Origin of the sequence: Bdellovibrio bacteriovorus HD100 (genome assembly GCF_000196175.1) — a bacterium.
Taxonomy (GTDB): Bacteria; Bdellovibrionota; Bdellovibrionia; order Bdellovibrionales; family Bdellovibrionaceae; genus Bdellovibrio; species Bdellovibrio bacteriovorus.
The window spans coordinates 3,277,166-3,334,836 of sequence record NC_005363.1; the positions used below are offsets into that span (position 1 = coordinate 3,277,166).

A 57,671-nucleotide genomic window follows, 5' to 3' on the forward strand; every position below is an offset into this window, starting at 1 on the left:
TCGAGCTGAACGAAAAGCGGTTGCGCCCAATCAACCTGCCTCCTAGATCTAAGATATTGGAGGTTCCTCGAATGGAAAACACATACAGACAACCTCAGTCAGTTCGCCACAATCTTAAGTTCCGACTGCTGCAGGTCAAATCCATCACTGACCTTTCCCCGCGCATGAGGCGCATCACTTTGACAGGTGAAGACCTCGCTGATTTTTACAGCGCGTCCCCTGATGATCACGTCAAAGTCTTCTTCCCAAAGCCCGGTGAAAAAATGCCGGTGGTTCCAGAACTTGGTCCTCAGGGACCGGTCTTCCCGGAAGGCGAAAAGCCGATCATGCGTGACTACACTCCACGCCGTTATGATAACGCCACCAAAGAGCTGGATCTGGAATTCTTCCTGCACGAAAAGGGGCCCGCGGCGGACTGGGCGCGCACGGCCCAAATCGGCAGCTATCTGGGTGTTGGCGGCCCTCGCGGGTCCACCGTCGTTCCTTATGACTTTGACTGGTACCTTTTGATCGGTGATGAATGTGCAATTCCGTCTTTTGCACGCCGTCTGAGCGAACTGCCGGCCAATGCCGAAGCCGTGGTCGTGGTTGAAATCGGAAGTGAATCGGAAAAACGCGACTTTGAATCGCAAGCGCTTGTAACAACTCACTGGGTATTGCGTGAAAATCACCCACCGGGAACCGCTGCAAAACTGAAAGAATCTGTGCTGAAGGCCCTGCTTCCGCATGGTGATTATTTCTGCTGGATCGCCACCGAACTGCAAACATCCAAAGAGCTCAAAGAGCTGGTAGAAACTGTTCGCGGCGCCAATCCGGACTGGGTGAAAGCCACCGGATACTGGAAGAAACACGAAACTACTTAATGTCCTTAGCTGCTGGAACTCCCGGAACCACAAGGGTTTCGGGAGTCACCAATAAAATCTCTTCCGGCAAATCAAGAAAAAGTTTTTCATAAAAGAGCTCTTTCTGCGTCGCCTCTAGTTTTGTAATCACCTTAAATGTCCCCTATCTAGAGATGCATATTTTTTAAGCATTGAATTGTTTGGAAATAGTGAGGTCTCTGCATTGACTCAATCTTACGAACTCTGTAGTTTCAGTCCCTCACTCCCGGAGATTTTTAGTTAATGACCATGAATCCGTTGCCACCACAGGCTTACACGAAAGAGACGATGCTCAAAGCCTATCAATGGCTTATGGTGCAGAATAGCTCTATCAAGGAAATGGCAACGACTCCGGACATTCTGGTCAGCCTGTATCTGAAGGCCACCCGTGATGGTGAACACTCCCTGGAAAGACCCAGCATCCAGAACTTCAAAAATGAACTGAAAAGTCTGGCCGGCATGATGGGCGAATTGGATCGCGCTCCTCAGGCTAGCTCCGTTGTCGTACAAGCCGCCGCAGCAGCCGCTGTTCAGGCTCAACCGATGATGGCGCCTCAGCAGCCAGTTCATCAAGTTCAACACGTTCAGCACGTCCCTCAGATGCAACAGCAGGTGCTGCCACCGGTTCAGCCTGTGATGACGATGCCACCGGCACCGACGACGCAAACTCAGGTTTCCTACACCGAAAAGACTTTGACGACGACCTCCCGCACCCCTGAAACCCTTGATATGCTTGATTGTGGCTCCAAAGCCATGATTCAGGAAGTCAAAGACGAGTTCAACCTGAGTTCGGATCTGGAAGCCCTCAGAATGCTGATCAAGATCGGCTACAGCCGATCCAAGGGACTTCTGAAGTAAGCCATATCTCAACGAAATCATTTAATATCTTATTTAAACTAGGCTATACTCCCCCGCATGAAGAAAAAATACATTTGGTTAGTGCTTATTTCCGGCCTTCTTGTGGCCATGGACCAACTGGTAAAAGTGTACGTTCACACGCACTTCCACCTGGGTGAATCCGTTATCGTAATTCCGAACTTCTTCAATCTGACTTATGTTAGAAACTTCGGTGCAGCGTTTGGATTCCTGGCTGAAAGCCATCCCTCTTTCCGTGAGATCTTCTTCCTGTCCATGCCGCCGATCGCATTGCTGATCATTCTGGGCATCCTGCGTGGAGTGAAAGATGACGACACAAAACAGATCATCGCTCTGTCCAGCATCTTTGGTGGTGCTATCGGGAACTACATCGACCGCGTGCGCTTCCGTTACGTGATCGACTTCCTGGATTTCCATCTGTACAACCGCTGGAGCTGGCCAGCCTTCAACATCGCCGACATGGCGATCGTGGGCGGCGTCGCCCTGCTTCTGCTGTTGATGTTCCTGGAAAATAAGAAGAATAAGGAAAAAGAAGAAGGCGCCACATAGGCGCCTTTTTTATTTGTGCTATTTGCGGGGAATGTTCTTGCGCAGTTTGCGCTGCAGGCTCTGGCGGTGCAGACCCAGCTTTTTGGCGGCCTGGGTGATATTGCCTTCCGAACTTTGCAGGACATAGTCGATGTATTCACGCTCCATGCGCGCCAGGGAAATCTCTTCCTCCGGCAGCTCCATGTTTTCAGCCTGATCGCTGAAGGCTCTCAGAATCATCTCTACAGTCACTGGCTTGGCGATAAAGTTGTGTGCGCCCAGCTGCATGGCCTTCACTGCGGAAGCCACACTGCCAAAGCCACTCATCATCACGACTTTGACTTGCGGATGGCGGGTTTTAAGATCCTTTAAAAGCTCCAGTCCGTTTTCACTGCCCACACGCAAATCCAAAAGCGCCCAGTCGATTTCTGAAAGCTCGGCCACTGATGGCATATCAGCATAGGCCTTTACCTGAAAGCCGCGTTCCTGAAGTTCTTCGGTCAACACTTCACGCAAACCCTGGTCGTCTTCCACCAGCAAAAGTCGTTTTCCGTGTTGTTCCATTATTTTTCCTCCAAAGGCAGACGGATGCGGGACGTAACGCCCTTGCCGCTGACGTTATTGGTGATCACAAAATCCCCGCCACTGGCCTGAGCCATCATCTGCGCAGAATAAATCCCCAGTCCGTTGCCGGCTTCTTTACCGGTCACAAAGGGTTCACCCAAACGGGACAAAATCTCTGCCGAAATTCCAGAGCCCTTGTCGACCACTTCCAGCACCGCCCAGGTGTCTTCCTGAAACAGGCGCACGTAAAGTGGACTTTGCGCAGGCGAAGCTTCCAAAGCGTTGTCCAAAAGATCAAACAATGTCTGGGAAAAAGCCAGTGTTTGCAGACGGCACCACAAAGAATCAATCGTCAGATGGGATTCCACCACGATGCCGGGATTTTCTTTTTCCCAGACGCCGATCAAATCCTTCACCAGCACGGGAAGCTCCACGCGCTGAAGTTCACTTTGTGACGAACGCGAAAAGACCGATGCCATGTGCTGGAATACACGAACGCACTCATCCAGTGAGCTTTGAGCTTTTTCAAATTCTTCACGGGCGCCGGAACTTTCATCAGGCAGTTTACGCAAGCCACGCTCCATACGAAGCTTCAGGGAATTCATCGGCGTCGCCAACTGGTGAGAGAACCCTGCCGTCAAGGCACCCAACGCTTTCAGGCGGTCGGCCTGATGCTGACGATCCTGCAAAAGACGAATGCGCTTTTCTTTACGCGCCAGCAGACTTGAAAAATAATGACTGACAAACCAGCTGGCCGTGATCAACACCCACTGGGAAAGAAAACGCAAAGACAGTTCTGAAAAATCAATACCCACGGTTTTTTGCGAATCCAGCCAGGTTTCATATTGCAACAGTGTCAGCAACAGCAATACGGACGCTCCAAAAACGTAAGAAGCTTTCTTGCGCAAAAGCATCCCGCCCAGGAACGAGTGAATACACAAAATGCTGACGAACGGATTGTCAGCGGAACCACTTACGAACAACAAACCCGAGGCCGCCAGCAAATCCACCCACAGGTGAACCAGCACTTGTTTTTGCCCATAGTCCTCTTGTTTGGGCCAGATGCTGTGAGCCAGAACATTCAAAATGGCCAACAAAGTCAGAACCGCAATGATGTATGGGAAATGCCGCTTGTCCAAATAGCCCCACTTCAAAAGTGGAATGGTTCCAAGCAACAAAGAGACAATAGCGATCCAACGAAAACGAATCAGTCCTGGCATGCGCCCCTTGTAGCTTGTGCCCCCCGGGGGTGCAACCGCAGACTTTGATATGCAACGATTCGCTGCCCCTTATGTCGTAATTTCAAGGGCTTACAGCTTTCCAAACCCAACTTCACTTCAGCTTTGTGGTTTAAATGCAAATATCTTGCAATTAGAAAGTGGCCTTGTTAAAAGCAAAAGAATCCAAGGAGTACCCATGAAATTCATCCTCTCTATTTTGCTGGCCCTGCCTGTATCTGCTTTTGCCCATGAACACGATCACGATCATGGCAACACCATTCTGAACCAGTCTCCGGTGACCTTGGCATCGGTGGCCGCTTTGGAACTTTTTGAAACCGGAAACATCGGAAAACTTGTCGGCTTTCAAACTTTCAAAGCAGATGATGAAGCCGCAGTGAAACTGACCTATATGGATAACTCCGGCACGGCCCGTGTGGTGGGTTATGACTGCCATTTGCATGCTCACGGTGATGCGCAGGAAGCTCACTGTCATGATTCCGCTGATTTGGGCGTGATCGACACCCCAGCCAATGACGTCAGTTTTGGCGTTGATGAATTCACCGCTTCTTTGACTTATTCCGCCGACATCTTCTCCAGAAAAATTGCGCCTTTGTCCCAAATCACGAATGTGAAAATGTGGCAGACTGGCGGCAATATCTGGGCAACACTGACTCACGATGCCGGAGCAGGTGAAGTGAAGTCTCATTTTATGTGTCACGTGCACGGCGATCATTTTGACTGCCACCGCAGCAGAAACCCGGGCCCGAACGAACCCCGCTATCAGGAGTAGTCCATGAAAACGCTTTTCGCTGTTTTATTCTGCCTGACGCTGGCAGCCTGTGGTGGCGGCCACAACCCCGACAAAAACAACCTCAGCAAAGCACTTCAGGTGGGCGACTCCTCTTATTACGACCTGGGTGCGGGCAAGGGTCTGATGACTGAAGGCATTTCGGAGGTCTCTTCGGGTGCGAACTTTGAGGTCACCTTCACCCTGAATGATGGGGGATCTTTGAGCCTGCACACGTTTGCAAGTTCCAACCTGCAAAGTGGATTCACCGTGACGTTCACACGCACCGGAACCACCCTGCAGGTGCATGCCGATGCTCAAGGGAATGTGCAGGATTGGAGTTCTTTGTTTGCTGCCGTTGATGCGTCAGGCACTTTGACTTTCAACCTGGATATTCACAACAATGAGCGTCCCGCCCACGTGCTGATCTGGAATGGAGCCAAAGCACCTGATATGGACCACACGAACACCGTTTATAACAGTGCAGAAGACAGCCTGGATCTGAACTATGATGCCGCTCCCGGAAATGGTTCCGGCCGGGCCTGGGGCTTCACCGCCACGAACGCTCAACTTTTGAATGCACGACTTTCTTCCCCACAGGATGGACACTGATGAAAAAACTGATTCTGACTGCCGCTTTGATTTCCACCACCGTGACGACAGCTTCAGCCCAGGTTCTGCAGAACATGCAATCCGCGGCAGCTCTGGATCTGGTGGCACAGCTAAACTTCGAGGATTCTGCAGAAAACAAACTCGATATCCGGGCTGCCGAATTGATGTTCTTTGGACCGCTGGATCCGACCTTTGATGCTTACTTGAACTTTGCAGCTCACAATGAAGAAGGCGAATTCATGGCCGAAGTCCACGAAGCCTATGTGGGCTCCAGCAAAGTGATTCCTAATTCCCGCTTCCGCGTCGGAAAGTTCTTTTTGGGCGTGGGTCGACTGAATCAGTTCCACCAGCACGACTGGGCGTTTGTTTCGGCTCCCCGTGTTCAGGCTGAATTTTTTGATGAAGAAGGCATCGCTGACACGGGTGCCGAGTTTTCAACTCTGCTTCCCACAGACAGCTATTGGGACATCACCCTGGGTGTGACCAATGGCTACACTTACGGCCACAGCCACGATGAAGGTGAAAAACCGCAGGTGCCCACTCACTATATCCACCCGGTGAACTTCGTCGATTTTGGTGAGGCCGGTGCCCTTCAGTGGGGCATGAACTATCTCGGCCGCACGGATGCCGCCGAAACCAAAACCCAGCTGTACGGATTGGACTTTGTATTTAAAAAAATGGAAGGCAAAACGCTGAGCTTTTTGTTCCAGTCTGAAATCTGGTACCGCAACTTAAGCGGTCCCGGGGCAGACACTCAGGAAGACATCGGGGCTTACTTCTATCCGCAGATGTCCTTGTCAGAAAGGCTGTTGCTGGGTCTTCGTGTGGATCTGTTCTCGGATCTGTCGCGCAGCTTTATCAGTGATGGCTCCCGACAAAAAAATCTGGATTATGGATTTGTCCCGACTTTGACTTTTAAAAACAGCGAGTTCTCTTTGCTGCGCGTGGCATACACCTATGATAATCAAACTTATCAGGGCGAATCCGACACCATCAGCCAGAAAATTGAACTGCAGTGGGTGGCGATTTTGGGTGCCCACCCGGCCCATTCATTCTAGGAGCCTGTCATGAATAAATTTTTGCTGTCCGTTCTGTTCGTGTTCAGTGCTTCGGCCCAGGCCAAAATCAGAGTGGTCACCACTTTGCCCGATATCGCCGAAGTGGTGCGCGCCATCGGACAGGATCAGGTGGAAGTGCAAAGCCTGCTGTCCGGTTCTGAAGATGCGCATTTTGCCGAAGCCCGTCCTGACTATATTTTGAAAGTAAATCGTGCCGACATCGTCTGCTCCATGGGGCTGGAACTGGAAGTCGGCTGGCTTCCGAAAGTTCTTTCCAAATCAGGAAATGCAAAAATTCAAGATGGCGGGACGGGTTCCTGTATTCTTGGTAACAGCATCAAACCTCTGGATGTCCCGACCGGCGTTATCAACCGCTCCTTGGGTGATGTGCACGCGCACGGGAATCCACACTTCACTTTAAGCCCTTTGAAAATGGCCGAAGCCGGCCGCGAAGTGGTTCGAGTGCTGTCGGTGGCGCTGCCTCAGGAAAGTGCGGTGTTCGAGAAAAATTATGATGCCTTCAAAGCCGAGATGACCCGCCTGCAAGAGCGTCTGGCCAAAACCGTGAAGAAAACCAAAGTGATGGAGTACCACAAGGAATTCACTTATTTCTTCAATGCTTATGGCCTTGAGTCTGCGGGTTCTTTGGAAGAAAAACCGGGAATGCCTCCGTCCGCAGCGCGCATTGCTCAGGCCGCCAAACTTGCCAAGGACAATAAAGTGACTGTGCTTTTTGCGACCGCCTCAGCGCCGCATAAAACTTTGGAGCGTTTCCAGGAGCTGTCCGGTGTTCCCGTGGTGGTTGTGCCTTCCTATGTGCCAGCCAAAGGCGATGCCAATTCCATTGCGAAACTGCAGGAACTGCTGGTGGGGTCTGTAAAATGAGTTCTTTGCTTTCCGCCCGTGATTTGCAGGTTCGAAGCTCTGAAGGCCTTGCCCTTTCACCGGTGGTGAACCTGGAACTGAATGAGGGCGAGGTGCTTTTTCTGCGCGGAGAAAATGGCGCAGGGAAAAGCACGCTGCTCAAGACCCTGCTGGGTCTGCATAAATACTTCGATGGCCTTTTTCATTTTTCAATTCCGCAAAAAGACATCCAGTATCTGCCTCAACTGGGCACGCTGCATTTTCATCTGCCGCTGACGTTGCGTGATCTGCTGGGTGATGGCGAAGGATCGCATCCATTGTTAAAGAATATGGATCTGGATAAGAAGTGGAATACTGCCAGTGGCGGCGAAAGACAGAAAATCCTTCTTTCTGCCGTGCTTGCGAAAAAACCGCGCCTGCTGATTCTGGATGAACCGTTTAATCACGTCGATTCTGAATCAACCCTGCAGCTGGAGGAAGCTCTGGGTTCTTACCTGAAAGAAAATCCACAGAGTTCTTTGATACTGGTGTCCCATCGCGCTTTGACGGCCGAATGGAACCGAGTTCGTGTGCTGGAGATCCGATGACATCCTTTATTGAACTGCTGCAAATTTACAAATGGTCCCTGCCGTCTTCGATCCTGATGGCGGCGGTTCTGGCATTGATCGGATCCCAGTGGAGTGCCCGGGAAAAAAGTGCGCAGATCTTCGTTCTGGGACAAGGGGCCTCTTTGGGTATTGTCCTGGGGCTGGTGATCAATATCCTGCTGGGCACGGACTTTCATGGCATCAGCCTGGCCGCCGGATTGTCCCTGGGCTGGGTGACTTTGTTGTTGATGGATCAGCTGATTCAGACCAAGTCAGATCGCAATCATATTTATCTGACCCTGTTCGTGTTCTTCCTGTCATTGACCTACTTGATCAGCTATCTGACGCCTGCTTTGGAAAGTCATATTGCCGCATCTTACTTCGGTGATCTGGCGGTGATGAGCGACACAGGAGCACAACTTTGTCTGCTGGCGGCCATGCTGTTTGGATTCTTTGCTCTGAAGTTCTGGAGATCGTTGTCTTTGGCTTCTTTTCAGATGGTCAATCACAGCTACATTCACCGCACCTGGCAAAACCGCATTTTTGACGTGGGTACACTGCTACTGACGACAATGGCGATTCAAAGCATGGGCTATCTTTTCACCATCGGGTCCCTGTTCATAGCAACCAGCTTCACCGCCTCACGCAGCCGCAATCTGCAAAGTTATCTGATTAGAATGCTGGTGATTTCTCTGGGCGGAACGGCCTTGGGTTTCATGATCTCGCTATTATCCACAAACCTGCCCACAGTGCCTTGCGTGCTTCTGGGACAGATGTTGCTGGGACTGATCACTTATACAAAGAAATAATGGAATGACGGCTGGGCTTCACGCTTCTGGCCGTCAACATTGAACATGCAGATCACTTCCGTGCAGACGCCTTTTTTTACGTTGAACACAGTCAAATCCGCATTTTCGATGATCTGATGAAGGCCGCGCCCCGCGCCACCTTTATTGGCATTCATGCTTCCCGCCGAGCCATTGTAACAACTGAGCAGATAATCGATGATGATATCCTTGGTCAAAGAACCGAACGGATCCTTCACCCCCACGGCCAGATAAACCCCGTCACTGGCGTAACGAAGCTGGGACTGCTGGTGGGTGTCCAGTTGAATTTCCTCTTTACGGGACACATGATTGAAAATGGATTTGCCGGTTGAATCCACCGGTGCATCATAGATCGCATTCATCAGCATTTCTTCAACCACCGTGTTCACACGGTCCAAAATGGTGGAACGAACCCCCATCTTTTTGAAGTAGCCGTACAGATCCTCACGAAGGGATTCCCGCTGGGTGGAGTTGGAAACAACTTTTCTTTGAACTTCCACACCCCAGGTCAGATACTTTTCGATGCCGAAAAGATCCTTGTTCAGAAGCTTTCCCAGCGCCGTCAAAACATAGCGAATGGTCGCGTTGCGGTCTTCGGCGTCCCGGGAAATGATATGATCCACATAACGATTGCCTTCCAGAATGCGCAGGTTGCCCTGAACATCTTTACTGGTCAGCAGAATAGAATAAGGTGTCTTTTTGCCTTCGTGGACCTCTTTAAGGACATCCACGCAGCCCTCTTCACACAAAACAACGTCATACTGGTTGTCGCGCAGGAATTCGCGCGCACCATCGGAGCTGTCGGCAATATCCAACTGAACTCCGGTGCCCCCCAATGCCATGCGGATCGGAAGCTGTTGCTTTTTTTCCGGCTCGACCAACAGAACGCGGCCACCCACTTTTTGGATTTTTTGCTGAGCTTCGTGAAGCTCGCGATTCAGGATCTCAAAGAGGCGCGCTTTTTCGTTGGTTTTCATAAGACGTTCTGTGAGGACATTGCAGTAAATCTGGAATAACAAGGCCTTAAAACGGTCCTTGTCCTTGGGATGAACATGGCCGAAATCCTCAGAACGGATCACAAAACATTCCACCGCCGACAAAGCCTTGACCGTGGTCGATGTTGGATTGGACGTGATCACACTCATTTCACCGAACACTTCACCCGGGGTTTCCAGGGTGGCAATCACCTCAGAAGCCAGGGAAATTTCAACTTTTCCGGATCTCAAAAAGAACAGAGAGCTGTTTTGTTTGCCCTCTTGAAGAATGAAGGACCCCGCCGCGAATGACTCGCAGTGAACCATGGCCGAAGTCTGCAAAAGCAGATCATCCGCAAAAGACTTGAAGAAAGAAAAGGCCCTAATTTCTTTGGCGATTTCAGCCGGGTGCAACTTCATATAGGCCCTATTATGTCTGTAGTTCCGGGCCCTTGGCCAGAATCGTCTTGAATATTCTTGGTAATCAAAGAAAATTAAGTCTATCGTCGGTATAGCGGAGGCCGCTTGTTTCCATTCATCCCCCTGTCGCCCACTCTTAACGTTCCCACTTACTATCTCGTTCTGAGTCTGACGGTTTGTATTGGTCTGATCTGGATCACCTTCAGGGCGGACAAGTTTGAACTGTCCCGCAAAGTCACGCTGGACTTAAGTCTGATCATCATGGTCAGTGGATTTATCGGCGGACGCCTGTTTCATGTCTTCTATGAAAACTTTGAGCACTATCAAGAAGACTTCACCCGCATCTTCTACTTCTGGAATGGCGGCTTTGTCTTTTATGGCGGCGCCATCCTGGCGGGTCTGTGCAGTCTGCTGTACATGATCTTTGTGGCGCGAGTGCCTTTTGAAGACTACCTGGATTTGTTTGCGCCGGTTTTATCCTTTGCTTACATGCTGGGACGAGTGGCCTGCCTGCTGGCGGGCTGCTGCTACGGAGGAGCCTGCGATCTTCCCTGGGCGGTAAATGGCCTGCATCCGACGCAGGCCTATGCCTCGCTTTGGGAACTGGGTGTGCTGTTCATTTTGCTGGGATCCGAAACCACAGCACACTCGCTGCGCCCGAAATTGCTGAAGAATCCAGGCAGCATCTTTTTTCTATGGATGGTCTTGCATGGGATCGGCCGGCTTTTGATGGAAGCCTTCCGCGATGACTTCCGCGGCCCTTCACTGGGTCTGTCGATTTCCAGCTGGATCAGTCTGACGGTGATTGCTTTGGGATTATTCCTGATGATTCGCCGACCAACAAGCCGGAGCTGAACAGCGCCCACCCGTCTGGCACAAAGCCCCTGCCAGATAAGTATCCAGACGACACTGATGGGACGGATACACGTTTCTTAAAAGCTCCGTCGACGCCGGCGCCGGTGTCCACAAAGAAACCTCCGCTGACTTTTGCGAATCATAGCGTTTGAAGAACTGCACCATTTCCACCCCGGTCTGTGCCGTGCGGGCGCAAAGCTCATTGCCACCACAAAGTGCCAGAACTTGCGGGTTGATCTCGGTCACCAGTTCCGGATGTGCTTTCAAAAACTGCGGTAGACATTCTTTCGTGGCATAGAAATCAGACTGACCTTCTGTGGATGACCACTCTGCCCACTGAATTGTCTGGCGCGGTTCACCCGCAATAACATGGCCAATTTCATGGCACAGTATGCCTGCCAGTACCGGCAAGGTTGCCCCTGGCGCCCGCGCCATTCCACCCCAAAGGGATACCTGCATGTATTGTTCTTTATCCTGTGCGAAGGCTGCAAAGTAAGGGCTTTCCCATTCATTCGGAATCACCAAAGGTTTGCCGGTGCCACGAAACACCGGCATGATGTACTTCACCTGAAATTCATTAAGCAGCGCACGATACTGCGCCTCGGTCACATCCGAAACTGCAAGACTTCCCGGCGGCAGGAAGAAGTATCCCGCCTCTTGGGCAAAGGACGTCCCTGAAGTGCGGGCCTTCAAAGGCTTTTGCGTCTGAACCATGGCAATAAGTCCCACCAGAAGAAGTGTCGCCAGAATATAGGGAAGATATTTTTTGGTTTTGCGGCTCATAGGGACAGCAACATACCACACTTCAGGACAAAGTCCCACCCGACAAGAGAATGCATGAAAGTTTCCACCCTGAGTGACAGAAAATGTTCTTTTCATCCCACCTTAGTCACTGAAATCAAACAAAAGCTCATCTCCGGCGGGCACACATTCTGCTAGGACTCAACGTCGACAGTATTTTTTGTAACTTCGGAGGATTTTATGCGCGTATCAATATCTGTTTTGTTGATGTCTTTTGTTTTTTCCACCCAGGCTTTTGCTTCGGCCTTTGATTCATTGAATGATCAAAAGCTGCAAGAGCAGGCTCTGACTCTTTTGGAACAAAATGCAGCTTCGATGCGCCTGACTGGCGATGTTCGCGCCGAAGAAAAACTGACAGAGATTCTGGCTAAAGTGCAGGCTTACAACGACGAGATTCTGACCCGCCTTTCCGAAGGCCAGGATCTGGAAAACATGACCAGCGCTGTTTCCCACACCGACACCAAATGCAGCATTGATCAGGGTGGAAAGTCCGCCGTGTGCAATCTGCTGATCTCCTACCGCCCGCTGGGCGAAACCAACGTTCGCTTCCATGTGGACCTGGATGACGCCGGCAATGCCGTGGGTATTTCCAACACTGCCGACATCACTCGCGGCGACTAAATCCTGTTGTGCTTTCAATAAGTTCACACCCTGTCTCAGATTGAGACAGGGTTTTTGCCATTCTCCGGGGGCTTCGGCCACCGGGCTTCTTCGCGGTCAGTGACACAAAATGGCCGACCTTATAAATAAGTAAACACCTCGGCGCGCCCCAGCTGCATTTAAACCCTCTTTCAACATTCCGACCTGATGGCATGACTCCTGTATTGCAGTGTAAGTGAGGAAAAATATCGAGAGAGAGGTTTATTATGAAAAGGCTCATCGTTTCGTTTATCGCAATCTATAGCGCGCTGATTTTAGCAGCGTGCGGAAAAAGTGGTGGTGGTGGAAACACCAATACCGGTGTGATCCCTAACTGTGCCGTTGGCACTGTGTGGAATGGATCCTCCTGCGTTGTGGTCAATGGCGGCGGCAACGTCGTAACCGGCCCAACCCAATTCTATGACTATAACTATTATGGCAATAACACGAACTACCGCGGCAGCCTGAGCATCGTGAACAGTGGTGCTTACGCAACCTTCCTGAAAGAAGCTTTGGCAGTTTGTGGTCGCACTATCTGGGGTATCGAAGCTGGTTTGGCCAAGTGTGAAAACTGGACATCCGGTTCTTTGATGGTGTCTTTCTCTATCGATGGTTCCATGAGACCGGTGGTCAGATTTGAAGCATACCCTGCTCCAAACTGGTATCAGTACACATTGAGCCTGGGAATCAACGCTGGTGGAGTTGCTTTCAACCCGCTGATTCTTTCCAACAACAACACTTTCAGTCTGATCAACAGCAGCAAAGGCTTTGAAATCCGCGCTCAGGGTTCTTACCTGAACGGTGGCGGCCTGCGCCTGATCCAGGTAATGGTAAAAGAGGGAACTTTGGCGCAGAACCAGTTCGCGTACGAACTTTACTTCCCGCACAATGGTGTTGCGACGAAGTTCGCAACAGGTGTTTTCAAGCGTTACTAAGCTCCGCGTCTTGCACTGGGTGCGGGACATGGATAAATTCCGACTATGACCGAATCTCAATCTCGACAGGTCAAATGCCCGCAATGCGGGCGTTTGGCTTTGTACTCAAGTGAAAATCCCTTCCGCCCTTTCTGCTCTGAAAGATGCAGACTTATTGATCTTGGTGAGTGGGCTTCCGAGTCCTACCGAATTCCCGTCAAAGATTCTTCAAGTGATTCTTTAACTTCCATGGATGATGATGATTATCCAGGCGAAGACAAACATTAGTATCAGCCGCAAATCCACACTCAGAGACCTTTTCACATTTTGCAGTTGACGAAATTCTGATTATGGATTTTCATGGAGCTGTCATTGGATGACGAAGAGTTATCATCACGATTTTATAATCAACATCGGATACACAAACGTGTCCAACAAGAGGAGTTCAAATGAACAAAGCTCAACTTATCGAAAAAATCGCTACTGAAACAAAAGTTTCCAAAGCTCAAGCAGAAGCAATCCTTGATTGCGCTGTAGAAAACATCAAAAAATCCGTTAAAAAAGGTGACGATGTTAAATTGGTTGGCTTCGGTACTTTCACTAAAGCTAAACGTAAAGCTCGCACTGGTCGCAACCCACAAACTGGTAAAGCGATCAAAATCCCTGCTGCATGGGCTCCGAAGTTCCGCGCAGGTGCTGAATTCAAAGCTATGGTTAAGTAATTAACCGAAGTCTTTCGATTTCTGAAAAGGCGTCCCGCAAGGACGCCTTTTTTATTTTGTCTATACGATAAACCTCCGGTAGCCTTGATCCCATGGCTCAGTTTGATAAGAAAATTCAGAAAATTGGTGTGTACACAAGCGGCGGCGATGCCCCGGGTATGAATGCGGCAATCCGCGCAGTGGTGCGTGTGGGGATCTCGCAAAAACTTGAAGTGTACGGAATTCATAATGGCTATGTTGGCATGATCGAAAACAAGATCGAGCCTTTGCAATTGCGTGACATGGCCAACATCATCCAGCGCGGCGGTACAATCCTGAAAACCGGTCGCTCCACTGAATTCATGCGCCCCGAAGGCCGGGCCCGTGCCGCTCAGAATATCAAAAATTTGGGACTTGATGCCCTGGTCTGCATCGGTGGTGATGGCTCCTTCCGTGGTGCTCACGCCCTTTGGGAAGAACATCAGATCCCCGTCGTCGGCGTTCCCGGCACCATCGACAATGACATCTTCGGCAGCGACAAAACCATCGGCTTTGATACGGCTGTGAACACAGCTCTTGAAGCAATTGACCGCATTCGTGACACCGCCGCCTCTCACGACCGTTTGTTCATCGTTGAAGTGATGGGCAGAAACTCGGGCTTCATCGCCTCTCACGTGGGCCTTGCGGGTGGCGCGGAAGAAATCTTCACTCCGGATGCCAACACCACTGTTGAAAAAGCCATCGACCGCATCAACGAAGCCAAATCCCGCGGCAAAACCAGCAGCATCATCATCACCGCTGAAGGACAGAAACCGGGACGCGCGTATGATCTGGCCGATGCCATCCGCAAAAAATCCGGTATGGACGCAAAAGTTTGTATTCTTGGACACCAACAACGTGGTGGCTCCCCGACAGCGGCCGACCGTATTCTTGCCAGCCGCATGGGTGCTGCTGCCGTGGATGCTTTGTTCAAAGGGTATTGCGACGTCATGATCGGCACGGAAGGTGAACGACTTATTCAGGTGCCTTTGGACCTCGTGTACAAGAATGAAAAGAAAAACCAGTTGGATCTGATCTCGCTGGCGAGTGTTCTGGCAACTTAAACCCGTCCTCACGTTTTTACCTTGACCTCGACTGTAGGAGCTTGAATTCTATGGAGTATTCCATTTAAGCAACCCACAGCGAGGTCCACATGAAAAAACTCCTCTTGGCTCTGATTTTGGTTCTGCCACTCATCAGCGGCTGCACCAAAAAAGAAAATGAAATTGTTATCGGTGAATATGATTCCCTGACTGGAAGCGATGCCACGTTCGGCCTCAGCTCCAACAAGGGTGTGCGCCTGGCATTGGATGAAATCAACGCCGCGGGCGGGGTCAAAGGCAAAAAAATCAGCCTGGTGACTTTGGACGATCAGGGTAAAAACGAAGAAGCGGCCTCTGCGGTGACCCGTTTGATCACCCAAAACAATGTCGTGGCGATCATCGGTGGCGTTGCCAGCGGCAGATCCAAAGCCGCTGCTCCGATTGCCCAGTCCAACAAAGTTCCCTTTGTCTCCCCGGCTTCCACGAATCCGGATGTGACCAAGGCCGGTGACTATGTCTTCCGCGTCTGCTTCATCGACCCGTTCCAGGGCATGGTGATGGCAAAGTTCGCCAAAGAAAACCTGAAGATCAAAAAAGCTGCGATCCTGCGTGACGTGAAAAATGACTACAGCGTGGGTCTGGCGGATGTGTTCGCGGCAGAGTTCAAAAAAGGTGGCGGTGAGATCGTTGCCGATCTGAGCTATCAGGCCGGTGACATTGACTTCAAAGCCCAGCTGACTCAAATCCGTTCTAAAAATCCGGAAGCGATCTATGTTCCGGGTTATTACACTGAAGTGGGCCTGATTGCCCAGCAAGCCCGCCAACTGGGCGTGAAAGTGCCATTGATGGGTGGCGACGGATGGGATTCTGACAAATTGTACGAGATCGGCAAAGAAGCCATCAACGGCAACTATTACTCCAACCACTACACCACGGAGTCCACCGATCCTGCGGTGACTGAGTTCATTAAAAAATTCAAAGCCAAGTACAATGAAACTCCGGATGCTTTGGCGGCTTTGGGTTACGATGCTGCCAAAATCCTGGTGGCGGCAATTGAACGTGCGCCAGACTTGTCAGGCAAAGCCATTCGTGATGAACTATCCAAGACCAAAGATTTCCCTGGCGTGACCGGGAAAATCAGCCTGAATGAAAACCGCGACGCTGTGAAAAGCGCGGTGGTCATCCAGGTGGACGGCAACAACCGCAAGTTTGTGACGACCATCAACCCATAAGGACGTGCATGCAGGATTTCGTACAGCATTTGATCAACGGAGTGAGCCTTGGATCCATCTACGCATTGATCGCCCTGGGCTACACGATGGTGTACGGAATCCTGAAAATGATCAACTTCGCCCACTCGGATGTTTACATGGTGGGCGCCTTTGCCGCCTACTATTTCGCCCGCTGGCTGGGAATTGAAAACAACCCCGGCTTCAGCACTCTTCTGACCCTGATTGTAATCACGATGATCTGCTGCAGCCTTCTGGGGCTGGTGATTGAACGCCTGGCGTACCGCCCGCTTAGAAACTCACCAAAACTGAACGTCCTGATCACCGCCATTGGTGTCAGCTTGTTTTTGCAGTATTCCGGTCAGGTGGTTTTTGGAGCCGATCCCAAAGTCTTTCCTGAAGTCATGAAAGACTTTGTGATCTTCTCTATCGGCATCGTTGAAGTCCGCTCTTTTGATGTGACGGTTCTGGGTGTGGGCATTGTTGCCATGCTGGGACTGCAGTTCCTGCTGTTCAAAACAAAAATGGGCCGTGCCATGCGGGCGGTGAGCGCCAACCCGATGGTGGCCAGCCTGATGGGTGTGAACCCGGACCGCATTATTGCCTTCACGTTTGTTGTCGGATCCTCTCTGGCCGGAATTGGCAGTGTTCTGGTCGGCATGAAGTATCCCAAGATTGACCCGCTGATGGGCATGATGATCGGCATGAAGGCGTTTGTCGCCGCAGTTCTGGGTGGCATCGGCAACGTCGGTGGTGCGGTCCTGGGTGCGATGATCATGGGCCTTTCCGAAGAAATGGTCGTGGCTTATCTTTCCAGCACCTACCGTGATGCTTTGGCCTTTGGAATTCTGATTGTGATTCTGATCTTTAAGCCGGCAGGTCTGCTGGGTAAATACTCTGTGGAGAAGGTCTGATGAAAGCCTTAAAAAACCCGGCACTGACACTGCTTTGTCTGGCGGTCCTGGGACTTGGACTGGATTTTGGCGTCAATGCCTACATCAAACTGATCCTGCTTTTTGCCACTGTGAACTGCCTGCTGTCGATGAGTCTGAATCTGGTCAATGGTTACACCGGACAGTTTTCTTTGGGGCACGCAGGTTTTATGGCGATCGGGGCTTACTTTTCCGCTTACGCTTCCACCAAGTGGGGCTTTCTGCCTGAATCCCTGCAACTGCTTCAATCCTTTGTCTTTGTCATCGGTGCGGGTCTTGCCGCTGCGGTGGCTGGCTTTCTGGTGGGTCTGCCTTCATTGCGTTTGAAGGGTGACTATCTGGCCATTGTCACTCTGGGTTTTGGCGAAATCATCCGCGTGGCGCTGCTGAATATGGATTTCCTGGGGGGACCGCGCGGTCTTTCCGGCATTCCCAGCTTTGGTTCATTCCCGTTTGCCTTTATGTTTGCATCCGTGTGGCTGGTGATTTGTTTCTTCACCATCTGGCGGGTCATGCATTCCAGTCACGGGCGCGGGTTCTTGAGTGTGCGTGAAGACGAGATCGCTGCGGAAGCCATGGGTATCAACACCACCCGCATGAAAGTAAAAGCTTTTGTGCTTTCCAGCTTCTTTGCCGGTGTGGCGGGGGCTTTGTTTGCGCACTTTACTAATTTCATCAATCCATCCTCTTTCACCTTCCTGCAAAGTGTGAATGCCGTGATCATGGTGGTTCTGGGTGGCATGGGTTCCATGACCGGCTCCATCGTGGCGGCGGTCATCATCACCGTTTTGCCAGAAGCCCTGCGCCCGCTGCAAGAACTGACCGGTGTGGATCTGCGCATGGTGATCTATTCCCTGGCTTTGATTCTGATGATGATTCTTCGACCAAAAGGTTTGTTCGGGGATATGGAATTCAGCGATGTTTGGAGAAAATATGTCCGACGTTCTGCTTGAGGCCCGCAAGATCACCATGCAGTTTGGCGGCCTGAAAGCCGTTGACTCTTTGGAATTCCAAATCAAAAAAGGCCAGTTGGCTGGCCTGATCGGACCCAATGGTGCCGGCAAGACCACAGCGTTCAATATGCTGACGGGGGTTTATCAGCCCACTTCCGGCGAAGTCCTGATGGAAGGTCAAAGTCTGAAGGGCCTGGCACCTTATGAAATCTCCCACCGTGGAGTGACCCGCACATTCCAGAATATCCGTCTGTTTAAAAATCTGACCGTTCTGGACAACGTTCTGATCGCAGGTCACCAGCATGTGCGCTATGGTCTGTTCGATACTTTGTTTCAGACTGATTCCTTCCGCGTCGACGAGCAACGTCTGCAGGACAAGGCCATTGATTTGCTGAAAATCTTCAAACTGCAGGATAAAGCGCACAAACCGGCGACGTCCCTGCCTTATGGTGAGCAGCGCAAGCTTGAAATCGTCCGCGCCCTGGCGACGGATCCGAAAATCATTCTGCTGGATGAACCCGCTGCCGGCATGAATCACTCAGAGACCCACCATCTGATGGAAACCATCGCCCAGATCCGCGAGGATTTCAAACTGACCGTGCTTTTGATTGAGCACGACATGAAGCTGGTGATGGGAATCTGCGAAAACATCATTGTTCTGGATCACGGCGTGAAGATCGAAGAAGGGGCTCCGCAAAAAGTGCAAAGCTCGCAGAAAGTGATCGAAGCCTATCTGGGTGTTGAGGAGGCGGAATGAATCCATTGCTGACCATTGAAAATCTGGATGTCTATTATGGTTCCATTCACGCTTTAAAAGGCATCAGCTTCGCCGTCAACGAAGGCGAAGTGGTCTCCTTGATCGGCGCCAACGGTGCCGGGAAAACAACCACACTTCGTGCGATTTCCGGTATCGTTCCCAGCCAGGGCCACATCCGTTTCCGTGGCGAAGATTTAAATAAAGTTTCCACTTTCAAACGCGTCGGGCTGGGTATTGCCCAATCCCCTGAAGGCCGCGGCGTGTTCCCGCAAATGAGTGTGCTTGAAAATCTGGAGATGGGGGCCTATTCCCGCTCGGACAAAGTCAAAATCAAACAAGATCTGGAAATGTGCTTAACCCTGTTCCCAAGAATGAAAGAACGCATGTCCCAGATGGCCGGAACTCTTTCCGGTGGTGAGCAGCAGATGCTGGCCATCAGCCGGGCGCTGATGGCAAAACCCCGTCTGCTGCTTTTGGATGAGCCGTCTTTGGGACTGGCTCCGCTGATTGTGGCGCAGATTTTTGAGATCGTAAAAAAGCTGAATCAGGAAGAGGGCATGACTGTTCTTCTGGTCGAGCAAAATGCCCGCATGGCGCTGAAGATTTCCCAAAGAGCCTATGTATTAGAGTGCGGTCGCATTGTGATGCAGGACTCGGCACACAATCTTCTGAACAATGACGAAGTCCGTAAAAGCTATCTCGGAGTCTAGAATCCCCCCAGAGGACCGAGAGTTCCTCTGGATTATCCCGACCATGGCATTGCAAAGTATTCCGTGGGTCATTTTTCAGGAACATTCAAACTGTCTCAGACTGAGATTGAAGGCCCGTAAGTCTTTATAATCCCTTTTGAAACTCCGAATAAATAAGCATGACTAGAACGTTCTTCTGCTTAGTTTTCGGTCTTCTTCTGCTTTCATCTTGTACGACCAAGAATGATCTGTCCTTGTTTTTCTCCAGCGAAAACACCCCTCAGGTAACATTGAAGCTAAACTCCGGAATCAACTACACCGGGCAAAGCACCATTCCAGTTGAAATCATCACGTCCCAGGAATTGACCGAAATGAGTCTGTCCGTCAGCGCCATGTGCTCTGACGTCTTTGAAACTTATGTTCAGCAGAAAACCGTCAATCTTCCGAATGTGGAAGGTGAACACACCATTTCTGTGCGGGTTAAAAACAAGGATGGCTTCACCAGCGATTGCACCAAAGCCAAGATTGTATTTGATAAGACGGCACCGGTCGTTTCTGAAACGATGACTTTGGTGAACACCCGCTCACTTCCTGATGTGTCACCGAAACTGAATACTCCCGTCACGACCGATACTTTATCAGGAGTAGCCAAGTACGAACTCAAACTGGTGAAAACGGCCGGAAACACTGTCATCAAAGATTGGACCACCAAAGACAAAGAGGCTCTCTACTTCGATGGCCTGACATTGCCGGACTCTGAAGTCGACACCTACTTTTACATGATCCGCGCCACAGACAAAGTCGGCAACGTCAGCGCGGAAAAACAGTCTCCGAACTTCATCGTTGGCCCTGTCGTCACTATTACAGGCGCACTCATCTACGATCAAGACAGCCCCATGGGAAGTGCGACCATCCAGCTTTCGCGAGCAAGCCCCGTTTCCACAACCGTCGCGGTCAAAAGCGTCTCGCGGTCAGCGATTGCAGGTCTGGACTTCCTTTATCCGGACATTATTCCAACTGAGGTGGTCATTGCGGCCGGAGCCACCTCAGCAGATACCTATTTCTCGATTATGACTTCAACGCTGCCAGGCCCTGACAAAGCTTTCGATTTACAGGTGACCTCAACCACAAATGCGATCACAGGCAGCCCTTCGTCTTTCACGGTGGATCTGGTAAACACCAACACAGCCATCACGGCACAAGCGGCAAATGGCTATCGCGCGGTTCGTGGAGCCAAGGGACATATGTGCGGACTTCGTACTGACAACAAGATGGATTGTTGGGGCGCGATAAGTTACGCAAATGGATCAACTTCAGAGCAGCTCACTGCCAAAGAAGTCGTGGGCGCGACAAACATCGTCTCTGTTGCCGAGGGGTATGGAGATCACACCTGCTATATTGACAGCCTCGGGGATCTTTACTGCTTTGGAAACAGCGGCTATAAGAATCTTGGTCACAATTCCTACACCTCCTCAACAACACCGATCAAGGTTCCTTCCAGCAACATAAAAAAGGCTGCGGTGGGAATTTACTTCACTTGCTTTATTGACTCTTCTGACCAAGTTCAATGTTTTGGAAAGAATGACGACGCCGAGCTAGGACAGCCGATTTCATTTTCAAATGGAATACCGACGGTTTATGCCTCTATTACCAAAGCTCTGGATATTGCAGCTGGCAACAAAATTGCCTGCGCCATTGATGAAGTATCAGGCACACGCTCCGTGAAGTGCTGGGGTAAAACTGAATCTGCAAGCAGCCATGTGCCAGTTACAATTACGGGACTGCCCTCTGATATCCAGTCCATTTCAGTCAACGGCAGCATTACGGCCGACGTCAGACATGGCTGCGGCCTGTCCGAACAGGGCCTTGTCTATTGCTGGGGAAGCAACTTCCGATCCCGTCGTGGACTTGCCAGCGGGGCCGTGACATGGACCACCGCGAACTATGTCGGTCTTCCTGTGAAAGCTGTCAAAGTTCAGGCTGGTACAGACACCAGTTGCGCTCTGGGAGAAGACAAAAAACTTTACTGCTGGGGTTCGGGGCTGCCGAACGCGACCAACAGCCATCAGTATCAGGAAAGCTATGTCCCCGTCCAACTGGACAACTTCGGTGACACCATTACCGACTTCCAGCTCACTGAACTGGCCAGTTGCGCTGTCACAACCTCTTCTAATATCAAGTGCTGGGGAATCAACTCACTGGGTGAAATGGGCAACGGGCAAACTGCATCCGCAATGCAGGGAACTGCTCTGAATGTCGCGGGATCCTTTGACAAGTATAAACAGCTTGCCACTGGTGTCTTTACAACATGCGCTCTTAAATCCAACAACACGGTGACCTGCTGGGGCAACAACGACTACGGACAGCTCGGCAATGGATCACACAGTACTTATTCCCGCCCCCACTACACCTTGCCAATTTCCAACGTAAAAAAAGTGGTTGGCCAAAACATACACTTTTGTGCACTGACCACGGGCGGATCCGTCTACTGCTGGGGATCGAACTGGAGCGGGCGGATCGGCAACAATGCCACAGCCCTCCCTACGGACGTGGTCCTGACTCCTTACCTGATACCCAACACATATCCCAACAGCACTGCGGGCCTTCCCTCTGGAATCAAGGACATCTCAGTCGGCTATAATCACTCTTGTGCGGTCACTTCCGAAGGTGGTGTGACCTGCTGGGGCAATAACTCTGCAGGGGAGCTCGGCCATCCAAGCATCGGAAGTGCCTTCAGCTATCCGCAGATGATTCCCAGCTTGTCGACAGGAGTCGACAGTGTCGCGCTTGGCATCAATGCCACCTGCGCAGTTAAAAACAACGCCACCACCAAGCAGGTCTATTGCTGGGGCTGGAACCGCAACCGCGTTCTGGGGCCATCTGCCGTCGCATTGAATGCTTCCACAGAAGTTCCTCAACTGATTGACACCATCACAACGACAAAAGAGGTAAAGGTTTTCATTTCTTTTGAGACCGCCTGCTATATACACGATGGCACCACCAAATGCTGGGGATATCGCAGTACTTTCAAGGGAATGCCAGCCAATGTGCCTGATGGAACTTATATCACCACCCCGACAGCAATTCCCGAACTGGCTGGAGCCACTGACCTTCATTTGAATCCTTATTCGGGATGCGCCCTTATGAGCACCGGGAAAGCCAAGTGCTGGGGCGCCGACTACAGTCGGATCTTCAGCACTGGCATCTCCTGGATTGGAACTCCGGTCGAACCTCCGGCACTTCAAAACTCACAGGTAACGGCCATTGCACTTGGAACGACCTACTCCAGCGCCGGACCCATTCATGCCTGCGCCATCACGTCTTTAGGGGACCTGAAGTGCTGGGGTGTCAGCACTTATGGAGAAGGCCACGATCGCTTCTTCCATCAAACTCCGCAATTGGTATTAAAATAGCCAGCCGTAACGGAACTCCAGATGGGTCTCAAAAATTGAGACCTTGGAGTTGTCCTTGTCGTCAGAGCCGGTGTGCTGACCCTGAAAAAAGGTTCCGTACGTGTAAACCCCCAACGACCGCTCATAATCAAGCGCATATCCCAGGCCCAGGGTGCCGGAAACTGCAAAGCCACTGTAGGTATGATCAATGCCCATATAGAACGGATGCATGCGCATGGACACATCGGTGTACCATTTGTTGTTGTGGGAAAAAAGCTCGGCATATCCGCCGCCGGTGGCGCTGACATGCATGCCGGTCCCGATCCCGGCCTCTGTCGCACTTTTTACAAACGAATACGCACGACGTTCAAACTCACCACCCAGAAGATAACCATATTGAACCTTAAACAAGGGGTTGCGATAAGTCCAATGACGCTTGGTAAATGCCACATCGCCTTTTATATTATAAATTCTTTCCGCCGCAGAGGTGTTCAGCAGATTATTAAAAGCAAACGTGCTTGTATAAGCCTGCAGGCGAATCGACCGTTCCGTCTTCCAGTTCCATCTTCTTTCAAAGGACAATGTATCAAAAGTGAAAGACTGCTGATCCAGCGTTGTCACAATCGGGCTTGTGTCCTGCTTTTGCACCGACCCCATCAAACCCAAACCTGCCCACATCAAATCGCGTGAACAGAAATCCTTGCCGACTTTGTCCAGCATCGGCATCGCTGTGACTTTCATTTCTGCACTGACGCCTTTGATCCTGATCAGGTAGCGGAACCGTTCATCCCCAAAAAGCTCCAGTGGGACTGCGATCATCTGCGCATCCAATGGGACATTCAGTGATATCAAAAATTTGCCAGTGTCCGCCTTCAGTGGCAGATTGACCAGCGGTAAAATCACCGGAGGCAGGGGCTTGTTTTTCTTGTCATACAAAAGAATACGACGACTCCAGAAGCGGATGTTCAGATCCTCTTGAAGTTCGCCGGAAATCTTCAGCTGCATGACTTCCTGGTTCGGCATTTTAATAATTTCAAACTGGTCCCACACGGCCTTGGGCTCCCGCAGGATGTTACGACAATCCGTCTGAAAAGGATGGATGTGCTTTTGCAATGAAGAAAACGGAACCACCTCCACCGCAGCTTTGTTCACCATAATCTGTTCAGCCTTGACGGCCTTGCGCGGCTGCGCCCCTGAAGGCAGACTGCCAAAGACCAGCGCGGCTGCAACGAAGTATCTACTGAGAAACGCCAAAATAGAATACTCCTGTTTCACTCCAGGCCGAAGCCATGTACTTGTTGCGTCCCCGAACCCGGAAGTACCACTGCCCATTGGCGATCGGCTTCTTTAGCACATACTCCATGGCCTCAACTCTGATTTCCGTCGCATCTTTGAAGTTTGGATTTCTGGCCATTTCCAGGGCATACCATTCATTCTCTGGCGACTCGGTCCACGAGAACTTAATCGACACTGGCACCCCTTTGGGGATCAGAAACACTTCGCTTTTTTTCGGCGTCACCAATTTGGGCGTAATCAGCGGCGCCGGTTTGCCATAGGATACCGCCAAAATCGGTGTCGGCAACCCGAACAGCTTGCTTTCGTCCACAACCGGCCAGACCCGGAAATAATACCAGCCCTCTTCACTGACGTTATGGAAGAACTCCACATTTTCTGTTTCCAGCATCTGGGAGCCAGCCATTTTCGGATCCCGGCTTAACTCCACACGGTACTTTTTCGCAGAATCACGATGAGTCCACACAAGATGGAACTGAGGGGAAGATCCCGGCTGATCAAAGATCGGCGGCAAAACTTCCTTTTTTTCGATCGACGGTCCTTTGATCACACCTTTGATTTGATACACCTCAGACGGCGGCGAATACTCGCCCTCGACAGACCTTGCCACCAGACGCATATAACCCGGAACAGATTCATTGTGCTTCAGCTCATAAGGGGGATTGGCAACAACGACATTCTTAAGAATGCGGCTGAACTTGGGTCCTTCAGCTATTTGCACCAGATAGTCGACCGCATAAGGAACCGGGTTCCAGGCCAAAGTCATCTCTGAAAGACCGGTGGTACCAATTTTTTCATCGGTTTTTGAAAGCAGCGGCGCTGACAAAGGCGGACGAACAATCACTTTCGCCGGATCAGACCATTCAGAATACAGATTGTTGCCATAGGCTTTGCGCACCCGGATGTTATATTCACCCGACACATCCAGGAAACTTTTCAAAGGTTCCGGGCCTTCGTATTCATCAAAGATCTCATCAAAACCTTTGTTCTTCCCGACCTGCATATGGAACTTTTCGCCGGGCTTGGCATCCTTGACCGGAACATTCAAGGACCACTTGCCGCGTTCCTTGAATGTCAAAGCTGGCAGCCCGATCTTGGCACTTCCCAAACGTTCAATGCGGAAGGTGCGTGTGTCAGAAAAATGCGGAATGCCATCCGTATTTTCAACCAGACGCCAATAGTACTCTCCAGCACCCAAATCCTTGGGAATCACCGCTTCTTTCATTTCAGACACGTCTTCCGATCGGGTCTCAGTCAGGAAGTCAGCCGTGCGGCTGGTCTGCAATGTCAGCTTTTTTCCTTCCCCGCCCTTCCAGCGGAAGAACTCCAGTCCCTGGCCATAAAGAACTTTTTTCGGAGCGGGCTCCACCAGGACCAGCTTTTCTTTTACCACCTCGGTCATCTTCAATGCCGGGGCTTTTTTTACTTCGGATTCCGGTCCGATCTTGATGTCGCCCCCACCACCGGCGGAAACTTCAGAAGTCCCCGAACCAGCGCCCTCAGCGGAATCTTGTTCGCCCTGTTTGCCAGAATCTGTGTCGTCTTTGTCTGACGCCGCCGGATCGGCGATGCTCAGGGCATCCCCGGCTCCCAGGGTCTTTTTCTGATCTCCGTTTTCCAAAGTAACCGACCCGGATGCCATTGACAGCGTCAGTTGCCCAGAGGCGTCCTTTTTGGCAAACAGTCCATAGGGTGCATCGGCCTTCAACACCAGATCAGAATTCCCAACGCGCACACTTAAAGGTTTTCCGTGGCCTTTGCCTTCCACATGCAGACTTCCCCGTTCAAGATTCAGCGCCAGCGTGCCAGCCTGCACGTTTTCGGAGATCCGCAAAAGCGTCTCTGCCGGAACGTGAATGACGTCCTTGTTGCGCATTTCCAACAGCGCTTCAGAAGAAGGGCCGGTGAAAACTTCAGATCCATTGTATAATTTTTGGGATTGGGCGGCGTCCGCCCAGAAAAACCCGGTGGCGTGCTTATAGCGCAGTTCGTTTTTCACATTGCGAACTTCTGCCAGGGTCGGCCCGAGGTTTTCACTATTCACCTCGGCCTTGAACAGAAACTGTTTTGCCACAATGAAAGACAAGACCGAAATTCCAAGAATACATGCAACGATGATTTTTTTCATGGTGTGCAGTCATTATGTCTGACCGAAAACAACCCTGCCAGCAGTTTTAGCGGAACACCAGAGGCCGCGACCTAGGTCACGACATCTTCTGCAAAAGAACTTCGAATTCTGTACCGTGCCCGTCTTTCACCGGAATGCGCACGGAAACTTTTCCATCATGCGCTTCAACGACGGCTTTCACAAATGTCAACCCCAGGCCCATGCCATATTCAGAGCGGCTCTTGTCGCTGCGATAAAGTTTTTGCCAGATCATGCCGTGCTCATCCGCCGAAATCCCCGGGCCAGAGTCCGTCACCCGAATGATGACGTTCTCAGTATGATTGATGGTTTCAATGGTCACTTCCCCGCCCGGTGGCGTGTACTTGTGCGCATTATCCAGCAGATTGGCGATCACCCGGCTGATCAGTTTGGCATCGACCATGGCCCAGTCATGACTGTCGAGTTTTTGCACCACACGGATGTCTTTTTCCTCGAAGGCCATTTCATAAAGACTCATGATCTCTTTAACCAGATCACTGATAAATTTCTTTTCGATCTTCAACTTTTTACTGCGATTCTCTGCCTCGGTGATATCCGTCAGCACCTGCAGGAAGTTCAGAATCTTGTCCGAGTTTTCAAAACAGCTTTGCAAAGCCTCGCGATAGGATTCCACGTCCCCTTCGCTGGTCAATGCCAGCTCCGCACGACCGCGCAAGCGGGTCACCGGGGTGCGGATGTCGTGCGCCAGGTGATCAAAGGCCTCTTTCAGACCACTCACCAGCCCCTCGATTTTATCGAGCATTTTATTGAACAGAACCTTCAGCTCTTCCAGCTCGTCATCACTGCCCCCGATCGGAACACGTGTGGAAAGGGAACCGCCTTCGATCTTTTTCATGGATGTGATCAGCTCACGCACCGGACTGAGCGTTCGGTTGGACAGGAACAATCCCCCGAGAAACCCGATAAGGGCCACGGGCAATAGCAGCCACCAGAAGATCTTTTGTAAGTTGCGCAGCTGCAGGCTCAGACTTTCCGTGCTTTTACCCACAACCAGACGGCTGCCATCCTTCAAGGTCGTCCCCAGAATGATGATTGTGTCGCCTCCATGCATCTCACGCATGGCAAACTCGAAGATCTGCCCGCGATGGCGGTTCATCTCTTCTTTTAGTTTTTCCATGTTTAATTTAAAGCTCGGAAAAGGCTCGTGATGATAAGTCTCTTCCCCTTTCGGGCTGAAGACACTGACCAGCAAAGCTGCATCACGATCATAATTGGGAATATAAAGGAAGTAGTCTTTAAATTCACCCAGACCCCGCACTTCGATGCGATTGCGGTATTCTTCCAGCTTGGAAGAAAGCACACCACGTTCCTGCTCTTGCAAGCCGTGACTGATCTGAAAATAAAGAAAACTAAAGATGACTGTGGAACTTAGAATCAGCACCAGAGAATACGCAAGCGTCAGCTTGGTGCTGATTCGAAAGAGTGTCGGTTTAAGACGACTTGAGGACATATCCTACGCCTCTAACCGTGTAGATAAGGCGAGTAGGGAAATCTTTTTCCAGTTTGTTTCTGAGTCGGCATACAAGTACGTCCACCACGTTCGTTTGAGGGTCAAAATCATAGTTCCAGACTTCCTTCAGGATCGTCTGCTTACCAATGATTTTATTTGGATTACTCATGAACAGGTCAAGAAGAACAAATTCTCTTTCCTGAAGGTCCAGCTTTCTGCCGGCACGAACCACATCGCGGTTCAGACGGTTCAGCTTCAAGTCCTGGAAAACCAGTTGAGTCACTTCGGATGCTTTTTGAGAGCGCTTCAACAGATTTTTCACGCGAATCTGAAGTTCAGCCATCGCGAAAGGTTTCGTCAGATAGTCATCACCACCCATGCTCAAACCCTTTAAGCGGTCATCCAACTCCCGCAATGCACTCAGGATCAAAATCGGGGTGTTGATTTCTTTTTCACGCAAAGACTTTGCAAAAGTGTAACCGTCCATCTCAGGCAGCATCAAATCCAAAACGATAATATCGTAATGATTGGTTTGCGCTTTTTCAAAGGCTCTGCGTCCGTTGGATTCAACATCAACATCACCTTCAAGCTCACCCAGGCCCTGTTTTACTATTGTTGCGATCTCGTTATCATCTTCGACTACTAAGCATCTCATCGAGAGTCACCTTTGTTACTGGTTCGTAAAATCTATAGCCAATTTATAGCAGATTTGTTTCTAAACAAAAGAAGCAAATTTCATATTGGAGCCCTAAATACCCATTATTACACAGATTTAATCGGAACCCGTCGAGAGATTGCAAAGATGAAACTAAACAACATGGTATTCACTATTGCCAAACGAAAAAAAACAGGCTCCGGGTCAGGGAGCCTGTCGACATGGTCATGGTAGGTTTAGACTAGCGGAAATTATCGTTTCAACTGGATCACTTCGTTCAGAAGTTCGTCCGTCGTCGTGATGGTTTTGGCATTGGCCTGGAAACCACGCTGATTCTGGATCATGTTCACGAACTCTGTAGCCAGATCGACAGTGGATCTTTCCAAAGATTTTGCGAACAGTTTACCGCGGCCGGCAGCGCCTGGAGCACCTACGGAAGCAGTACCGGAGTCTCTGGATTCTTTCAAACGGTTGTTACCAACTTTGAACAGAGCCTCTGGGTTTTCAAACTTTGCCAAAGCGATCTGGGCAAGGTCATTGGCCTGACCGTTGGAGTATACCGCTGTCAAAGTACCTTCGTCATTGAAGGACAAGCCAGTGATTGTACCCGCAGCCGCGCCATCCTGGTGCCAAGAGATCAGGTCCGAGTTTTTACCGTACTGCTTAGTACCGTCCAAACCTTTACCGCCGTCCTTGATCGCATCACCGAAGTTCAGCTTCACTTGCTGGTCCTGCAAAGCACCACCTTTGAAGTTGAAGTTCGTGGACGTTGTTTCCTGAGAATCCAGTTTACCGTCAACGGTGAACATCAGTTTACCAGCAGCCACTTCAGACATTTTGCCTTCTTCGCCGCCAGTGATCTCTTTACCGTCAACCAAACCTTTGAATTCCCATTCGCGGTCGTTAACTTTGTTGAAGAAGAAGCTGACAAGGTGTTTGTTACCCTGAGAGTCATACATCTCAACACCAGTGGAATAGTGAGAAGTGGAGTAAGGATCCGCTGGGTCGAACTTCTTGGTTGGCTCCATGCGGGAATCCAGGTTCAGATCCAGTTTCAATTCTTTGGTTGCTTTAGCCGGGATCAGAGCGCGAGGGAATTTGATATCGGTCATTTTGTTGACGATATTGCCCTTCTCATCTGTAGAGAAGCCCTGTACGCGTTGATTGTCGTTTGTTACCAGGTAGCCTTCACGGTCGAAGTGGAAGGAACCGTCACGAGTGTAGGACTCACCGTCGGAACCTTTAACCTTGAAGTAACCGTCACCGGAGATTGCAAGGTCCGTCACTTTTTCAGTGGCGTCGATGTTACCCTGGGAAAGGATTGGATTTACGGCACCGATCTTCACACCGCGGCCAATTTGGTTACCACCCACAATACCTTTTAGATTTTTGGAGATGATGTCCTGGAACTCTGCACGGCTTGCTTTGAAACCGATAGTGTTCGCATTGGCGATATTGTCCCCGATAACACCCAGAGCCTCGCCCTGTGCTGTCATACCGGATACACCAGTGTACAATGAAGAAAGAATACCCATGTGACCTCCATGTCGTTGGCAGAATTAGTCGAATTCCGCCGTTTTGGAGGGCCTCCTCTACGAGGACCAGCCCTAATATTTAGTTTTTAAATCCAGCTGCTTATCTGTCTCTTCGGGACAGCTTCACAGTTTGCCTCTGAGCTTCCTGCTCGTTGGCTATCGCGCTACAGAACCACTGTTGAGTCGATGTTGGTGAACACGTTCTCTTTGAGCGCATTCTTGTCCATCACCGTGACAACTGTGTTGTTCTTCACGCTGACGATCAGTGCCGAGTCATTCATCAAAATCAATGAATCCTTGGAACCTTTCGCCGCCGCTCTCGAAACCGCGTCTGAAAGTTTTGAGATGTCCTCTGGAGAATAATTGATTCCCCGGGTTCTCATACGTTCAATCGCATGATTCGAAAACTTAACCCCTTCCGCGCCCTTCACCGGGCCTGCAGGATTCATCTGTCCCAGGTTCTGAGGCTTCAGGCCTCCGAGCTGATCCAGCGTGTCCTTGAAGGAAGGTCCCGTACCATCGAGCTGAGGTTGTTTAACCTTGGCCGGCTGCTGCGGGATGAGTTGATCAAGAGTTTGTATCTTCTTTAAATCGACCATTACTTCGCTGTCTCCTTGGCAATCTTTTCCATCATGTCGCGGGACAAGCCCACATTGTTCATGATGTTAGATTTTGCTACAGGAGCAGGATTCATGGAAGAGTTTTGTAACTCTGCATTCCCCTCTTTCATAGTTTGTCCTTTAGCATCATCTTTCTTCAAGTCTAGGTTTGTTACATCATTTACTTTCTGGTCGGTGGTCATAAGACGTGGGTCTGTAATCTTCTTCACGTCAGAGAAACGAATCGCCTGATTTCCCACGTGAAGCACAGGGCCTTCATTGGAATAGCTCACGCCAGTGATCATTCCGTCGAAGTCTGTTTTGATTCCCATCTTCTTACCATCAGCAGTTTTGGCTTCTGCGATGAATTGATATTCACCAGGCAAAGCCTTCATTGCTTTTTCGTCTTCACCATTCCAGGTCAGTTTGTTTTCGCCCGCTTTCAGTGATTTCAGATTGTACGTGCGCACGACATTCCCTTCGGCATCACGAACTTTCACCGACACTTCGCTTGCAGCCATTGGCAGAGTGAATTTGAAATCATGCTCTCTGTCATTCGTGCCGCGCACCACTTTCGAAGAATCACCTGCGACTGCTTTACCGATCAGATTCAGTGCCTGGAAGTTTTCCGAAGGCTTCTGACCGTTCTTCATTTCATCAAGTGACTTGTTCATGTTCTGCATCTGCTCCAGAGAGGAGAAGCTTGCCAACTGTGCCGCCATCTCATGGCTCTTCAGTGGATTCGTCGGATCCTGATTTTTCATCTGTGTCAGCATCAGCTTGAAGAAGGCATCCTTGTCCAGGCTTGGATTACCGACCGCGCGAACTTTCTTGGAGGGATCTGTCCAGTTGGCATCGACAATTTTATTCAGAACTTCGCCGACGTTTTCACCGCCCAGCTTTTCTCTGTCTGCCACGCTCATGTTGGAAGCTCCGGCGGTCTCAGGTTTTGTCTGAGTCGGTCCGAAGGCATTCACTCCAAGTTTCGCGTTCACCATCGTCATGCTTAACTCCTTTAAGCTACAAGATTCAGTCCACTGCCACGGCCTTCAACTTTGCGAGTCGGCGTTGAACGCGTCTCGATCGGCTGAAGTGGATCGCGACGACCGCCATAACCTTTCAGTGAAGGCATGTCTGCGAAAGATTCCTTGCGGCCCTGGGATCCGAAGTTCTCATTGAACTGGTTCCAGAACTGGCGCGCCTGATCTCTTTGCTGATTACCGTTCATGTTGGTCTGGTTTTGGGTAGCCGTATCCGCGGATGTCGAGTTCACCACATCCACCTTTACATTCTCCATGGACAATTTGTGAGCAGCAAGACTGGTTTTCAGTTCAGCTAGACTGGACTCGATGGCTTTTTTAGCCTCCTGAGTATCTGCTGACATCTGCATGTTCACTTTACCGTCCTGAAGCATGACTTTCAGGTGAATGGTTCCCATGCCCTCCGGGGTCATCTGAACCTTCATTTCGCCGCCACCGCGTTTGATCAGGTACTGAGCCTGATTCATCAGCTGCTTCACGGCCGCCTCGTTTTCCTTGGCATCAACCGGTGCCTGTGGTGCCGTCCCTGCCAGAGGCAAAGCCGCATCCATCTTCAGGGATTCACCCTTGATCGGAGCACCATGGACATTCTGAAGCCCTTCAAGACCCTGCTTGAATTCACCGGATGTCAGAGTGGACTTTTCACCCATCTCCTTTTCGGCGCTCATGCCTTTCATGAAGTCATTGCCCTGTTGCATCAGATTACCACCCTGGGATTCATTGCGCATGAATTCCTGGGAAAGCTTGGCCTGCACTTCCAGCGGATTCAAAGCCTGAGCCGTCGGAATCTTCGGAGCCTCCGGCGTTTTAACCGCTTGAGTAAACTCTGCCATCAGTTCCGCGCCCTGTTCTGAAACCGCCGCTTCAGCCGCAACACCAGTTCCCTGGGCCGCCTGTGCTTCAGTCGCTTTCTTTGCCGCCAAGGCCGCCAGCAACGCCGGCGACATGGTGTCCTTCATCTGACCCTGCAGATGCGGTGGAAGTTCAGGAAGCTTTGGCGCCTGCTGCTGAGGCATTTCCGGAAGTGGCATGTCCATCGGGATTTCCTGTTTCGGAATATCCGCAAAAGACGCCTCATCCAGATCCATGTTCTGCATGGCCGCAGCATCAAGCTGCCCCAACGCCGCTGAAGGCAATGGTTTTGCCTGCGCGTCTGTCCAGAATTTTTGATTTAAACGGTCGACGGTATTACCCAGCATGTTCTGCTTTGCCTGCGCCTGTTCAGCACGCAGCTGCACACCGGCCTGAGTCACCACGCCAGCACCCACAGCAAATTCCGGAGCCTTCGCCGGCGCAGGAGTCTGCTGCAACTGCAGCAACAAGCCCGCATACATCGCCTGCGCTTTGTCTGCGTCCTCATCACTGAGTCCCAATTGAGAGATCACGGCTTGTGCCGTCTCTTCCGGGGATTGTACTAGTTGGGTGTCGTCCAGCTGGGACATCGCCTCCACGAGTCGCGTGGGGGATATTTCGAATTCACTCTCGAAGGAGTCCATGAATTCTTTTATTTTTTGCTGTCGAACCGTTCCCTTTCGTTCTGTTTTCCCATCGTTTTGGCTGACCTCGGGTTCCTTCCCCTTTTTCGCTTCGGTCTTTTCAGGCTTTTCATTCTTCGCCTTCATGTCCCGTTGCGGTGGCTCTTTTATTTCTTTCGGGTCTTTCGAGGTTATTTTCTCCTCGAGAGCTTTGCCGAAGGATGAGCCGGATCCGGTTCCCTTGAAGTCTTTCTCCACCCCTCTGTCAGGTGGTGACTTCATCTCGGTCGCACCCACCATGGGGGGTACGATACTTTGTAACAAACCTTCCTCCTTCCCTGGAAAAAACTGTCGTTACTGTCTTATTTCGCGCTCGCTGGAGCACGACGCTTGTAGCCCGCAAACATCTCAGACAAAATCTGAGCTTTTTCAGGCTTCAACAAATTCATAATATCAGCAGCATTCTTCTTTTTCATACGACCAAGTATTTCAATTGCCAAATCCTCGTCCATCGTCTCAAAGACTTTGGCCGCCTGGGGTGGCTTCATATTGGTGTACATCTGTACCAAGGTATCGACTTTCTCGTCATCCGCCTTGACCCGGTCTTCCAGAATGCCGGAGATCTTGCTGCGCATCTCTTCCAGCTCTTTCAGGCGTTTCTCAAGTTCCACCTTCTGGGTGGCAAGTTCGGTCTCCATGCGGTTCAGTTCTTCTTCACGCGCATCAAGCTCTTTGTTTCTTTCATTCAGTTTTTGCAGGTGATCAATTTCAGCCCCGCTCAGTGCCGCCGTCACCGGGGCTTCGGCTTTCGGCTCTGCCGGAGTTGGCTCTGCCGGAGCCGCTGAAGGCTGGGCAATCGCTTCGCCGGTCATCTGAACTTCGACACGTTTGATGATGTTTTCAACTTCTTCGTGATTCTGGAATCCCCAGATGGCAACCATAAAACCAAAGAAAGACACGCCAATCATTTTCCATGGTACCGGAGCTTTTTTCTTTTTCTTTGGTGCAGACATTTTCATACGACGGCGGATCTGCTGCTCAACGTCCTCGGAAGCCAGATCCAGATGCAGTTTCGGAGAAGCGTTTCTTTTCTGAAACTTCACTCCGTTGTTCTGGTCGGCAACCTGGCGTGCATTTTTGAAGAACTGATCGTATCCGCTTTTCATCTGCCTATGATTCCTTCACAGCTTTAAACCGCAGGATGGACTGCTCATCCATTTCCTTCTGGTCATTGGAAAGACGCTCAGCCCGATATTCTTCGAACTTGTTTTCGCGCATCTTCTCCATAATTTTATATTCCAGAGCGGCTTGTCGCAAAATTTCTCTCTTGGCCTCGACCAATTTCTCGAATTCCTGAACTTTTTGCATTTGTCTCTGGATGCGGATTTGCTGACCTTGAAGAAACTCGTGGATCTGGGAAAGAGCTGGACCTTGGGCCCCACCTTGATTGCTCAATGCCCCCACCTGCGCATGGGCGCTCTGAACCTGGTTGCCCATCTGATTCAGACGAGCCAGTTCCTCTTGATAAAGGTTCACGGCTTCCTGAAAGTCCTTTTGCGCCAGATTCTCTTTGATCTTGCGATGCTCAAGAACTTTTTGAAGTGGAAATTTGAATTTCATGGTCCACCTCTATCAGGCGTTAATAAGAATCTGCTGCATCTGGCGCACGGTCTGTGTGAAGTTGGTCGGGTCCTCGACTCTTTGTTTAAGGAAGTCGTTCACCTGATCAATCACCTTCACGGCCCGGTCAATCTTGGGATTGGATCCCGGCTTGTAGGCACCGATGTTGATCAAATCCTCGGCGTCTTTATAGACCGCCAGGGTTTCACGCAGCTTTTGCGCCAGCTTGGAGTGCTCTGGCGAGGACACGGCCCGCATCACCCGGCTGGCACTTTGCATGATATCAATCGCCGGGAAGTGACCCTTCTGAGCCAAAGAGCGGCTTAGAACGATGTGCCCGTCCACGATGGAACGAACTGAATCTCCGATCGGATCATTCATGTCATCCCCTTCCACCAGCGTCGTATAGAAGCCGGTGATGCTGCCTTCGCCCTCAAAGGACCCGGCACGCTCAAGCAGCTTAGGCAGGGTGGCAAAGACGCTGGGGGTGTAACCCTTTTGGGATGGTGGTTCACCGGTACTCAGACCGATTTCCCTTTGAGCCATCGCAAAACGAGTCACGGAGTCCATCATCAACAACACATTCTTCCCCTGAGAGGAGAAGTATTCAGCCAGAGCCGTCGCCACATAAGCGCCCCGCATACGCAGCAGCGGGCTTTGGTCACTGGTCACACAGACAACAACCGATCTTTTCATCCCTTCCGGGCCCAGATCGTGCTCGATAAATTCGCGCACCTCACGTCCACGTTCACCGATCATGGCAATCACGTTGACGTCGGCATTCGTATTACGGGCCATCATACCCAGCAATACGGACTTACCCACACCGGAACCCGCCATAATAGCGACACGCTGGCCCAGTCCTGCGGTTAATGCGCCATTGATGGCACGAATCCCCAGGTCAATAGGCTCACGGATCGGACGGCGATCCAGAGGGTTGCGAACTTCACTGTACAAAGGAACTTCACGGAAATTTTCGACTTCGCCCTTGTCATCCAGAGGACGACCCAGGCCATCCACCACACGGCCCAAAAGCTCTTCACCCGCGCGCACGGTGGCGATCTGACGGGCCAGGACGATTTTTGATCCCAGGGCCACGCCTCTCATGTCATTCAGAGCCATCATCAGAACATGCTTGTCCTTGAACCCCACCACTTCGGCCAGGAAGGATTTTTCCATCCCGCTGGGATTGATGGACACGATACTGCCAACGCTTGCGCCCGGCAGATATCCTTTGATAAGCATCCCGTTCACTTCCGTGACTTTGCCGCTGTCCTTCGTCAAGTGGACAGACTGGATCACGTCAGAATACTTATCCAGGTTCAGTTCAAATTCGCTCATTAACCGGCAATCCTGTCTTTAACTTTGGGCATGTTTTCAGAAAGAACAGACCACAACTGTTCCACGCGCTGTTCAATGCGGGCATCGACTTCACCATAGTTGGTTTCAACAATGCAACCGCCGTCAGCCACTTCGGCGTTGGGTTCAAATTTGATTTTTTTGATGAATTCAAATTCACGGCCGGTCTCGGATTTAAGCTCCTCAAGGAAGTCAAACTGAGTCTGGGACACATGAACGGTGATTTCTTCCTCGTCCTGAGCCAAACCAACCGCGTCGCGCAGGATTCCCACCATCGCGTCGTTGTTGCTGTTAAGTTCGGTTTTGGCCAGACGGGAGGCCATCTGGAACATCAGTTTCAGCAGATGGGCTTCGTTGAATCCGGACATTTCTTTTTTAAGTTCTTTGATGGTCAGCAACAGGGTGTCCAAACCGGCCATACGCTCGGCGATATCCGCAGACACCTGTTCGAAGGCCTCTTTACGGCCCTCTTCCAGACCCAGGCGATAGGCTTCCTGATAGGCGCCTTCCTGGATTTCTTTCAGCTTTTCCAAAGCGGCCACTTCGACTTTTTCCTCGTCGTTGCCTTTTTCCACCTGATCAATACCCGTCTGCACACGCACGGCATCGTTCATGCGGAAATCAGAGCCTTTGCTCTTTTCTGCCAGATAGTTCATGGCCTGCTCGGGAGTCCCCAGATCGAAACGCATGGGAACAAACTCGAGCACTGTTTTTTCAGCCACTTCCTTGGACAGAACGGACTTGGAGGCGCGATTAGACCATTGCATCTTCTGAACCACCTCTTGCGATCAGGATTTTTCCTTCGGCTTCCAGACGGCGTGCCACGTTCACAATCTCCTGCTGAGCCGACTCGACGTCGGACAGACGGGATGGACCCATGTTCGACAGATCCTCACGCAGCATCTCGGCCGCACGGGCAGAGATGTTCTTGAAGATCTTCGTACGAATCTCTTCGCTGGAAGTTTTGAGCGCCAGCAGAAGTTTTTCGTTCGCCACTTCCTTGAGAAGCGACTGAATGCCACGGTCGTCGATTTTCACGATGTCGTCGAAGACGAACATCAGTTTGCGGATCTCTTCGGCCAGCAGAGGATCTTTTTCCTCCAGGCGCGACATGATCGCGGTTTCCGTGTTCTTGTCCATGACGTTGAGCATTTCCGCCACCGGATGTACGCCACCCAATGCCGCCTGCTCGACCGTCGCCGTATTGGACAACTGGTTCTTCAATACACGGTCAATTTCAGCAATCAATTCAGGATCGACGTGCTCCAGATTCGCCATACGCAGAACCACTTCGGCCTGCAGGGCTTCCGGAAGACGTTTCAGAACCTCGCCTTTTTTCTCGGGCTCAAGATGCGCCAGGATCACGGCTACGGTCTGCGGGTGCTCATTCACCAGGAAGGTCGCCAAAGATTTTGCGTCGACCATCTCCAGGGACTCCAAAGAACGGGAACCACCGGAAGTGATGTTCAAGCCCCCCAGGATGCCACGGGCTCTTTCCTCACCCAGGGCGTCCACAATGGTGTCCTTGGCAGAGATATTTTCAGAGAAAATGTAGTCTTCAGTTTCAGAGATCATTTCGTAGTACTCTTCCAGCACACGTTTGGTCACGTGAACCGGCACTACACGCAATTTGCTCATTTGATTGATAAGCTTGCGGATGTCAGAGTCGTCCATACGGCGAAGCAAAACCTTCACCGCATCCTTGCCAAGGTAATTGATCAGGATTGCGGCCTTGTCGAAGCCCTTGAGATTTTCATACTCAATATTATCTGACTTATGAAGTTTCATTAGCCATCCTTCCTAACCAGCCACATGCCAAAGGCGTTGGCTGCTTTTTCCTCGTCACGACTCATTGATGACAGGATACGATCTTTCAGCAATTCAGATTCGGCCTTCTCAGGATCAATGGATTCCTGAAGGACCGGCAAAGCGGTGGACATGCCCGGAAGGGTGTTATCCACAGACTGCAGCTCTTCCAGCTCTTCGATTGTGCGAGGAAGCATTTCCTCAACAGAATCCTGGAAGCTGTCGGTGATCCACTGCATGAACGGGCGCACCACGATGAAGAAGAACAGCGCCAAGCTGAATCCCAGCAATGCCCACTTGAACAACGCGTGGATCAGCTTTTTTCTTTCCAGCGTCGTCAGGATCTTTTCTGCTTCAGAGAAGTCTTCCGGCTGGAACTGGATATTTTCAATTTTTACACTGTCGCCACGGGCGGTATTGAAACCGATCGCATTCTTAACCAGATCCTCGTACTTGCGCAGCTCTTCAGCCGAGCGCGGTTTCCAAGTCGTTTCGGTGGTGCCGTCGGCTTTGGTTGTCGTCGTCATCATGCCGTCAACAACCACGGCCACACTCACGCGCTCCAGATTCCCTGCGGATTCACGGATATTACGCACGGTTTTTGGCACGTCATAGTTCGTTGTCTTGATTTCTTTTTTAACATCCTGACGGAAGCCCACAGTCCCCTGGTCCTCTGCCCCCGGCAGATTGGAACGGGAACCCGGCACACCGGCTGGATTGGTGCGGGAGCCGTCCAAAGATTCCTCTTCAGACTGCTGGGAACGGATGGCTGTTTTGTCCGGATCCACGGATTCTTCCACAGAAGAAATCACACGGTGATTCAGAGTCGCATCCACTTTCGCCACAACCTTGGCATGACCAACAACCTTTGTCAGGATGTCTTCGATACGGTCTTCCAGGTCGCCTTCAATTTTGGCTTTCAGATCCAGCAGTTCATTGGAACCACCAGTTGTCCCGTCAGCCACGCGGGTCAGAACTTTACCACGCTCATCCAGGACTGTGACTTTGTCCGCGTCCATGCCTTCAACAGAGTTCGCCACCAGATAACGAACACCGCGAACTTGCTCCGGAGTCAGCTCTTTACCCTGGTGCAATTCCACCACGACAGACGCTGACGCCTGACCGCCCTCTTCAAGGAAGGTCTTTTTGTTTGGCAAAGCCAGAATCACTTTGGATTGTTTCACTGCTGTCAGCGTGTTGATCGCACGCATCAGCTCACCCTGAAGGGCCCGCTGATAATTGATCTTCTGAGCATAGGAGTTCATGCCGAAATCCTGCTTGTCGAAGATCTCAAGACCGATCGAGCCCATTTTCGGGGAACCGATTTCGGACATCAATGTCATCTGGGTTGAGTGCAGCAGTTCTTTTGGAATGGCGATTGTCTTACCGCCATCACGCAGCTGGAACGGCACATTCTTTTCGTTCAGCTTTCCAACGATTGTGGAAACCTGCTCCGTCGGAATGTTTGTGAACAATGGCACATAGTCTTTCCCTGAAGCCATAAACAGCATCGTGAAAAGTGCCACCGCCGCAATTACAGTAACCGCAATTACTGAAAGTCTTTTGGTCGGACCCAGGTTTTTGAAGAACTCGCGAAACTGGACAACCAATCCACCAAAAATCTTATTCAAGGAAACCCCTCCAGCCTAAGGAAAACTAAACCTGCATCTTCATAACTTCTTGGTACGCATCAATAATCTTGTTGCGCACTTGCACCATCACCTTCAGGGCGATGTCTGCTTTTTCCGCGGCGATCATCACATCGGCCACGTTGTCCGTTTTGCCAGTCGCGAGATTCTGCATGGCTTTATCTGAAGCCTTTTGCATTTCATTCACGCTGCCTACGGCGTCTTTCAGGGTGTCGGCGAAGCTCTTACCCGTACCGGATGTCGAACTCGTTGAAGGGGTGTTCTCGATGCTTAATGACTTGGAATCACGGACGATTCCATTATCGAGAAACCTGTTTGCATTTGATACAGTAAAACCCTCCATGGCTTCACCTTCTCCTCTGATAAAATTGTATTAAACTTGCGTAAAAAAGTCCTTAATTTTTGCCGGGGTCTAGGAAGGAATTACCTGCCTATTTCCAGCGCGGAAAGCGCCATATCCTTCGACGCCTGAACCGCTGTCACGTTGGCCTCGTAGGAACGCGACGCCTGTATCATATTGGTCATTTCTTCCATCAAATTGATATTCGGATAAGCCACGTATCCGTCTGCATTTGCATCAGGATGGTCCGGTTCATACTTGAGCAGCGGCGCCTTGCGATCCGAGATCACATCAGTGACCTGGACCCTCTGGAAACTTCCTGCCGGATCCGTCGAGGAAATGATCTCGCCAAAGTTTTTGGCATCGGGCATCGCCTCGAAAACCACGTCCTTACGGCGATACGGACCACCCTCGGGGGTCTGGGTCGTGTTAATGTTGGCGATATTGCTGGCAATGGTATTCATGCGCATTCTTTGCGCCGCCATACCACTGCTGCTGATTCTCATCCCCGTCAAAAAATCAGCCATCTATTACCGCCCTTCGGTTGCGGCATACTTCAGTGCCGCCATTTTCTTGTTGATCAGTTGCAGAGCCGCTTTGTACATGATCGCGTTCTCTGACAACGCCGACATTTCTTTTTCCACATCGACGGTGTTTCCGTCGTTGTTCACAGCCCCTTCCGGATCATCATAGATATCCGGGCGGGTTTTGCTGACCGAGATGCCGCCCACCGCGAAGTGTTCCGGATTGCTCGTGCTCAGGGAGTTTGCGCCATCCAGATCCAGCGCTCTTTGCAAAGCGCCTTCGAAGTCCATTTTCTTGGCGTGATAACCCGGAGTCTCGGCATTGGCGATATTCGAGGAGGTCACATTGTGACGGAGCTGCCTCATGCTCAGTGAGGTCGCCAGCGCGTTGGTTGTTTTATCGAAGATATTACTCATAAAACACCTGCTTCCTTGTACTCATTAAGTTTGTTTCTCAAGGTACGAATACTGATTCCAAGCATTTGCGCCGCACGGGTGCGGTTCTGGGCGGTCAGCTCCAGAGTCTGAATAATTAGACGCTTCTCGACCTCAGAAAGGGACATGCCCGGGGCAAAATCCAGGTCCATATCCTCGACCACAGCCTCAAACTGGATGGATTCAGGCCCAATCAGTGAAGATTTTGCAAGAACCACGGCTCTTTCCAGCACATTTTCAAGTTCACGGATGTTGCCCGGCCAGTTCCAGGTGTTCAGGCGGTCGAAACCTTCCGCCGTCAAACGCAAGCCCGACTTGCCGTGCATGATCTGGGACACTTCCAGAATAAAATTCACAATGTTCTGGAAGTCCTGACGACGGTCTTCCAGGCGCGGCAGTTCCAGATGAACAACCGCCAGCTTATAGAACAGATCCTGACGGAATTGTTCCTGCTTCACCAACGCGCGCAGATCGCGACGGGATGTGGAAATGAAACGAGGGCGCGTGCCGTCAGCTCTTTCCACCAGCTTCATCAGGTCATTTTGCAATGCCACAGAAGCGCAATCCAGATCTTCAATCAGCAAAGTACCGCCATCCACGCGCGAGAAGTCAAAGCCACCGGCGTTTTTGCAATCCAGGCAGTACAGGCGTGCTGAACGGCTTTTGGTGTAAATGTAACGAGCCAGACTTGTTTTACCCACACCGGCCTCACCGACCAGAAGCAAACTTGCCTGCGTTGAAGCCAACTGCAAGCTCAGCTGTTTCACTTCGTGCATTCTTCTATCTTCGATGTGTAGAGCATCAAAATCAAAGTACGACATCCAAACTCCTATTGGCCTTGCTCGTTCTCAGACATAGCTGGAATTCTTTTGATATATTTCTTGTAATCGTCACGCCATTCTGAATTCTTCAACTGCTCCTGAGCCAGATTCTTCCAGAACCCGCTCTTGTCACCTTTGAAGTCATTCCAGACCTCGGCCGCTTTCTGGATCTCACCTGCTTTGAAGTAGATCTGACCCAGTTTGTAACGGATGGAGGAAAGCGGACGATTGTCTTCGTACTTTTCCAGCAGCTTTTCATAGGAACCTGTCGCCAGATCCTGCTGTTTTTTACTCAGATAGATATCACCCATCATTTCCAGCGCCTTGGCGTGGATCACCGGGGAAATCTTGCCGGAATCACTTTGCAATTTGTCGATCATTTCCAAAGACTGGATGGCTTCATCCGGTTTGCTTTGTTTCACCTGAAGTTCAGCCAGTTTCAGATAAGGTTCAGCCACCAGTTGCGGCTGACCTTTCCACGTGCGCAAAAGTTCGCCCAGGTAACGAACCGCAGAATCATTGTCCCCGCGTTTTTCCAGCAGACGAACCGCGATGTTCACGCGTTCAATCTGAGATTGTTCGTCCATTTTTTCCGGCGTTTTGATGTTTTTCAGATAGTCATAAGCCTGATTGTATTTTTGCTCCTGAGTGAACACGTTGGAAAGACGCAGGTTCAGTTCGTCCTCGGAAGGAATCTGCTCTTTCACCTGAATTTCTTTGGCTTCCGCGGTGCCACGAATTGCATAAATACGGTTCAAAACGTCTTTGTAGTATCTTTCCGCTTCAACCGGAACCCCGGCCATCTCAAATGCACGACCGACATTATATTTGGTATCCAGACGCTTGGAGTTTTTCAGCCAGTTGTCAGCATATTGACTGTGGGTTTTCAATGCCTTGATGAAGTTGCCATCGTTAACTTCGGATTCCAGCTTGTCATTGATGTTGGAAACAATACGATTGGTCAGCAGCGGAACATCCACAGAAGTGGGATGTTCTTTATAGTATTTGGAAAGCAGATCCACCGCTTTTTGGTGTTCACCACGGTGAGTGTAACCATCCGCCACCATCACAGTTGCAAACTGCTCGATGTTCGGAAGATCAATCTTTTTAGCCAATGACATGATTTCTTCAACGGCGTGGTTTACTTCCTTCGGCTTCATGCCTTTCATGCGCGTGCTCAAAAGACGCAAACGCGCAATCACTGCATTTGGAGTTTCACCATAACGGAAGTACGTTTCAAGGTAAGCCCCCATCACGCGGGACTTGTCGGCACCGAAGATTTCAAGCAACTCACCCATGCGCGTCATCGCAAATGCCGAATGGTTGCTGCTTGGGAATTTTTTTACGAATTCACGATAGGTGTCCAGACTTTGCGGATACTTGTTCATCATGAACAAAGATTCCGCCTGATTGAAGAAGGCATTCGGGTAAGAGCTTTGTCCCTCTGGATACTTCTTCAAAGCTTTCTGATATTCATCAACCGCTTTTGCATAGTTCTTGCCGCGCACCCACACGTCACCACGACGGTAGGCTGCTTCCACTTTCAAATCACGGTTGAAAGCTTCTTTTTCAACCTGATCAAACTGGGCAATTGCATCTGTCCATTTGTTCAGCTTCATGAAAGCCAAACCCATGCCCAGACGCGCCAGATCCTTGGAAACAGATTCTTTGCCCGAGAAGTTTTTGTTGTCGATGTGTTCTTGGAACAAACGCAGGGAATTGAGTGCATCGCCTTTTTCCAAAGCCAGGAAGCCCGTCTTCACTGACGTTCTTTCCGCCAAAGGAGAACGCGGATACTTAGCGACTGCCTCTTTATATTTCTGCATCGCCTCGTCATAGTCTTTCATGCGGCCTTCTTCCTTCCACAGGGCCAGGTGAACGTCGGCGGTCATGAAATCAATGACTTCGTTGTATTCAGATTTTGGATATTTGTCTTTGAACCAGGCCTGAGTTTTCAGGTAAACGCCATAGCGCTGCTTTTCAAACAACGTCAAAAGCAAACGAGCCTGTTTGTTTTCTTCCGTGGACTGCGGGGAAATCTGGTAGATCGCCGGAGTGATCTTCATTTTCTCCCAGTAGCTGACCGGAGTTTCCAGCATCGGGAACGGGATATAATAGTTATCCTTGGCGCGGATCATCGCCTCTTCTTTGATCTCATAGTCTTTGACCGAGAAGCGGGAATAGTCCGGATCGCCACCGTCAAAGATACCGGATTTCACTGAATCATTAGCGGCAAAGCCCACGCCCTGATCTGCAATCGCCAAAGTGTCCGCCGCTGGCTTACGGTTCTTGTCAGTTTTAGCTTTCGCCACAGGTTTCACATCTTTAGCCGGCAACTCGGTCGGAATTTGTGTGTCTTTTTTGGCAACTGCTTTGCCGTCTTTTTTAGGCTTCGCAGATGGATTCACATAGAAATCCATGATCAGCCGAGAAGGCTGATCCGTCAGGTAATCAAATGTCTCGATGTCTTCACCAGAAAGGGTGAACTGAATCACGTTCTTGCCATCCGGACCCTTGCGGTCCACAGCCACCGACGTCACAAAATCACTTTTAAAGGAGGAAAGAGAACCGATCGTGGATTCATCCAACGCCGGCACGGTCATTTCAACGACAACCTGACCTTTTTTATCAAGGCGTTTGACGTCGTAATCCCAATTTTGCTGGCCCGACAGTTCCATGTGAACAGTGTCGCCCTGAAAATTAATGATTCCATTGACCTTCGCCGCTTGCGCTGAAGCTAGACCAAAGAACAGGCATCCTGCCACAATCAAATTACGTAAAGTGTTCACTCCTTGAACCCCTTCTCTTCCCTTCGTTCTGCTATTGCACATACGGTGCCACCTCTTTCAAAGGTCCATTGGCAAATAATTTCCAGATGGGCAAAAAGTTTCATAGAATTTCCAACACCACCGCCAAAACGCTGACGGCGAGACGACCCGGCCCTAGGAAAGGCCACACCCAAACCAGCCGCTTCGGACAGTCCTCGCGGACGCCGTCCCGTTGGGACGTGCTGCTGTGGAACTTGCGTCTGGCTTGGGTGTGGCCTTTCCTAGAGCCTGGTGTGCCGGCAAATTTTGGCGGTATCTGGGTGCACGCTGTGCGTGTTCTCTGATCTTTTTCTACGCGCTACCGAGAGCTCTCGGTGGGGCGCTGGAAGCAGTGGGAAAATTCTTGTCTGGAAGGTCGGACAGCTTGGTCTAGGGCGGATAGGGGGAGCGGTGGTGGCTCAGCCCCAAGTTCCGCAGCAGTAGGCCCAAAGGGCCACGTCCGCGAGGATGTGTTCGAAGGGGATGAGGCGCCACCGCTCCCCCTATCCGCCCTAGACCGAGGCACTGTTTCGCCGTACAGACTCTGGATTTTTCCTCAATTTATTCCGATGGATGGGTGCTATGAAGAACATCTTTGTTTGTTGCATCTTGAGTTTGCTTTTTGTTGGGTGTGTGTCGGTGAATTTGCCGGGGCGGAAATCTGTGCCTGCAAAGGGTGTGGAGTTTTCTTCGCCTGGTTCGCCTTTTAAATCCATTGATGCAGGCAATTCTGACAAAGCTTGGTTGAGTTCGTCGACTGGGAACACGATTTCTTTTGTTTCTGACTGTGGTGGGGCGGATCCGTCTTTGCAGCAAATGGAAACAGAGTCTTTGGCGGCGCTTTCCAATCTGGATGTGAAATCAGATACTTTGATGTTCAATGGCCGCGAGGCTCGTCAATCGGTGGCTACAGGCACTGTGGATGGCATTCCGGTGCAACTTTCCCTTTTGGTGTTTAAGAAGAATAACTGCAACTACACTTTGAGTTATGGTGGCGTTCAGAAGCAGTTTGCGGCTGAACTGAAACACTTTGAAGATTTTAAGGCTCAGTTTAAGGCTCCGTAATGAATAATCTCGCCCTGCCCTTCACAGTCTTTATGATGGAAGTCCTCTTCTTTATCGGTGGAGTGGGGCTGCTCAGCCGTGATGTTTTCCGTGAAACCATTCATGGTCGCATCTATTACAAACTGATCTCTGAACAAATCTACCAGATCGGCATGCGTTCTTTGCCCTTGATCGTGATCACGGCCGTCAGTATCGGCATGGTGATGTCCCTGCAGTTTGGTATGGGACTGGAAAAGTTCGGTGGTAAGCTTTATGTTCCCAAGCTGCTGGCCGTGACCATCCTGCGTGAAATGGGTCCGGTGTTCACCAGTCTGATGCTGGCAGCCCGCGTGGGCGCTGGTATTGCCAGCGAGATCGGCAGTATGGTCGTCACCCAGCAAATTGATGCGATTCGTGCCCTGGGCACGTCCCCGATCAAAAAGATCGTTATTCCCCGTGTCCTGGCTTGCCTGATCACTTTGCCGATCCTGGTTTCTATTGCCAACATCGTCGGAAACCTTGGCGGTCTGATCATCGGCGCGACCGAATTGAATCTGGATCCTAATTTCTATTATCTGAAAGTGATGACGACTTCCAACATCCAGGACTATCTGTCCGGATTTGCGAAGACCTTCTTCTTTGCCATCTTTATCGCCATTCCGTCCTGCTATTTCGGTCTGAATGTAAAAGCCGGGACTAAAGAGGTCGGCATTGCCACCACCAAGGCGGTGGTTGTGTCCTCGATCCTGATTGTGGTCGGTGACTTTTTCCTTTCAAAACTTTTCTGGATCGTGGAGAAAATGATATGAGCGAAACCAGACAAGGCGTCATCGAAGTTGTGGACTTTAAAAAGTCCTTCGGCAGCAAAAAAGTGCACCAGGGTGTGAACTTCTATGTGCGTAAAGGTGAATGTCTGGGCCTGATCGGTGGATCTGGCGCCGGAAAAAGCGTTATCCTGCGCAGTCTGGTGGGGCTGGAGAAGCCCGACAGCGGGCAGATTCTGATCAATGGCGTGGACATCACTCCAATGAAAGAAACCGAACTGATCGAAATCCGCAAAAAAGTGGCCTATGCCTTCCAGGGCGGGGCCCTGTTTGACTCGATGTCGGTGTATGAAAATCTGGCGTACCCTTTACGTGAGCATTTCAACTTCAGCGAAGAGGAAATCTCCCGCCAGATCAAAGAAACCCTGCAGGAATTCGGTCTGCCGGGATCTGAACACCTGCTTCCCGGAAATCTTTCCGGCGGTATGCAAAAACGTGTGGGCCTGGCCCGCGCGATGATGATGCATCCGGAAGTCGTTTTGTACGATGAGCCAACAGCGGGTCTTGACCCCTACAACACCAAACGTATCCAGGAATCCATCTTAAGCCTGAAGGCCAAGGGTGTGACCTCGATTCTGGTGACCCATGACATGCCGACGGTCTATGCCGTGTGTGACAAAGTCGCCCTGCTGCTGAATGGAAAAATCGGCGAGCAGTACACAATTGAAAAACTCAAACAAGAGCCCCCAGGGGCCATGAGCCAGTTCATCAACGGAGAAAGTGCTTAATGGAATCTCACTTCGGCACCCAAATCAAAGTCGGAATCTTTTTGACCATCGGGATCTTTCTGATTCTGGCCACCATCTTTATGCTCGGCGCGGACAAGGCTTTGTTCACTAGCTATGTGCGTGTGCATGCTCACTTTGATCAGGTTCAGGGTCTGGCGGTGGGCAGCGTTGTGTCCCTGTCCGGTGTGACGGTGGGTAACGTTGAAACCATCACCTTCCTGCCAGAGAAAAACTCTTTGGACGTAAAGATGAAAATCAACGAAGACTACATCGACCGCATTCGCCAGGGTTCTCAGGTTGAAATCCGCACGCAAGGAGCCTTGGGTGACAAGTTCGTCTTTATCATCCCGGGTGACCCGCGCGCAGAAAGCCTGAAAGAAGGCGACATACTGGAAGTGGCAAAACCGACCGACTTTCTGGGCATCGTTTCTGAGCGTGGCAACGAAACCAACAAAATCTTTGATATCATCAACGAGCTTTACAAAATCACGCACGCGATGAACGTGGAAAACCGCATGGGTAAAATCATGGCAAACCTGGAAACCGCCAGCACGAATTTTTCCCAGACCAGCAAAGACAGTCAGAGGTTCGTGGCGCAAATGAATGCCCACGGTGGCGGCGAAAAGCTGGGTAAGTCCATCGAGAAACTGGATTCCATTTTGTCCAAGATCGACCGGGGCGAAGGCAGTCTGGGCGCGCTGATCAATGATCCGTCCATTCACAACCGCCTGAAAAACATGCTGGGTGGCTCCAACCGCAAGAACCACGTCGAGTCCCTGCTTCGCACCTCCATCGAAAAAGAAACCAAAGACTAGCCCTTTCAGCTAGTCCACTTCAAAGACTAGCTTTCTGCTGGTCTTTTCGGTTTAGTACCGTTTTAATTCTGCAAGCTTCCTCCACTTGGTCCAGAAATTCTGCAAACCCGAGTGGAGAATCGTTTCAAAGATCTTTAGTTTTAGATTCATGGAAAATTCAAAACTACTCGAAGCATTTTCAATTGGGGTCACTTTACTGCTTATTCTGGCCGGCACGGCTCAAGCCACCGAGCACCGTCTGAAACTTCCGATGGAAGGACTGGATGAAAATCGTCTGAGTTCCGAAATCATCTATACCGACAACGAAGACACCACCGGCGATGTCCGCGAAATGAAGGTCAGCTGGTCTGAAAAGATCCCGGCCACCACCGCCACTTTGCAGGTGTCCAGCCTGATGCAGACCGAGGCTTTGGGCGCCGCTGCCCAAATTTCGTGGTCTTTTTAGGGCACTATCCAACTTTTTGACAGCCGAAATCCCATTGGCTTGCATCTAAGCTGAGTTGCATTTTTGCAAGCCAAACCCGGCATGAGAAAGTTGATCGTATTATCACTCATAATGACCGCTTGCCAGGGCCAGGTCTCCAAAGACTCCCTGGATAACTCCAACTTTGACGGTATTGTCGGCGGGACCGACGTCGCTGTGACTGAAGCCACAGCGAAACAAGCCCTGAACTTCCGCGTGCTGTATGACCCGCAAGTTACTGAAGACGAGCGCGGCACCACCACCCGCTATAAGGTGTCCCAGTGCACGGCCAGTGCTATTTCTCCCCGTCTGATCCTGACGGCGGGCCATTGTATTTCCAAACGGGAAGACGCTTTACATCGCATTGAACTTAAAGATGAACACGGTGACACCACCTATGTGAAGGCCGCAAAGTTCCTCGTTCATCCTGAGTTCGAAAATGGAAACAAAAAGTACGATCTGGCACTGGTGCTACTGGAAACGGCGCTGCCTGAGGGTATCGAGATCATGAAGTTGCCAGCCAAAGACGTGGATCTGGGCCTCAACAGCATCAAAGCCGCTGGCTTTGGCCGTATGGATGGTCGCCCGTCCTTCCCGGGCAATGTCGGCATTCTTAGAACAGCTGATCTGAACATCGCCAAATACAGCCCGATAGAGCCGGCGTTCATCGTGGATCAATCCCAAGGCAAAGGTTTCTGCCAAGGCGATTCTGGCGGTCCTGCTATCACCACGATCGGCAACGACACGATGGTGGTCGGCGTGGCTTCGAAAACATTCTTTGACGACAAACTGCCGAAGGAAGAATGGAACCTGTGCATCATGCAGGGTGAATACATGAACGTTCAATTCCACATGGATTGGATTGAAGCGACGGCAAAGATTCTTTCACAAGAGTAATACGCAGCGTGAGTGGCATGAGAATTTCAGGTTTTAGTTAGTAAGTTTCAGAAGAGACTTTTAAATACAATCTAAATGCTTTAGAAGGAAATGCTGTGAATATTCGGGCGTTACTTGTAACATTTTGCGGAATTTTAGGCTCAATTTGCGCCTATGGTTCGCTTATGGGAACAAGCACGCTGCCTGAAGGGATCAACAGCCCTTCCCTGCGCTTCGGGATGATCGACGGCATCAGCCAGAAATACACCGAAAGCGGCAGCCTGATGAATCTTGGCGACTACAAATCCGTGGTCTTCGACGCCAAATCCCTGGCAAAATTCAATTCCGACGCCAAACGCCTGATCGACGCCTTGAACCGCTTTGGCGGGCACAATCTGGGTGATGCCTTCAATCTGGGTGTCCTGCGCGTGGACACCATGCCGAAGGTTCAATACTATGCCCCGGTCTTTGCCCGTGGCATCACCAAAAACTGGACAATCGGTTTCGGTGTGCCGGTGGTGTCTTATACCAACAAAATTTCCCTGTCCCAGGAATTCTCCAATATTGAATACTACCGCGAGCAGTTCTCTGGATTGAATCCGGAACTGGATGCGGCTTTGAATACGGACCTGAGTAAAGCCACCAATGAAACTTTGACGGCAAAGGGGTACAAACCCCTGGCCAACCGTGATGAAAGCTTCATTGGTGACGTGAATGTGGTGAGCATCTACAAGTTCTATGAAAAGGGCGACATCACCATGGCCCATCAGGCCCAGCTGAATCTGCCCACCGGCCCCAAGTACGACACCGACGATCTGGCTGCGCTGAATGTTTTCGGTCGCACGAATATCACGAACTCTTTCGTTTATTCCCACAAGATCTTTGCCGGCGCCTATCTGGTGCCCTATGTGTCTTATCTGTTGAACATCCCGGACAACATCACCGCCCGGGTCCCCACCGATGAAGATGACACCTTGCCTGACGCCAATACCAAAGAAGACGTGACCCGCACCCTGGGTAACATCGCCACTGTCGGTGGCAATGCCTTCTATGAATTCAGCGACAGCTGGACACTGGGGGCTGGTTATGACTATTCCACCAAAGAAAAAGACGTCTATCGCGGTGATCGCAACACCCGCTATGACCTGCTGGCTTTGAATTCAGCTTCGACGGCTCACCGTGTGAAAGCGGAACTGACTTACAGCACAGTGAATTCTTATTTTAAAAAGACCGCTTTGATTCCCATGATGATCAGCTATCAGATTTCTGATGTCTTTGCTGGCGTGAATATCGAACGACAGCTGGCGCAGGAAATGAATTTGATGATGTTCTTCTAGAAAGGAGGGCCCATGCTACGAAAGTCTTTGCACATTCTGATGTCTTCGGCCCTGCCCCTGACCCTGGCTCTATCGGCGTGTGCGCCGAAGGTGGAAGAACGTGTCTTTGAAAAACCTCAAACCTCTTTCGGCCCGCAGTCCAAAGACACCCGTCTGAACCTGCGCGTTCGCCAGTTTGGCAAAGACACGCCAGCCTTGTACTGGGCTGGCACCATCGGCAGCGCCCGGTTCTTTGAAATCGCAGAGGCCCTGCACACTTTGGGCGCCAAAACTGAAAATCCAGCGTTGCAACAAACCGGACTGTCCTGGATTCGCCAGTACTACAGCAACCCGCAATCCACTTTGACGACGGAACTGGCCGACTCGCCTTTTGCCGCCCTGGCCACGGGACAGACTCAGGAACAAGTGCGCGGGACTTTGACCGAAGTTCTTGCTGACATCGAAAAATCACGCCCGGTGATTCGCCGGCACATCGAGGCTCTGGGCCCGGGTCTGCCTCAAGTTCCCATCAAAAATCTGAAGGAGATCCTTTCTCGCGCCGAGACATTCACCAGGATGGTACTGGCCGAAATCCCGAACATGGGGCTGATTCCGGTCATTGAAAGCGGCCTGACGGAGGAATTCCAGAAAAAGACGACGCCCCTGTTTGCGGAAGTTCGCACGTTGCTGGCGAAGCTGGCGGCCACCAAAACCCTGACTGAAACTTTGCGCCTGATTGATGACGCCGTTAAGCAGTTTGAAGTCGAACTGACCCCGGAGCTTCAGACCAGCATGCTTCAGGGCCGCAAACTGGCGGTGGGCCTGGATCGCATGTCTGACGCCCAAAGCGCTTTGACTGTGATCGTGGATGTATGGCGCATGCTGACCCCGGCCGAGCGTGAACAGAACTTCAAACCGGTGAATGAAACTCTGTACGACTTCCTGTCAAAGCAGAGCGAAGATGAATTGATTTGTCTGGCGACGGAAGGCTGCAATGGCGGCATCATTGATGGCATCACCAAAAAGATCTTCATCCTTCCCAAGATCAAAAAATTCGGTGTTGAAACTTTGCAGCGTGATTTGAACAACGCCACACGCCAGTACGTTGTGACTTCCATTGAATCCTTTGCTGCCGACTTCGTAAAAACAATGCCCCAGACCTTTGCCGACAATATCGATGTGGGTCTGACCGACAAGGCGGCTGCGATTACACGCGTGCGCGACGGCTATCAGAACTATGTGCAAAACCTGTTTAAGGTGTGGCAGAAGAAAGTCCTGCCTGCGACCGGCGGAGTTCTGCCGGGTTTTGAAAGCGCCCAAGTGCTGTTTGAGGCCTCCACCAGCAAAGCTCTGAACCTGAAACCAGCCGCAGCCTCTGCACAATTGCGCGCGGACTCCATTGGCCCTGCGATGGCGGCCAACGTGCTATTGCTGGAAGAAACCCCGGCGGATGACCCCAACGCCTTTGCCATTATGCTGGCACAAGTGAACAAGCTCGTGGCCATTGCCGGCTATCGCGATGCTGACAACAATCTGGTACCTGCATTGCTGGCGCCAGTGAATCACGAAGGCACATTGTTGGACATAATGAACTTTGATGCCTCCAAAGATCCGGGGCTTTCTTTCCGTGTTCCTGATGTCATCAAGCTGCGCGACGCCTATCATGCAGATCATGAGATGACTTACGAAAAGGATTTCTCGGCAGCGGCTTTCGCTTCCCAGATTCGTGGATTAAGCCGCATGATGCGCCTGACGGCGGACTGGAAAAAAACCGCCTATGATGAACAGCTTGGCCCGATCAAGGCACAGGACCTGACTCAGGATGCCCAGCATGAAGACCTGCAACAGCCTCTGTTCCCGAAAGACATGCTCTTTGCTTTGAATTTGGGGAATGCGGCGGTTTTGCTTCAGGACATCACCAAAAAAGCGACACCGGTATTCATGCTCAGCCTGAACAACCATCTGCTTTGGGCGGACAGTTATGGCACCACCAACGAGACCGCTGTGATGGCCGGAATCGTCGATATCAAAAAAGGTGAACGCACCCACACCGTCAGCACCCGCGACACCACAAACTTCCTGCTGGCGCTGAGTGAATTCCTGGATGCCACGGAAGGGGTTGAAAACACCAAGTCATCGATCCTGCTTGAAAAGGATGCCAATGGCGAAGCGCCTTTGGAAATTCTGAATGCAGGCCGCAAGGACATGCGTCTTTTGATCCTGGCAATTTCCAATTTCATTTCCAATCAGCTGATCACCGCCGACAAACTGGCTGTGACCAAAATGAATCTGAATGAGCGCACTCTGGAAATGAACAAAGACTATCGCGTCGAACAACAGGCGCTGGCAATTCGCGCCCTGCTGAAGGGCTGGCAGATCACGAAAATTGATTCCTACCTGTGGTCCGCCCAGGAAATTTACTATGCGATGAACCGCCAGATGTTCAACGACAAAGAAGAATTCTATATCAACAGCGACGGCAGCAAACTCAGTCTGCCCGAGCGTATCAACACCCTGCTGGCACTCAGCGAATTGAAACCGCACCTGCCGGAAGAAAGCCGCCTTCAGCTGGAAAAGCTGATGAACCCGTGGCTGGATGCACTTAAGAAACTAAAATAAGGATTTATTCGTCGTCGGATTCTGGTGCGATTTTCTGGATCATCTCTTTGAAAGTGGAGGTGTCCTCAGTTGGAACCTCCCGGCGATCCAGGGTGAACTTGATATATTTTACAAAGTTATTTTCAAACTTCTGATTGATGGTGTCACGGATGGGATCTTTCATAAAGATCATCTGCTGCATCCAGGACGAGTTGCGCACCCAAACGTACAAAACACCCCTCTGAAAACCCACTGGCTCGGCATTTTTAGCGATGGTTGGGCCTACGACTTCTTCCCATTTTGCCCATAGTTTCCAGCGCATAAACTGCTCGGACAATGGCGACTTGCCATTTTCGAAAAGTCTCTGTAGTACTTCCGAGCCGATAGATAATTTGCCTTTGGGTTTCTGTTTGGGATCCATGTAAGAAAAGGTCTACCACAAAGATGACAAATATCACTCAAAATCAAAAAATTACAGTCGTTGGAGCAGGGCTTGCGGGCTCAGAATGCGCTCTGCAACTAGCTGACATGGGATACAGTGTCGTTCTTTACGAGATGCGCGATAAAACCATGACTCCCGCGCACAAAACCCACAAATTCGCAGAACTTGTGTGCTCCAACTCTTTTGGCAGCTTGGGTGAACATTCCGCCCCAGGCCAACTGAAGTGGGAGGCGAAAAAGCTGAACTCTCACATCCTGCAGGCCGCTTTTGAGGCACAGGTTCCGGCCGGCCAGGCTTTGGGCATGGACCGCGAGGTCTTTTCTGCCATCATGACTGAAAAAGTCAAAAATCACCCTAACATTGAAATCCGCAATGACGTGGTGAAATCCCTGAACGACATTCCCCGTCCGGCGGTGATTGCCACGGGTCCGTTGACTCACGATGATCTGGCCGAAAGCATGCGCCAGCATTTTGGTGATGAGTTCCTTTATTTCTTTGATGCCATTGCACCAATCATCGATGCAGATTCCATCAACACGGAAATTGCGTGGAAAGCCGACCGCTATGACAAGGGCACCGGGGACTACTACAACTGCCCAATGAACAAGGAAGAATACAACCGCTTCATCGAAGAAATCCAAAAAGCCCGCAAGATCGAACCGAAAGACTTCGAGACTACGGACTTTTTTGAAGGCTGCATGCCGATTGAAGTGATGGTGGATCGTGGCCCGCAGACTTTGCGCTTTGGTCCGATGAAACCCATTGGTCTGGATGATCCTCGCACCGGCCGTTATCCATGGGCCGTGGTTCAGCTTCGTCAGGACAATAAAGAGGGCACGGCTTATAACATGGTGGGCTTCCAGACCCGCATGGCTTACGGCGAACAGGTTCGTGTGTTCCGCATGATCCCGGGCCTTGAAAACGCCGAGTTCCTGAAACTGGGAAGCATTCACCGCAATCTGTTCATCAATTCCCCGAAGCGTCTGAACAAAGACCTTTCCAGCAAGAATGATCCTTGGTTGTTCTTTGCCGGCCAGATCACGGGTGTTGAAGGTTACTTTGAATCGACCTGCACAGGCTTGATGGTGTCGCGATTCCTGAATCAGAAATTGAAAGACCAGCCGTTCAATCCTCCACCGCGCGAAAGTGCCTTTGGTTCTTTGCTTGAAGCCATCACGGATCCAACCCGTGCTGAACACTTCCAGCCAACCAATATCAACTTTGCTTTGCTGCCACCTCTGGCGGAAAAAGAGCGCGACAAAACCCTGCGCAAAGAAAAACAGATCGCCATTGCCCGCAATGTGATGGAGCAGTGGAATCCATAAAAAGCAAAAGGCCCCATCAGGGGCCTTTTTATTTAGGAGATTTCCATTTCGCGTTTTAGCTTCCAGTCCAGGGTGGGTGCATCCACTTCCGGTTTGAAGTGCTGACGGCAGCGCGCTTCGTAAGCGTCATGAGTTCCGACCAGAACCTGCCCGTCGCCACCCGCGGTTCTTTGCGTGCGGCTGGCTGGAGCTCCGCACACCACACACACGGCATGCTGCTTGGTCACGCTTTCAGCCACGGCCATCAAAGTCGGCATCGGCTCAAAGGGTTTTCCCTGCCAGTCTGTATCCAGACCCGCGATGATCACACGCAACCCGCGGTCCGCCAGATCCTGGGCAATCTGCACCAGATTTTGACCAAAGAACTGACCTTCATCGATCCCCACCACTTTCGTGTTTGGCTTTAGAAGGTTCCAGATTTCTTCAGCATCGTGAATCGGAGTGGAATCAATGGTCGTAAGATCGTGGGAAGTCACGGCCATCTCGTTGTAGCGTTTATCTATAATAGGTTTGAAAACCTGAATTTGCAGGCGCGCGAATTCCGCACGGCGCAGGCGACGGATCAGCTCTTCGGTCTTACCGCTGAACATGGAACCGACAACAACCTCAACCCAACCACGAGTGTGAACATAAGAAAACTCAGACACTAAAACCCTCCCTTTAGTGGCCATTGGCAAAAACGATCGTGGAATCTGACAGAGGAGTCAACGCCCCAAACGGGCTTTTTCGACTAGCTTGCGTCATAAAAACGAGCGATCTCTGGGTTTCTGACGCCGCCCTGTAACACCCACCGAGGACTGAGCTTTTTTACAATTTGCCGGGGATTTTGTGCACAAACCGTACAGTATTCACATTTTAAGACACAAATTCGGTGCTTAATGCTTGCACTGGCGGCGCGCCAAAGGATAGCACTGCCCCACGCTATGGGAACGATTTTAAGATTAAGACAGAAAATCGCCCGGGCCTTTCTAATCGGAGGCCTTGGGTTTACCACGGTCGCCATGAATGGCTGCGACGCCATGATTATGGACGAACAGGAGAGCTTGGCTCAGGTTCAGTCCAAAGGTGAAATCGTGGTTCTGACCACGCAAAGTCCTCTTATATATAGTCAGCCCAAACGCGGCGGGGCTTTCGGGATCGATCACGATCTTTTGGAAAACTTCGCCAGCCGCTACAACCTTAAACTGAGGTACGTGGTACTTCCGGATGAGGACTCGGTGTTGCGGGCGCTGTCTAAAGGCGAAGGGGATATCGCCGCAGCCCGCTTGAGGACTCCTCACAATATGACCGGCTTCCTGACCGGCCCTGCATACGAAGAAACTTATCTTAGCCTTTACTGCCACAAGAAGGCCCAGATCCAAAACATCCAGGATCTGAATGGCAAAAACATCTCGCTGCTGCAAAAAGACAATTACCTGGGTTTGTCGCAACGTCTGACCCAGCTTTCACCGCAAGTGAAGGTGGAGATTCAGGAAAACATAAAGACCCAGGATCTGATCTCAAGTCTTGCTCAACGCAAAAACGACTGTGTCATCGCAGAAAACTTCAGCGGTGATTTCTATGCCCGCTATCACACCTCGATTGAAAAGGTCACCGACCTGACAGCCCCCTACTCTTTGAGCTGGCAGCTGTCCCCGGACAACTCAAGTCTGCTGCATCTGATGCAACACTGGTATCAGCAGGCTTCCCGCGAAGACGAAATCATGCGCATCCTGGATCGCTACAAAACGTACCTGACCCAGTTGGATAAGCGCGATATCGCCCAGTTCTTCAAAAAAATCCGCACGACTTTGCCGACTTATAAAGAAGCCTTCCGTGATGCTGGTCGCGAACACAATCTGCCTTGGCAGCTGATCGCCTCGGTGGCTTATCAGGAATCGCACTGGAATCCGGAAGCCCGCAGCTTCACCGGAGTGCGTGGATTGATGCAGTTGACGACTGACACCGCTTTGCATGTCGGTATTGAAGACCGCACCGATCCTTTGCAAAGCATCTGGGGCGGATCCAAATATCTGCGCTCCCTGATGGACCGCGTGCCTTCCCACTTGAATTACAAAGACCGTCTGGCTTTGGCACTGGCTGCATACAATGTCGGCTGGGCTCACCTAAAAGACGCGCAAAAGCTGGCCGAAAAGATGGGCCGCAATCCTTACTCCTGGAGACACATGCGTGAGATTCTGCCATTGCTGGCGGATCCGGAATACGCCGCGGAGTTTGAATACGGACCGGCTCGTGGTTATGAGACGGTGGACTTCGTAGAACGAGTCAAATCCTTCTATAATCTGATGAACGCGGCCGGATGAAGATTCGCTCCTGGGCCCGATTTGTCGCCATCATCTGCATGGGATTACTGGCTGGGCACAGTCTGTCGATGGTGGCCATTATCGGCCCCGCGGTCACCAGCCTGGGCCCCCAATCCTTTGTTGAAGTAAACTCCATCACGGAACCCACTTTTGCGGCGATCTTTCCCTACTTCTTTATGGTTTTGCTCAGCAGTCTTGCGATCTGGTGGGTCTGTCTTTT

Annotated in this window: 58 protein-coding genes (1 of these 58 cut by a window edge); 32 read left to right on the forward strand and 26 right to left on the reverse strand. The window is 50.9% G+C overall.

Features of this window, described 5'->3' with window-relative positions; genetic code table 11:
* The first annotated feature begins 71 nt into the window (after positions 1-71).
* Positions 72-863, forward strand: coding sequence for a siderophore-interacting protein (locus BD_RS15380; RefSeq protein WP_011165702.1), 792 nt, complete (start codon positions 72-74; stop codon positions 861-863).
* Here the strand turns inward: BD_RS15380 and BD_RS18205 are convergent.
* Positions 856-993 carry a hypothetical protein gene (locus BD_RS18205; protein WP_011165703.1) on the reverse strand — a complete coding sequence of 46 codons (138 nt, stop codon included), beginning with the start codon at positions 991-993 and terminating at the stop codon, positions 856-858. The genes BD_RS15380 and BD_RS18205 overlap by 8 nt on opposite strands.
* A 131-nt stretch (positions 994-1,124) precedes the next feature.
* Between BD_RS18205 and BD_RS15385 the strand changes: the two genes are divergently transcribed.
* On the forward strand, positions 1,125-1,739 hold the full coding sequence (locus BD_RS15385) for a hypothetical protein (RefSeq protein ID WP_011165704.1): 615 nt from the start codon (positions 1,125-1,127) through the stop codon (positions 1,737-1,739).
* A 57-nt stretch (positions 1,740-1,796) separates the two neighbouring features.
* Positions 1,797-2,306 (forward strand): signal peptidase II, encoded by a 510-nt coding sequence (gene lspA / locus BD_RS15390; protein WP_011165705.1) that lies wholly within the window; start codon positions 1,797-1,799, stop codon positions 2,304-2,306.
* A gap of 18 nt (positions 2,307-2,324) precedes the next feature.
* Here the strand turns inward: lspA and BD_RS15395 are convergent, their stop codons facing one another.
* Both BD_RS15395 and BD_RS15400 read right to left on the reverse strand, forming a co-directional pair.
* Positions 2,325-2,849 carry a response regulator transcription factor gene (locus BD_RS15395; protein WP_011165706.1) on the reverse strand — a complete coding sequence of 175 codons (525 nt, stop codon included), beginning with the start codon at positions 2,847-2,849 and terminating at the stop codon, positions 2,325-2,327.
* The gene (locus BD_RS15400) at positions 2,849-4,120 is read right to left on the reverse strand and encodes an ATP-binding protein (RefSeq protein WP_436628885.1); all 1,272 of its coding nucleotides are present in this window, start codon (positions 4,118-4,120) and stop codon (positions 2,849-2,851) included. Before BD_RS15400 ends, BD_RS15395 begins: the two co-directional genes overlap by 1 nt.
* Before the next feature lie 145 nt (positions 4,121-4,265).
* Between BD_RS15400 and BD_RS15405 the strand changes: the two genes are divergently transcribed.
* From BD_RS15405 to BD_RS15430, 6 genes are read left to right on the forward strand one after another with little or no spacing between them, the layout of a single operon-like run.
* Positions 4,266-4,859: a hypothetical protein gene (locus BD_RS15405; RefSeq protein ID WP_157865725.1), complete on the forward strand. Its 594-nt coding sequence runs from the start codon at positions 4,266-4,268 to the stop codon at positions 4,857-4,859.
* Between the two features lie 3 nt (positions 4,860-4,862).
* Positions 4,863-5,468, forward strand: a complete 606-nt coding sequence (locus BD_RS15410; RefSeq protein ID WP_011165709.1) for a hypothetical protein — start codon at positions 4,863-4,865, stop codon at positions 5,466-5,468.
* The gene (locus BD_RS15415) at positions 5,468-6,526 is read left to right on the forward strand and encodes an outer membrane beta-barrel protein (protein ID WP_011165710.1); all 1,059 of its coding nucleotides are present in this window, start codon (positions 5,468-5,470) and stop codon (positions 6,524-6,526) included. The genes BD_RS15410 and BD_RS15415 overlap by 1 nt, the downstream gene beginning before the upstream one ends.
* Positions 6,527-6,535: 9 nt before the next feature.
* Positions 6,536-7,411 (forward strand): metal ABC transporter substrate-binding protein, encoded by an 876-nt coding sequence (locus BD_RS15420; RefSeq protein ID WP_011165711.1) that lies wholly within the window; start codon positions 6,536-6,538, stop codon positions 7,409-7,411.
* Positions 7,408-7,977, forward strand: coding sequence for an ATP-binding cassette domain-containing protein (locus BD_RS15425; RefSeq protein WP_011165712.1), 570 nt, complete (start codon positions 7,408-7,410; stop codon positions 7,975-7,977). The genes BD_RS15420 and BD_RS15425 overlap by 4 nt, the downstream gene beginning before the upstream one ends.
* Complete coding sequence (locus tag BD_RS15430; RefSeq protein ID WP_011165713.1) at positions 7,974-8,786, forward strand: ABC transporter permease family protein; 813 nt, start codon at positions 7,974-7,976, stop codon at positions 8,784-8,786. The genes BD_RS15425 and BD_RS15430 overlap by 4 nt, the downstream gene beginning before the upstream one ends.
* On the opposite strand, the gene BD_RS15435 is transcribed toward BD_RS15430, so the two are convergent.
* Positions 8,771-10,198 (reverse strand): cyclic nucleotide-binding domain-containing protein, encoded by a 1,428-nt coding sequence (locus tag BD_RS15435; RefSeq protein ID WP_011165714.1) that lies wholly within the window; start codon positions 10,196-10,198, stop codon positions 8,771-8,773. The two genes, BD_RS15430 and BD_RS15435, sit on opposite strands and share 16 nt — an antisense overlap.
* 105 nt (positions 10,199-10,303) lie before the next feature.
* Between BD_RS15435 and BD_RS15440 the strand changes: the two genes are divergently transcribed.
* Positions 10,304-11,053, forward strand: a complete 750-nt coding sequence (locus BD_RS15440; protein ID WP_011165715.1) for a prolipoprotein diacylglyceryl transferase — start codon at positions 10,304-10,306, stop codon at positions 11,051-11,053.
* On the opposite strand, the gene BD_RS15445 is transcribed toward BD_RS15440, so the two are convergent.
* Positions 11,015-11,932: a hypothetical protein gene (locus BD_RS15445; protein WP_011165716.1), complete on the reverse strand. Its 918-nt coding sequence runs from the start codon at positions 11,930-11,932 to the stop codon at positions 11,015-11,017. The genes BD_RS15440 and BD_RS15445 overlap by 39 nt on opposite strands.
* Before the next feature lie 102 nt (positions 11,933-12,034).
* Between BD_RS15445 and BD_RS15450 the strand changes: the two genes are divergently transcribed.
* From BD_RS15450 to BD_RS15500, 11 genes are all read left to right on the forward strand, one after another.
* Positions 12,035-12,475, forward strand: coding sequence for a hypothetical protein (locus BD_RS15450; RefSeq protein ID WP_038448502.1), 441 nt, complete (start codon positions 12,035-12,037; stop codon positions 12,473-12,475).
* A gap of 245 nt (positions 12,476-12,720) precedes the next feature.
* Positions 12,721-13,428, forward strand: a complete 708-nt coding sequence (locus BD_RS15455) for a hypothetical protein (RefSeq protein WP_011165718.1) — start codon at positions 12,721-12,723, stop codon at positions 13,426-13,428.
* A 45-nt stretch (positions 13,429-13,473) separates the two neighbouring features.
* Positions 13,474-13,695: a DNA gyrase inhibitor YacG gene (locus tag BD_RS15460; RefSeq protein ID WP_038448504.1), complete on the forward strand. Its 222-nt coding sequence runs from the start codon at positions 13,474-13,476 to the stop codon at positions 13,693-13,695.
* Positions 13,696-13,856: 161 nt separating this feature from the next.
* Positions 13,857-14,129 (forward strand): HU family DNA-binding protein, encoded by a 273-nt coding sequence (locus BD_RS15465; protein WP_011165719.1) that lies wholly within the window; start codon positions 13,857-13,859, stop codon positions 14,127-14,129.
* Between the two features lie 92 nt (positions 14,130-14,221).
* Positions 14,222-15,211, forward strand: coding sequence for a 6-phosphofructokinase (pfkA, locus tag BD_RS15470; protein WP_011165720.1), 990 nt, complete (start codon positions 14,222-14,224; stop codon positions 15,209-15,211).
* An 89-nt stretch (positions 15,212-15,300) separates the two neighbouring features.
* Entirely contained in the window at positions 15,301-16,422 is a 1,122-nt protein-coding gene (locus BD_RS15475) for an ABC transporter substrate-binding protein (protein WP_011165721.1), read from the forward strand.
* An 8-nt stretch (positions 16,423-16,430) separates the two neighbouring features.
* A complete protein-coding gene (locus BD_RS15480) occupies positions 16,431-17,333 on the forward strand; it encodes a branched-chain amino acid ABC transporter permease (protein ID WP_011165722.1) in 903 nt (300 codons plus the stop codon).
* Entirely contained in the window at positions 17,333-18,304 is a 972-nt protein-coding gene (locus BD_RS15485) for a branched-chain amino acid ABC transporter permease (protein WP_011165723.1), read from the forward strand. The genes BD_RS15480 and BD_RS15485 overlap by 1 nt, the downstream gene beginning before the upstream one ends.
* Complete coding sequence (locus BD_RS15490; protein WP_041583626.1) at positions 18,285-19,061, forward strand: ABC transporter ATP-binding protein; 777 nt, start codon at positions 18,285-18,287, stop codon at positions 19,059-19,061. The genes BD_RS15485 and BD_RS15490 overlap by 20 nt, the downstream gene beginning before the upstream one ends.
* Positions 19,058-19,771, forward strand: a complete 714-nt coding sequence (locus BD_RS15495; RefSeq protein WP_011165725.1) for an ABC transporter ATP-binding protein — start codon at positions 19,058-19,060, stop codon at positions 19,769-19,771. Before BD_RS15490 ends, BD_RS15495 begins: the two co-directional genes overlap by 4 nt.
* A gap of 158 nt (positions 19,772-19,929) precedes the next feature.
* Entirely contained in the window at positions 19,930-23,163 is a 3,234-nt protein-coding gene (locus BD_RS15500) for an RCC1 domain-containing protein (RefSeq protein ID WP_011165726.1), read from the forward strand.
* Here BD_RS15500 and BD_RS15505 read toward each other — a convergent pair.
* From BD_RS15505 to BD_RS15595, 19 genes are all read right to left on the reverse strand, one after another.
* A complete protein-coding gene (locus BD_RS15505) occupies positions 23,155-24,396 on the reverse strand; it encodes a hypothetical protein (protein ID WP_226988056.1) in 1,242 nt (413 codons plus the stop codon). The genes BD_RS15500 and BD_RS15505 overlap by 9 nt on opposite strands.
* Positions 24,380-26,563 carry a hypothetical protein gene (locus BD_RS15510; protein WP_011165728.1) on the reverse strand — a complete coding sequence of 728 codons (2,184 nt, stop codon included), beginning with the start codon at positions 26,561-26,563 and terminating at the stop codon, positions 24,380-24,382. Before BD_RS15510 ends, BD_RS15505 begins: the two co-directional genes overlap by 17 nt.
* 76 nt (positions 26,564-26,639) lie before the next feature.
* Complete coding sequence (locus BD_RS15515; protein WP_011165729.1) at positions 26,640-28,052, reverse strand: sensor histidine kinase; 1,413 nt, start codon at positions 28,050-28,052, stop codon at positions 26,640-26,642.
* A complete protein-coding gene (locus tag BD_RS15520; protein ID WP_011165730.1) occupies positions 28,033-28,707 on the reverse strand; it encodes a response regulator transcription factor in 675 nt (224 codons plus the stop codon). Before BD_RS15520 ends, BD_RS15515 begins: the two co-directional genes overlap by 20 nt.
* A gap of 251 nt (positions 28,708-28,958) precedes the next feature.
* On the reverse strand, positions 28,959-30,242 hold the full coding sequence (locus tag BD_RS15525) for a flagellar hook protein FlgE (RefSeq protein WP_011165731.1): 1,284 nt from the start codon (positions 30,240-30,242) through the stop codon (positions 28,959-28,961).
* Between the two features lie 164 nt (positions 30,243-30,406).
* Positions 30,407-30,841, reverse strand: coding sequence for a TIGR02530 family flagellar biosynthesis protein (locus tag BD_RS15530; protein ID WP_011165732.1), 435 nt, complete (start codon positions 30,839-30,841; stop codon positions 30,407-30,409).
* Complete coding sequence (locus BD_RS15535; protein WP_011165733.1) at positions 30,841-31,845, reverse strand: flagellar hook assembly protein FlgD; 1,005 nt, start codon at positions 31,843-31,845, stop codon at positions 30,841-30,843. The genes BD_RS15530 and BD_RS15535 overlap by 1 nt, the downstream gene beginning before the upstream one ends.
* Positions 31,846-31,856: 11 nt before the next feature.
* Entirely contained in the window at positions 31,857-33,680 is a 1,824-nt protein-coding gene (locus BD_RS15540) for a flagellar hook-length control protein FliK (protein ID WP_011165734.1), read from the reverse strand.
* A gap of 38 nt (positions 33,681-33,718) precedes the next feature.
* A complete protein-coding gene (locus BD_RS15545; protein ID WP_011165735.1) occupies positions 33,719-34,522 on the reverse strand; it encodes a magnesium transporter MgtE N-terminal domain-containing protein in 804 nt (267 codons plus the stop codon).
* 4 nt (positions 34,523-34,526) lie between these two features.
* A complete protein-coding gene (gene fliJ, locus BD_RS15550; protein WP_011165736.1) occupies positions 34,527-34,976 on the reverse strand; it encodes a flagellar export protein FliJ in 450 nt (149 codons plus the stop codon).
* 12 nt (positions 34,977-34,988) lie between these two features.
* Positions 34,989-36,317 carry a FliI/YscN family ATPase gene (locus tag BD_RS15555; protein ID WP_011165737.1) on the reverse strand — a complete coding sequence of 443 codons (1,329 nt, stop codon included), beginning with the start codon at positions 36,315-36,317 and terminating at the stop codon, positions 34,989-34,991.
* On the reverse strand, positions 36,317-37,102 hold the full coding sequence (locus BD_RS15560; RefSeq protein ID WP_011165738.1) for a FliH/SctL family protein: 786 nt from the start codon (positions 37,100-37,102) through the stop codon (positions 36,317-36,319). Before BD_RS15560 ends, BD_RS15555 begins: the two co-directional genes overlap by 1 nt.
* Complete coding sequence (fliG, locus tag BD_RS15565; protein WP_011165739.1) at positions 37,089-38,123, reverse strand: flagellar motor switch protein FliG; 1,035 nt, start codon at positions 38,121-38,123, stop codon at positions 37,089-37,091. The genes BD_RS15560 and fliG overlap by 14 nt, the downstream gene beginning before the upstream one ends.
* A complete protein-coding gene (gene fliF / locus BD_RS15570) occupies positions 38,123-39,772 on the reverse strand; it encodes a flagellar basal-body MS-ring/collar protein FliF (RefSeq protein WP_011165740.1) in 1,650 nt (549 codons plus the stop codon). The genes fliG and fliF overlap by 1 nt, the downstream gene beginning before the upstream one ends.
* A 25-nt stretch (positions 39,773-39,797) precedes the next feature.
* A complete protein-coding gene (gene fliE / locus BD_RS15575) occupies positions 39,798-40,133 on the reverse strand; it encodes a flagellar hook-basal body complex protein FliE (protein ID WP_011165741.1) in 336 nt (111 codons plus the stop codon).
* An 80-nt stretch (positions 40,134-40,213) separates the two neighbouring features.
* Positions 40,214-40,657: a flagellar basal body rod protein FlgC gene (flgC, locus tag BD_RS15580; RefSeq protein ID WP_011165742.1), complete on the reverse strand. Its 444-nt coding sequence runs from the start codon at positions 40,655-40,657 to the stop codon at positions 40,214-40,216.
* 3 nt (positions 40,658-40,660) lie between these two features.
* Positions 40,661-41,071 (reverse strand): flagellar basal body rod protein FlgB, encoded by a 411-nt coding sequence (gene flgB / locus BD_RS15585; RefSeq protein ID WP_011165743.1) that lies wholly within the window; start codon positions 41,069-41,071, stop codon positions 40,661-40,663.
* Positions 41,068-41,910: a sigma 54-interacting transcriptional regulator gene (locus BD_RS15590; protein WP_011165744.1), complete on the reverse strand. Its 843-nt coding sequence runs from the start codon at positions 41,908-41,910 to the stop codon at positions 41,068-41,070. Before BD_RS15590 ends, flgB begins: the two co-directional genes overlap by 4 nt.
* Positions 41,911-41,918: 8 nt before the next feature.
* Entirely contained in the window at positions 41,919-44,699 is a 2,781-nt protein-coding gene (locus tag BD_RS15595) for a tetratricopeptide repeat protein (RefSeq protein WP_157865726.1), read from the reverse strand.
* A 600-nt stretch (positions 44,700-45,299) separates the two neighbouring features.
* Here BD_RS15595 and BD_RS15600 point away from each other — a divergent pair.
* The 8 genes from BD_RS15600 (at position 45,300) to BD_RS15635 (ending at position 53,402) form a co-directional block, all read left to right on the forward strand.
* Positions 45,300-45,782, forward strand: a complete 483-nt coding sequence (locus tag BD_RS15600) for a hypothetical protein (protein ID WP_226988059.1) — start codon at positions 45,300-45,302, stop codon at positions 45,780-45,782.
* A complete protein-coding gene (locus tag BD_RS15605) occupies positions 45,782-46,570 on the forward strand; it encodes an MlaE family ABC transporter permease (protein ID WP_011165747.1) in 789 nt (262 codons plus the stop codon). Before BD_RS15600 ends, BD_RS15605 begins: the two co-directional genes overlap by 1 nt.
* On the forward strand, positions 46,567-47,313 hold the full coding sequence (locus BD_RS15610) for an ABC transporter ATP-binding protein (RefSeq protein ID WP_011165748.1): 747 nt from the start codon (positions 46,567-46,569) through the stop codon (positions 47,311-47,313). The genes BD_RS15605 and BD_RS15610 overlap by 4 nt, the downstream gene beginning before the upstream one ends.
* A complete protein-coding gene (locus BD_RS15615; RefSeq protein WP_011165749.1) occupies positions 47,313-48,128 on the forward strand; it encodes an MlaD family protein in 816 nt (271 codons plus the stop codon). The genes BD_RS15610 and BD_RS15615 overlap by 1 nt, the downstream gene beginning before the upstream one ends.
* 148 nt (positions 48,129-48,276) lie before the next feature.
* On the forward strand, positions 48,277-48,573 hold the full coding sequence (locus BD_RS15620) for a hypothetical protein (RefSeq protein WP_157865727.1): 297 nt from the start codon (positions 48,277-48,279) through the stop codon (positions 48,571-48,573).
* Between the two features lie 81 nt (positions 48,574-48,654).
* Positions 48,655-49,488: a S1 family peptidase gene (locus BD_RS15625; protein ID WP_226988061.1), complete on the forward strand. Its 834-nt coding sequence runs from the start codon at positions 48,655-48,657 to the stop codon at positions 49,486-49,488.
* Between the two features lie 164 nt (positions 49,489-49,652).
* Positions 49,653-50,804, forward strand: a complete 1,152-nt coding sequence (locus tag BD_RS15630; protein ID WP_157865728.1) for a hypothetical protein — start codon at positions 49,653-49,655, stop codon at positions 50,802-50,804.
* Between the two features lie 12 nt (positions 50,805-50,816).
* Positions 50,817-53,402 (forward strand): hypothetical protein, encoded by a 2,586-nt coding sequence (locus tag BD_RS15635; protein ID WP_011165753.1) that lies wholly within the window; start codon positions 50,817-50,819, stop codon positions 53,400-53,402.
* Between the two features lie 4 nt (positions 53,403-53,406).
* On the opposite strand, the gene BD_RS15640 is transcribed toward BD_RS15635, so the two are convergent.
* A complete protein-coding gene (locus BD_RS15640) occupies positions 53,407-53,802 on the reverse strand; it encodes a DUF721 domain-containing protein (RefSeq protein WP_011165754.1) in 396 nt (131 codons plus the stop codon).
* Between the two features lie 23 nt (positions 53,803-53,825).
* Here BD_RS15640 and trmFO point away from each other — a divergent pair, with 23 nt between their 5' ends.
* On the forward strand, positions 53,826-55,148 hold the full coding sequence (trmFO, locus tag BD_RS15645) for a methylenetetrahydrofolate--tRNA-(uracil(54)-C(5))-methyltransferase (FADH(2)-oxidizing) TrmFO (protein WP_011165755.1): 1,323 nt from the start codon (positions 53,826-53,828) through the stop codon (positions 55,146-55,148).
* A gap of 32 nt (positions 55,149-55,180) precedes the next feature.
* On the opposite strand, the gene BD_RS15650 is transcribed toward trmFO, so the two are convergent.
* Entirely contained in the window at positions 55,181-55,795 is a 615-nt protein-coding gene (locus BD_RS15650; protein WP_011165756.1) for a thymidine kinase, read from the reverse strand.
* A 276-nt stretch (positions 55,796-56,071) separates the two neighbouring features.
* Between BD_RS15650 and mltF the strand changes: the two genes are divergently transcribed.
* Positions 56,072-57,451 (forward strand): membrane-bound lytic murein transglycosylase MltF, encoded by a 1,380-nt coding sequence (mltF, locus tag BD_RS15655; protein WP_144313798.1) that lies wholly within the window; start codon positions 56,072-56,074, stop codon positions 57,449-57,451.
* Positions 57,448-57,671, forward strand: the 5' portion of a protein-coding gene (locus tag BD_RS15660) for a DUF1772 domain-containing protein (protein ID WP_011165758.1). 265 nt of this gene lie beyond the right edge of the window; only the first 224 of its 489 coding nucleotides appear in the window; the start codon lies at positions 57,448-57,450; the stop codon falls past the right edge of the window. Before mltF ends, BD_RS15660 begins: the two co-directional genes overlap by 4 nt.

Coding starts and splice junctions, on each gene's coding strand:
- BD_RS15520 (WP_011165730.1), bottom strand. CDS start 28,707: ATGAGATGCTTAGTAGTCGAAGATGATAACGAGATCGCAACAATAGTA.
- lspA (WP_011165705.1), top strand. CDS start 1,797: ATGAAGAAAAAATACATTTGGTTAGTGCTTATTTCCGGCCTTCTTGTG.
- BD_RS15420 (WP_011165711.1), top strand. CDS start 6,536: ATGAATAAATTTTTGCTGTCCGTTCTGTTCGTGTTCAGTGCTTCGGCC.
- BD_RS15515 (WP_011165729.1), bottom strand. CDS start 28,052: ATGTCCTCAAGTCGTCTTAAACCGACACTCTTTCGAATCAGCACCAAG.
- BD_RS15475 (WP_011165721.1), top strand. CDS start 15,301: ATGAAAAAACTCCTCTTGGCTCTGATTTTGGTTCTGCCACTCATCAGC.
- BD_RS15635 (WP_011165753.1), top strand. CDS start 50,817: ATGCTACGAAAGTCTTTGCACATTCTGATGTCTTCGGCCCTGCCCCTG.
- BD_RS15450 (WP_038448502.1), top strand. CDS start 12,035: ATGCGCGTATCAATATCTGTTTTGTTGATGTCTTTTGTTTTTTCCACC.
- BD_RS15640 (WP_011165754.1), bottom strand. CDS start 53,802: ATGGATCCCAAACAGAAACCCAAAGGCAAATTATCTATCGGCTCGGAA.
- BD_RS15560 (WP_011165738.1), bottom strand. CDS start 37,102: ATGCAATGGTCTAATCGCGCCTCCAAGTCCGTTCTGTCCAAGGAAGTG.
- BD_RS15555 (WP_011165737.1), bottom strand. CDS start 36,317: ATGAGCGAATTTGAACTGAACCTGGATAAGTATTCTGACGTGATCCAG.
- BD_RS15460 (WP_038448504.1), top strand. CDS start 13,474: ATGACCGAATCTCAATCTCGACAGGTCAAATGCCCGCAATGCGGGCGT.
- BD_RS15455 (WP_011165718.1), top strand. CDS start 12,721: ATGAAAAGGCTCATCGTTTCGTTTATCGCAATCTATAGCGCGCTGATT.
- BD_RS15500 (WP_011165726.1), top strand. CDS start 19,930: ATGACTAGAACGTTCTTCTGCTTAGTTTTCGGTCTTCTTCTGCTTTCA.
- BD_RS15510 (WP_011165728.1), bottom strand. CDS start 26,563: ATGAAAAAAATCATCGTTGCATGTATTCTTGGAATTTCGGTCTTGTCT.
- BD_RS15425 (WP_011165712.1), top strand. CDS start 7,408: ATGAGTTCTTTGCTTTCCGCCCGTGATTTGCAGGTTCGAAGCTCTGAA.
- BD_RS15600 (WP_226988059.1), top strand. CDS start 45,300: ATGAAGAACATCTTTGTTTGTTGCATCTTGAGTTTGCTTTTTGTTGGG.
- BD_RS15525 (WP_011165731.1), bottom strand. CDS start 30,242: ATGGGTATTCTTTCTTCATTGTACACTGGTGTATCCGGTATGACAGCA.
- BD_RS15405 (WP_157865725.1), top strand. CDS start 4,266: ATGAAATTCATCCTCTCTATTTTGCTGGCCCTGCCTGTATCTGCTTTT.
- BD_RS15530 (WP_011165732.1), bottom strand. CDS start 30,841: ATGGTCGATTTAAAGAAGATACAAACTCTTGATCAACTCATCCCGCAG.
- fliE (WP_011165741.1), bottom strand. CDS start 40,133: ATGGAGGGTTTTACTGTATCAAATGCAAACAGGTTTCTCGATAATGGA.
- BD_RS15485 (WP_011165723.1), top strand. CDS start 17,333: ATGAAAGCCTTAAAAAACCCGGCACTGACACTGCTTTGTCTGGCGGTC.
- mltF (WP_144313798.1), top strand. CDS start 56,072: ATGGGAACGATTTTAAGATTAAGACAGAAAATCGCCCGGGCCTTTCTA.
- flgB (WP_011165743.1), bottom strand. CDS start 41,071: ATGAGTAATATCTTCGATAAAACAACCAACGCGCTGGCGACCTCACTG.
- BD_RS15435 (WP_011165714.1), bottom strand. CDS start 10,198: ATGAAGTTGCACCCGGCTGAAATCGCCAAAGAAATTAGGGCCTTTTCT.
- BD_RS15630 (WP_157865728.1), top strand. CDS start 49,653: ATGGGAACAAGCACGCTGCCTGAAGGGATCAACAGCCCTTCCCTGCGC.
- BD_RS15385 (WP_011165704.1), top strand. CDS start 1,125: ATGACCATGAATCCGTTGCCACCACAGGCTTACACGAAAGAGACGATG.
- flgC (WP_011165742.1), bottom strand. CDS start 40,657: ATGGCTGATTTTTTGACGGGGATGAGAATCAGCAGCAGTGGTATGGCG.
- BD_RS15615 (WP_011165749.1), top strand. CDS start 47,313: ATGGAATCTCACTTCGGCACCCAAATCAAAGTCGGAATCTTTTTGACC.
- BD_RS15430 (WP_011165713.1), top strand. CDS start 7,974: ATGACATCCTTTATTGAACTGCTGCAAATTTACAAATGGTCCCTGCCG.
- BD_RS15395 (WP_011165706.1), bottom strand. CDS start 2,849: ATGGAACAACACGGAAAACGACTTTTGCTGGTGGAAGACGACCAGGGT.
- BD_RS15415 (WP_011165710.1), top strand. CDS start 5,468: ATGAAAAAACTGATTCTGACTGCCGCTTTGATTTCCACCACCGTGACG.
- BD_RS15625 (WP_226988061.1), top strand. CDS start 48,655: ATGAGAAAGTTGATCGTATTATCACTCATAATGACCGCTTGCCAGGGC.
- fliJ (WP_011165736.1), bottom strand. CDS start 34,976: ATGAAATTCAAATTTCCACTTCAAAAAGTTCTTGAGCATCGCAAGATC.
- BD_RS15480 (WP_011165722.1), top strand. CDS start 16,431: ATGCAGGATTTCGTACAGCATTTGATCAACGGAGTGAGCCTTGGATCC.
- BD_RS15535 (WP_011165733.1), bottom strand. CDS start 31,845: ATGACGATGGTGAACGCGAAACTTGGAGTGAATGCCTTCGGACCGACT.
- BD_RS15590 (WP_011165744.1), bottom strand. CDS start 41,910: ATGTCGTACTTTGATTTTGATGCTCTACACATCGAAGATAGAAGAATG.
- BD_RS15490 (WP_041583626.1), top strand. CDS start 18,285: ATGTCCGACGTTCTGCTTGAGGCCCGCAAGATCACCATGCAGTTTGGC.
- BD_RS15605 (WP_011165747.1), top strand. CDS start 45,782: ATGAATAATCTCGCCCTGCCCTTCACAGTCTTTATGATGGAAGTCCTC.
- BD_RS15545 (WP_011165735.1), bottom strand. CDS start 34,522: ATGAAAAGCGGATACGATCAGTTCTTCAAAAATGCACGCCAGGTTGCC.
- BD_RS15610 (WP_011165748.1), top strand. CDS start 46,567: ATGAGCGAAACCAGACAAGGCGTCATCGAAGTTGTGGACTTTAAAAAG.
- BD_RS15620 (WP_157865727.1), top strand. CDS start 48,277: ATGGAAAATTCAAAACTACTCGAAGCATTTTCAATTGGGGTCACTTTA.
- trmFO (WP_011165755.1), top strand. CDS start 53,826: ATGACAAATATCACTCAAAATCAAAAAATTACAGTCGTTGGAGCAGGG.
- BD_RS15445 (WP_011165716.1), bottom strand. CDS start 11,932: ATGAAAAGAACATTTTCTGTCACTCAGGGTGGAAACTTTCATGCATTC.
- BD_RS15465 (WP_011165719.1), top strand. CDS start 13,857: ATGAACAAAGCTCAACTTATCGAAAAAATCGCTACTGAAACAAAAGTT.
- BD_RS15495 (WP_011165725.1), top strand. CDS start 19,058: ATGAATCCATTGCTGACCATTGAAAATCTGGATGTCTATTATGGTTCC.
- fliG (WP_011165739.1), bottom strand. CDS start 38,123: ATGAAACTTCATAAGTCAGATAATATTGAGTATGAAAATCTCAAGGGC.
- BD_RS15380 (WP_011165702.1), top strand. CDS start 72: ATGGAAAACACATACAGACAACCTCAGTCAGTTCGCCACAATCTTAAG.
- pfkA (WP_011165720.1), top strand. CDS start 14,222: ATGGCTCAGTTTGATAAGAAAATTCAGAAAATTGGTGTGTACACAAGC.
- BD_RS15410 (WP_011165709.1), top strand. CDS start 4,863: ATGAAAACGCTTTTCGCTGTTTTATTCTGCCTGACGCTGGCAGCCTGT.